A 57,671-nucleotide genomic window follows, 5' to 3' on the forward strand; every position below is an offset into this window, starting at 1 on the left:
TTTGAAGATTTTCTTTAAATCTTCTTTCTGGTAATCGTATAATGTTTTTTTGCTAACTGCTCTTTCTATCTCCAAAGGAAAACGGGATATTAAATGTTCCAAATTATCAAACCTTACAAAATTAGGAGTTTTTTATACGTTCTTTGAGCTTTATTACATCAATTCTTTCAAGATACTATCAACAACTATTTGAACAAGGGTTTTTGGGCCATTTTTTACCCTACTCATAACATTTTGATAACAATAACACTTGCCGTTTGGAAAATAACCTTTTATGATGTATAATGTAAGCTATAATCATTTAGAAACCATTTACACATATGAGGCAGCTTAAAATTATCAAGCAGGTAACCAATAGAGAATCAAAATCCCTAGATAAATACCTTCAAGATATTAGCAAAATAGATTTGATCACTGCCCAAGAAGAAGTAGAATTGGCCCAACGCATAAGGGATGGAGACCAGGTAGCTTTAGAAAAGCTTACCAATGCCAACCTAAGGTTTGTTGTTTCCGTTGCCAAACAGTACCAAAACCAGGGCTTAACACTTCCAGATTTAATCAACGAAGGTAATGTTGGCCTGGTAAAGGCCGCCAAACGTTTTGATGAGACCCGTGGATTCAAGTTCATCTCCTACGCCGTATGGTGGATCAGGCAGTCCATCCTACAAGCATTGGCGGAGCAGTCCAGGGTTGTGCGACTTCCACTTAACAAGATAGGTTCGATCAATAAAATCAAAAAGACATTTTCTTATTTGGAACAGGCCCATGAACGTCCTCCTTCCCCAGAAGAGATTGCCAAAGAATTGGATATGACGGTTTCCGAGGTGAAACAATCGCTAAAGAATACAGGAAGACATGTATCGATGGACGCCCCGCTTAAAGAGGGAGAAACATCCAGTTTATATGACGTAATCAACTCTGGCGAATCGCCCAAACCCGATAAGGAATTGATGCACCAATCCCTAAACACGGAAATTAATCGTGCATTGGAAACCTTGTCGCCCAGAGAAGCTGATGTTGTACGCTTGTATTATGGAATAGGAGATCAGCAGTCCATGACCCTAGAAGAGATTGGAAGTACGTTCGATTTAACCCGCGAGCGTGTAAGACAGATTCGGGAAAAAGCAATTAGAAAGCTAAGACATGCTTCTAAAAGTAAAATACTGAAGTCTTATTTGGGATAAACCCCAGTTTAATTTATCATATAAAAAAAGGGGACATTTAACGTCCCCTTTTTTAGATATACACTTTAAAAAATTTAAGTACGGTTCAATTGGCTTATGTTAAAGTCGGTTAACATGTCATTTAAATCTTTGATGAAATTTAGGTAGGCCGTGTTTTCGTTGTTCTGATTTTTCATGGGATGTATTTTTAGATTTGGGCTATAAATAGTCAAGTTCCACTAATTCGTTAATGCTCAATATTTCGTTAAGTTCTTGAAGAAATGATAAATATTCTTCTCCGTAGGTGTCGTATAACATAATATTTAGGTCGTTTTCTATTTGGGTTATAATTATAACGTAAACCTAAATGAAAGATTATAAGAGTACAATATTTTGTGGTGAAATTCTTTTTTTGAGTTGTGAAATCGAAAAAAAGTTTTAAAAGGAGTAACTATTTATGGGAGAAAAATCAAATGAAAATTAAATTCGAACTTTTGCTAACAGGCTATTTTTCTGAATCAGAAAGTTCCATGTTAAAAATATCCAAGGAGAGTTCAAAATCAATATCTAGATCCATATCGATTTTAGGTGGCTTAATATCAAACTCCTCATACAAAAAGCATAGGCTCATAGGCATGAGTTCATCTTCCAATTCAGTAACTTTAATGTTGGATAACAGTTGTTCTTTAACGTAGAAGGCTTTGTTGCTAATGACAAGTTCAGAACAATTCTCAAGTTCTTCAAGCAAAGGTATTTCTTTCTTGTCCCCTACTTCTAAAATCTGGTCCAAAAGAATAAGTTTAGAATCCATATCCGATGCATACTCTATAAGATGATAAAAGATACTATGGTGATATTCGGGTAAAAAACCATCTTCCATGACAATACTAGTTTAATTTCTACATATTTCGCAATACATCAATTTCAAAATCGACCATTTCTTCAACTTTTGGGTATTCAACCAAAAATTGCTCGTACAAAAAATAAAGATGCTTGGTATCCTTGTCCGTTTTACAAACCGTAACAATTTGGTCGGTTATCTCTAAAAGGCTCACCGTTTTCATCATCCGAAGACAGGGCTGAATTTTTTGGCAAGCATATTTGACTTCTTTAAAATCTTCAGTATCCAAATGAACTTTTAGACTACCTATAAATTCAAAAATATTCTGTTTGTACAACCGTATCAATTCCTCCAGCAGTTCCATTTGTCCCATGCACTCAGTGAGCACAGGTTTTAAATTTACCTTTTGGGCAAAAACAACAGACTGTAAGTCTTTTTCTATTGAAAGTATATTTGAAGGCATATTGGTCTCATTTTTTGAATTGATTTCATGTATTTTATGACCATTTTCCAATTGTAGGCAAACATTTTTGATCATTTGGGCAATTTCTTGCTGACTTTTGGACAGTCCAGTTTTTTGAAGCGTATTTATTAAATCGAGCAGTACATTGATATCACTCAATTCATTTTCTTCTTTCTGAACGCTGAATGGTTCAGAGTTACCCTCAATGCCTACTCGCTGGTAAATTACATCCAGCTGCTCCATTTCGGAAATGCCAAATACTTTGTTCTCAAGACCGGATTTAAAACAATCAAAAGATCTTTTCAATTCACCTGCTTCAACCGTTCCAAGTTCTTCATAGGAAAAGTTGCTCAATCCTATTTCCAATTTTTCCAAATACAGTAATAATTCTCGTGTTCCCAAATTTTCTATATATGTTGCTTACACTATTAAAAATCCTGATTTAAAGAAGGTTTCCCAACTTATTGTTCCAAACCGTGTCCATTTTGTTGTCAAATTGCTTTATTTGTAGGTGTAAACAAACCATTATGAAGTATTTCTATTTACTGTGCAGTGTCTGCCTATTGTTTTCATGTGCCAACAAAAACGAAAAACCGAAAGAAACCTTGGAAGAAATAGCAAAACGAATTCATGAAAAAGTAATCACTATTGATACACATAACGATATCAATGTGAAGAATTTTACAGATAGTATCAACTACACCCAAGATCTGGAAACGCAAATAACGTTACCAAAAATGATAGAAGGTGGTTTGGACGTAACCTGGCTGATAGTCTATACCGGGCAGGGTTCTCTAAATGCCGAAGGCTACACAAAGGCATCAGAAAATGCAATTGCCAAGTTTGAAGCCATACATAGGCTTTGCGAAACGTATGCGCCGGACAAAATAGAACTGGCAATGACATCCAATGATGTTAGGCGAATTAATAGCGCTGGCAAGAAAGTGGCTATGATCGGTGTAGAAAATGCATACCCTATAGGTGAAGACTTATCAAAATTTGAAGAATACCACAAACGAGGAGCACGATACATTTCATTGTCACATAATGGACATAGTCAATTCTGTGATTCCAATACAGGCGAAAAAGATAGTATTTGGTTACATAATGGTTTAAGTGATATTGGTATAGATGCTGTAACAGAGATGAATAGACTTGGAATAATGATAGATGTTTCGCACCCGTCCAAAGAATCCATGAAGCAGATGGTGGCAATTTCCGAAGCTCCTATCATTGCCTCTCATTCATCGGCGAGAGCACTGTGCGACCACAGTAGAAATTTAGACGACGAACAACTTTTATTGCTCAAACAGAATGGCGGGGTAGTTCAAACAGTGGCATTTAGTTCGTATTTAAACACAGAAAAGCATGAGGCAAGAGCAGAATACATGAAAAAAATCCATAAACAGATTGCTGATTCTTTGGGTATTAACTGGTACGAACGCTCCCAATTTTCAACATTGTCAACTACACAACGTGCCAAATTCATGGAGAATTACCCAAAGGTCAAGAAAATGGGGACAGCGTTAGCAAAAAAAGATGAAAATGCTCCCCCAGCGGTAAACGTTTCGGACTTTGTGGACCATATTGATTATATGGTCAAACTTATTGGAATTGACCATGTAGGAATTAGTTCAGATTTTGATGGCGGCGGCGGTATTGAAGGATGGTCAGATGCATCCGAAACTTTCAATGTAACATTAGAACTCGTAAAAAGAGACTACACAGAGGAAGAAATAGACAAACTTTGGGGCGGGAATCTGCTACGTGTCTTGGACGAGGTGCAGGAAATAGCTGCCGGGGTAAACTAAGCGTCTTCCTTTTCGCGCTTTGCAAGCCTGTCTTTTACGTATTCGATTTTCGTTTTTCCGTGCGGTTTTGGATTGCCTTTTTCATCCAGATTCACCATAATGATATTATCAACGGTAACAATACTTTCGTGGGTCATCTTGTTGCGCACCTCACAGTTCAATGAGATGGATGTAGTACCAAATTTTATGACCTCTATGCCAATTTCAACGATGTCGCCCTTTTCTGCGGTACTCATAAAATTGATTTCGGAAATATATTTGGTCACTACTTTTTTACTTTCTAATTGAACAATGCTGTACAATGCGGCCTCTTCATCTATCCAAGCAAGTAACTTACCGCCAAACAAAGTTCCATTGGCATTTAAATCTTCGGGCTTTACCCATTTTCTTGTATGAAATCTCATAAGAATTTTGTTTTTCTACTTGTTGTCAAACAAATTTAGGATAAAAAAATATGGATAGTAATAGGCATTTTTCACTTTGTCCCTAGAATTGCACGCAACGAATTTTTTACGTTAAAAAATCAGAATAAATGAATTTATTACCGTCTTGACCAAGGATATTCCTAATCAAATAAATTCTTCTGAGGCAGGTTTGCTGTCTTGGGAATTGTTAGGTCGCAACCCAGTCTTTGATTCAATTTTTCAATGAAATAAGCCGATAACAAAGGGGATTCCAGTTCCAAGTTTTGATGAACGAAAAAATGAATGTTTTGTAGTCCTTTTGCTTTCCAATCAGCAAGTTTGTTGACCCAGTCATCCAACCTGTTGTAATCTGAGGCATGATTGGCACCCACATACCTGATGAAAGCTTCATTATTGGTCAATCGCATGTGCATAATATCGCGTCGGCCTGCGGTATCTACTAAAACATTGGCAATATTGTTCTCTTCCAATAAGTGATACAGTTCTTGAGCTACTTTTTCATCTGTAAACCAATCTGTGTGCCGAAACTCCATTGCCAAGGGAAACTCTTTTGGCCAATAGTTTACAAACTGCACTACCCTATCCCAATTTTTTGGCCCAAAGTTATTGTGCATCTGTAAAAAAATAGTACCCAGTTTATCCTTTAATTGTGCTGTAACTTCCAAATATCTATCAACAATGTCGTACACCTTGTCGTTCAATCTGCGTAGGTGGCTCACTTCATTGGTCATTTTAGGAAAGAACTTGAAACCTTCTGGGGTTTTATCATACCATTTTTGGTACTGTTCAGCCGGAAAAATTCTGTAGAACGTGGCATTCAATTCGATACAATTAAATTGGGATGAGTAGTACGCCAATTCATCTTTGGTACCCCTTGGATAAAAGTTTTTGAGGTCTTGTCTGTTCCATTTGGCACAGCCCACATAGATATTGGTTTTCTCGATTTTTGGAATATTGGAGAGCAATACTTCCGTATCTGGGTGGTCTTGGGGAATGGTAAAATCGATTAATTCTGGATGTTCTACTTTTCCGAATTTCATGGACGAGGTTTTATTAGCGCAAAATTAAGGATAAATAGACCCTGTTCATAACATCGTTAAAAACTATTGGCACTTCTAAAAATGTACAGTTTGTGATTGTGTAACTTTAGTAAAACTTACGACCATGGATTCAAGATCCAAGAATCTTTTGGACATTCGTCCAGAGATTGCACAAGCCCGGCTACATGATACTATGAGCCGCGATGAGCGTTTTCAAAATAAAACTTTACGTCCAGTCATCAAATTTCAGAATCTCTTGCTCATAGAGGTTTTTAGAAATTATATTGATAAACACAAAGGCGCATTTTACGATCTTTCCTTGGAAAAAAGATTGGAGTTTATTGAAAAATCAATCCAGAAGGATATCAAGTTCCGTAATTCGCTAAAAGGGATAATCATTGGGCAGTTTACTGTTGAAGAGTATCAAAACTACATTCAAAATTCCTCTGCGCTCAACAAGCGTATGATGAATATGGTCATTGAGCGGATAAAAGACCAAGTGCAATTATTGGATAACGCAGTATTAGTCTAAGATGGATTCCCCGTTAAGGTTGGTGGTCAAAATATCGCTCATCAAATCAAAATAGGGTCTAATGGACTTGAACGATTCATCCAAGGTTTCTATGAACGAATCGGATAGCACCTCTTTATCTGAAAAATTTCTAATAAAGATGAATTGCTTTTTCTTAATTAAATCGATGTCCGAGTGCTCTTTGTCAAAACCTTTGGGAGCTGTTTTTACTTCATCCCCTTCTAAATCGCCCCAAACTTTTTTAAACTTTTTTTCATTGATAATTTCCCTAAATTCCGATGCATCCATCTCCAATTCTTTCCGAATACGAAGCAAATCCTCCTTATTTGGATTCCAAAAGCCTGTCGCAATAAATGAACCCCCAGGTTTAATATGAACGTAGTATCCGCCCCTCAAATGGGCACCCAATCTTGAGAATGAACCGGCAAAATGTGTTTTGTAAGGTGTCTTGTCCTTTGAAAAACGAACATCCCGATAAATACGGAACATTTTCATTTTTTCAATGTCATCATGTACATTCAATTTCTCTTGAAGCACAGCATAGAAAGATTTAACCTCGGCTTCGTAATTTTTAAAAGTGACCTTGTTCGCTTCAAACCATTCTTTATTGTTATTCTTTGCTAGCTTTTTTAAAATATCAAAAGCTTCTTTGGTAATTTTAGGATTCTTCACAGTGTGGAAAGGATGTGTTATTTTTAAGCTAAAGTTAACGATTTCCTCCAGTGGGGGATAATGATTTAGCTATTTTTAAACTTTTTGACGTTATCATGAATAAGGAATCTATTATTGCGGCTCTCAACAAGCACAAAAAACTACCCCACTTAGACTATAGACTTAAAGAAGAAACGGAGCAATTTACCAACACGCTTTTTTATACACTTTTTGATGTAAATACGCCTGTTGCCGACAATCTTGATGCACTAGGTGAAAAATTCAGCCTACTTGTGGAACTGGCCTGTTGGGAATCGGACAAGCCATGTACTAAGGTATGGGAACATTATATTCAGTGCTTGCCTGGCATCTTGGAAAAATTAAACTTGGATGCTAAAGCAATTTTGGATTGTGACCCTGCTTCTTTATCCATTCAAGAAGTGTATATGGCCTATCCCGGATTTTATGCGATTACCATTTACAGATTGGCACACGAACTTTACAATCAAGGATTTCCCCTAGTTCCAAGATTAATGACGGAATATGCCCATAGACAAACCGGTGTGGACATCAACCCCGGGGCACAAATTGGGGAATCGTTCTTTATTGATCATGCAACGGGAGTGGTTATAGGGGAAACAGCAGTGATTCATGATAACGTAAAAGTATATCAAGGTGTTACGTTAGGAGCACTTTATGTTGCCAAGCATCTACAAAAAGTCAAAAGACATCCAACCATCATGTCCAATGTTACTATTTACGCCAATGCAACTATTTTAGGAGGGGAAACTGTTATTGGCGAGAATTCAATAATTGGTGGTAACGCGTGGTTGACAGCATCCGTTCCTGCTAATTCTACCGTTTTTCATACGCCAGAAATAAAAATAAAGACCGTTTCCAATGTCCAATAGCATTCTTGATTTAATAGGCAATACGCCTCTGGTCGAATCCAAGGTTTTGAATACCAATCCTAATGTGAAATTATTGTTCAAGCTAGAAGGACACAATCCAGGCGGTAGTGTAAAGGATAGACCAGCTCTGAACATGATACGGGCAGGCATGGAACGGGGCGAGATTACAAAAAATTCAAAACTTATTGAGGCGACCAGTGGAAATACAGGTATCGCCCTAGCTATGATTGCCGGAATCTATGGACTTGACATTGAGCTTGTGATGCCAGAAAACTCTACAAAAGAACGTGTACAGACCATGAGAGCATATGGTGCCAAGGTCACTCTAACCTCTGCTGATGTTGGTATAGAAGGTGCTCGAGATTATACAGAAGCTAAAGTAAAACATGAAGGGTACCAAATGCTCAACCAATTTGGGAATGATGATAATTGGAAGGCGCACTATAAAACCACTGGACCAGAAATCTGGAAAGATACAAATGGACAGGTCACACATTTTGTTTCGAGTATGGGCACAACGGGTACAATCATGGGGACGTCGAGTTTTTTAAAAGAGCAAAATGCCAATATTCAAATAGTAGGTGTACAACCAACGGATAATTCAAAAATCCCTGGAATACGAAAATGGCCCGAAGCTTATTTACCAAAGATCTTTAACCCTGAAAAAGTAGATACCGTAATGGAAGTGAGCCAGGAAGAAGCACACCAAATGGCTAAAAGATTGGCTAAAGAAGAAGGTGTTTTTTCTGGGATGAGCAGTGGCGGTGCAGCTACCATTGCACTTCGCTTGGCAAAATCCCTAGAAAGTGGAACTATTGTTTCCATCGTTTGTGATAGAGGTGATAGGTATTTGTCTTCAGATTTGTTCGAGTAAACTATTCCAGCTCCTCTTTGATTCCTTCTCTAAAAGTTTCAAATTCTATCAAATTATTGTGATTCCCATTTTTAATGGTGTACATTTTTTTATCTTCACTTGATATGGCAATGTATAATTTTTTGCCTGATTCATAAGAAACAACATTGTCAAGTGTTCCATGAAAAATACGAACAGGAGCAGATACGTTTTGAATATACTCAAATGAAGTCATTTTATATTTTAAAACGTGTTTGACGGGTAAAAAGGGGAAACGATTTTGAGCTTCGTCCAACAAACTATAAAAAGGAGTTTCCAAAATCAGTTTTTTTGGCTTGTTATTGGATGCTAAATTGGTTGCAATACCAGACCCTAAGGAACGACCATAGACAACAATACTATCTTCTTCATAGAAGTCCAGTGCATAATCATAGAACAGTTGCGCATCCTCATACAGTGCCGATTCGCTCAGTTTTCCGGTACTTTTTCCATAGGTCCTATAATCCATGACAATGACATCATAGTGCAATTGCACAAATGAAGAAGCAATGTGCCCCCATCTGGATAAATCGCCCGCATTGCCATGAAAATATAGTATCAAGCCTTTTGGATTCTCTTGCTTAAAATGTAGTGCATTTAATTTTGCATTGTCAGTACCTTCTAAAAATAGTTCTTCAAAATTGTGGGTAAATGAATATTCATAATCCATTGGAAGTTCTGAAGGTAGAAAAATGAGTTTTTCTTGAAGAAAATAAAGCATCGCTATAAGTAGTAAAAATAAAGATAAGATGGATAGCCCAAAACGTCTAAGCTTTTGCATTGGCGCGTTTTGAAGAGTGTTTTACATTAATACTGGAACCTTCTAGATCCACTTTCTTGGGTTTTGTCGTAATGATTTCTGTCAGCATGTTATGATACGATTCAAAAGTGTTTAAATTTTTGTGTCCCCCTCCTATTACCGTGTAAAGTTTGGTAAGCTCAGGTTTAATTTTTGAGAGTTTGACACTTGTTTTATAGGGTATTAACTTATCATCCGTGCCATGGATAATATGAATTGGGCAGTTTACATATTTTAACCATTTGTAGGTTGGCATTGGAAATTTTATCAGTAAAGAAAGTGGCATAAACGGAATAAACTTTTTTGCGACCTTGCTCAAACTATAGTACGGGGCATCCAATATCAACATACGGGGGTTGTTCATTGAAGCTAATTTTGCGGCGAAACCGGAACCCATGGAACGACCATAAAGTATAATGTATTTTTCGGTCACTTTATCCTTAAGCTTGTTATAGATGACCTGCATGTCACGTTTGACCGCTTTTTGGGTTCTTCTCCCCGTACTCTTTCCAAAACCACGGTAGTCAACCATAATAACATCATAACCATGACGCGTAAAATCAACGGCAAACTTTCCCCATCCTTTTATACTTTTTGAATTTCCCTTCAGATAAAAAACTATTCCCTTTGGTTTTTCCGACTTAAAATGCAGTCCATTGATAACTGCCCCATCCCTAGTCTCAACATTGTACTCTTCAATTACCTGATTGTCGTAATGAAACTGAAAGTCTTTGGATAGTTTTTCAGGCTTAAAAAGAAAATAATCCTGTAAAAAATAAAGTAAAACACTAATCACCAAATAGCTCGCAAGAACAACCAGTAAAATGTAAAGCCAGTTTGGCATGTAGTTGGTTTTTGTTTCAAAATACAAAAAAACTTTTTAGCCAAGCCTAGTATCCTATTTGTCAATCCATTAAAAATTGAAATAGCCATATTTTTCGTTGCGATATAAAAAGATTCTATTCAAGTACTGTTTTTTAATCATTTTTTGTCAGATGAACCAGCATTTTTAACTACATATCGATTTGTTTCTAGCTTCAGAATTCTAATCGTTTTATTTACACTGCGTTAACTAGCACAAATTTGAGAATGATATGAAATCTGTATCTAAAATTTTGAATTGGAAAAGAACTAATACTCTTATCGCTGTAATTTTAATACTGCTGATTGGATTGAATTTTTATGGACCATATACCAATAAATTCTACTTCTTTAAGCTTGGTAATTATGTTTTGCCATTTCTTAGTATTGTACATTTCTTGTATATGTACGTGATTTGGTTTAAAATGACGGAGGAGGAATTGCCAGACCCAAAAATGAGAAATCTAGAATACGGGTTGTATGCCGTAGTGCTTTTTTATGTTTTCAAGGTTTATGATATGTTCATCATCTTTGACTCGGCGTCCCAATATCAGCAGCATTTAATATCATCAATGTTTGAACCAATGGTTATTATCTCCATAACACTATATGGCTTTATGTTGGCATTGACCTTATTCTCTTTTTGGCAACGCAAGCGTTTTATAGGAGGTTATAATTTTGATAACTATAACGATAACCTTAACATCTGGCAATAATTCTAAAGTCCTCTTATGTAACTTCCATAAAGGTCTTTAAATTGATACCCTTCGGTAAAACGGTTTTTCGTTAGTTTTTTATGTGCGACCAATCCCCAGAGCAATAACTCTTTCATAAAGTAGGAATCTCCTTTTGAAACAGATGGTTGATGTTCAGCAATGAGTTTGTTCAAAGGTTTTACAGCATCCAATTTGTTTTGGTATTCTTCATCTGTATCCTCGTCAAGAAGCTCAAAGCCCTCACCATCAAAAAACCAATGAATCAAATCATCGTATGCGGTTTCGGCATCTTTACGTTCTAATTTTGCTATTTCTGGAAAATAGTTTGGAAATAGGGATTTTATAGCATCTTCAATAAGTATTTCTGCCACAGATCCTGCGCCTTCTTGTTCTCCTTCGTAAACCAGTTCAATTTTTCCGGTGATAGATGGAACCACACCCATAAAGTCGCTCAAGCGTACTGTGGTTTGCTTTTCTCCAGACCTGACTATTCTTCTTTCTGCCGTGCTTAAAAGATTCTCAAACGCTGTGATACTCATTCTAGCGCTAACGCCACTTTTGGCATCTACATATTCACTGTTCCGTGCTTCAAAACTGATTTGTTCCAAAACGTCCATCGCTATTTCGGGCACTTGAACACTATCTTGTTGTCTCCCGTCCAATTGTGCCTCTTGTTTGGTAATTTTCTTGGCAATTTCCAATGAATCGGGATAATGGGTCAATATTTGCGAGCCGATTCTATCTTTTAAAGGTGTAACAATACTGCCTCTATTGGTGTAATCTTCAGGATTAGCGGTAAAAACGAATTGTAGGTCCAAGGAGAGTCGCAACTTAAATCCACGAATCTGTATATCTCCCTCTTGTAGTATGTTAAATAAGGCTACTTGTATTCTTGCTTGAAGGTCTGGCAATTCGTTAATAACGAAAATACAACGATTAGCGCGTGGAATCATACCAAAATGAATGACCCTATCGTCCGCATAGGATAATTTTAGATTTGCTGCTTTTATGGGGTCAATATCGCCTATTAAATCAGCAACAGTTACGTCTGGTGTAGCCAATTTTTCATAGAATCGTTCGTCTCTATGAATCCAATGAATCGGGGTCTCATCACCTTTTTCTTTGATGAGTTCAGTTGCATACCTAGAAATGGGTTGAAATGGGTCATCATGTACTTCAGAGCCTTCTACAACCGGAATCCATTCATCCAACAATTGAACCATTAACCTAGCCAAGCGCGTCTTGGCCTGCCCTCTAAGTCCAAGCAGGTTGATATTGTGTCGTGATAGAATCGCACGTTCCAATTCTGGTATTACCGTGTTTTCATATCCCCAAACGCCATGAAAGGTTTCTTCGCCCTGAGCAATTTTTTCCAATAGATTTTCTCGCAACTCATCTTTTATGCTCTTGGACTGGTAACCTAATTTCTTTAATTCACCTAAGGTTTTTATTTTTTTTGTATCTATTTTCATTCTTTTTCGATCAATTTTTTTATTTCAATAGTTCACCCTTCCACAAGCTCAGGGTGGCATGCTGTTTATGTGTTACTAAAATCCTATTTAATTCTTTTTCTTCTGTTTTGTTCGTAATCCTCAAATATCATTTCACCCAATCCTTTTAAGCCGGTATAAAATGCTTTTCCTTTATTGGCTTGGGTAAACTGCCGTACAAATTGCATAAGGTAAGGGTCTTGGGCAATCATAAACGTAGTTATGGGTATATGGAGTTTTCTGGCTTGTTGCGCCATTGCGTAGCATTTCTCTACGATATGATCATCCAATCCAACGCTGTTTTTATAATAATCCCCATTCGAAAGCCTAAGACATGATGGCTTTCCGTCCGTAATCATAAAAATCTGCTTGTTGGTGTTTCGCTTACGTCTGAGCATATCCATTGCCAATTGTAATCCTGCTACGGTATTGGTGTGATAGGGGCCCACTTTTAAATAGGGTAAATCTTTAATTGGAATAGGCCAAGCGTCGTTTCCAAAGACCAAAATATCAAGGGTATCCTTAGGGTAACGTGTTGTGATTAATTCGGCAAGCGCCATGGCCACTTTCTTGGCAGGAGTTATTCTGTCCTCCCCATATAGAATCATACTGTGGCTAATATCGATCATCAATACGGTGCTCATCTGAGCCTTGTATTGCGTATCCTCTACCACCAAATCGTCTTCACTTAATGAAAAACTATCCAGTCCATGGTTGATTTGTGCGTTTTTAAGACTTTCCGTCATTGAAATATGCTCTAGGCTATCCCCAAAACGATATTCCCTAAACTCTCCAGTATGCTCGTCTCCCCTTCCTGATTTCCCTGTTTTATGGTTACCTGAACCACTTCGCTTAAGCTTACCAAAAATTTGGTCCAAAGCTCGTTGACGAAGCATACGTTCCAACTTTGCCGTTATCGAAAGATTTCCACCACCGTCACCTTCTTCCCCATCACTCTCTCCTTGTTCAGCATCATCATCAAACTCTTCTCGAATGAATCCCTTCGCCTTCAGGTCTTCTACAAAGTCATCAATGGTATAGTCGTCGTCGGTAAGCTCATATTCCTTATCGAGTTCACGAAGCCAATCCAGTGCTTCTTCCACATCGCCAGAAGTATGCGTTACCAATTCTTGAAAAATCTCAAAAAGTTTTTCAAACGGGGTTTGATCAGGAGCTTCGTAGGTAGTAAACCGAAATCCCTTTCTTGTATTCATAGCCATTATATAAAATTAACACATTCTGCTTTATGATTACGGCTTTAATGAAATCTTAACTTTATTCAAACTCAAACTCAAACTCAAGTTTCAAGTTCAAACTCAAGCTTACGCTCTCGTATTTGATTTCAATGATATGATTTTAAAAAAGGGTTTACTTGATTCTATTACATTTGTTGGGATGGATAGAGAACTATGTTTGGGCTTTTACAATACTGCTCCGCTTTGGGTGAATGAACAATTTGGGATTGAACAATTTGAATTTCCTGCGCTTTTACTAGCTGAATTTGAGTCTGAAACTATTAACGAACGCTTACGCCTAGGACATCAAATGGAAATTGTTTTTGAACAATTGGTTTCATTTTCGGAACAGTGGAAAATTCTAGCTAAGAATCTATTGATTGATGAAGGTAAAATACGCTTGGGTGAACTTGATTTTATCTTGAGGAATATAGAAACCGCTCAAGTGTATCATATAGAGCTAGCCTATAAATTTTACATTGTCAATCCAGATATTTCAGAACCTATCCACCGTTTAATGGGACCGAACAAACGCGATATGTTCTTTACCAAACTTGATAAATTGAAGGAAAAACAATTTCCTTTGTTATATGATGCTGCATTACATGGTAAGCTGCAAGAATTAGAGATAAACCCCAATATTGTTATTCAACAGGCATGTTTTAAAACACAACTTTTCGTTCCTTATGGCGATAGTAACATTTCTATCCGTCCATTAAACAATAAATGTATTCAAGGGAGCTGGCTTAGGTTTAACGATTTTAACTCAGAAACGTTTAGGAAGTTTGAGTATTACATTCCTTTTAAAAAAGAATGGGTCATTACCCCTACATCAAATCGAAAATACACATCTCACTATGCAGCACTCCTTGAAGTCAACCTAAGCATGCTAAAAGAAAATGCGCCAATGCTCTGGGTAAAAAAACCAGACGGAACTATTGAAAAACTATTTGTGGTTTGGTGGTGAAGGAAATAACCCAAAAGCTCGTTTTAGAGATTACACAATACCTGATATTTATAAAATAATGTTGTTTCCATGCAACCCTTAAAAATTTAAATTGTCTTTAATAAAAACCAATACCTATGCTTAATACTACTGTCCAATTTATATTACTACTACTATTCTTGCACTTTGGTTTACAACTAAAGGCACAGAAGGATTCCAAGGACTATATTGAATTCAATGATCGCAAGAATGTGGTGCACGGGGTCTATTTAGGAGTAACTGGGCATTACGGAGAGTTAAAAGGGATATCTACCTATGGTGTCGGTATTAAATTCGCTTATGTTGCCAATCGAAAATTTGAGGTTGGTTTAGCGGCAAATGTCCTACAGTCTGATCAAGAGTTCATTACCGTTGTAGATATTGACAACAAACTTATTGGAGCTTATCTGGGCGCACATTTAGAACCTATATTCTTTAGTAAAAAAAGATTGAATTTATCAGTGCCTTTGTTTGTCGGTTTTGGAGGTATAGGATATACTACTGGGAACAGTGACGATTTTAGTGAGGAATTTATAGATAGGGAATTTGAGAATGTGAATAACATTTATGTGATTGAACCAGGAGTAAGTGTACTTTTTAACATCTCTAGATATCTACAATTAGAAGCTGGTGTCAAATACCGTTTTACCAATAAAATAGACCTCGCCACTAGCCCAATTACAAGATTAAATGGTTTTTCTACTGGTATTGGCATCAAAGTAGGAATCTTCAATATGGGGCGAAACCGTTACAAAAAGAACATTTCCGAATAAGAATGGTACTATTTTTATTTATGCCGTTCCTTTAAAACCTTTTCAATGGCACTCAACTTGTATCCTTTGGCCTGTAACAAAATCAAATAATGAAATAGCAAATCGGCACTCTCGTTCAAAAAGAGTTCATCATTATTATCTTTAGCCTCAATTACTGTTTCAACAGCTTCCTCCCCTACTTTTTGAGCTATTTTATTGATGCCTTTTCTAAACAATGAAGCTACATAACTCTTTTCATCATCCTTATTTTCTTTTCGGGAAGTTATAATATCCTCTAGTTCCGTTAGAAACCCATAAGTCTGTAAATTGTCCTCTGCCCAACAAGTACCCGTTCCCTTATGACAAGTGGGTCCTGCCGGATTGACCATTATAAGCAATGTATCATTATCACAGTCATTTGTTATACGCACCAAATTCAAAAAGTTGCCACTTTTCTCACCTTTGGTCCAAAGTCTATTTTTGGATCTGCTAAAAAAAGTTACTTTTTTGGTCTCTATTGTCTTGTCGAATGCTTCTTGGTTCATGTACCCAAGCATCAAGACATTTTTTGTTCTTGAATCTTGAATGATGGCAGGTACCAATCCATCTGGGTTTTTAGTAAAGTCTATTTTCATTTCTAAAGTCTAACGGGAATTCCCTCTTTCTGTAATTGCTGCTTTAAATCCTTTATTTCGATTTCTTTAAAATGAAAAATACTGGCTGCCAATGCAGCATCCGCTTTCCCATCAGTAAAAGTATCAGTAAAATGTGAAATGGCTCCCGCACCGCCTGATGCGATTACCGGTATGTTCACCAAAGTTGATAATTTTGCCAAAGCTTTGTTCGCAAAACCACCTTTTGTCCCATCATGATTCATAGAGGTGAACAATATCTCCCCTGCTCCACGTTCTTCAACTTCTTTTGCCCATTTGAACAAGTCAATATCCGTGGGTACTTTACCACCTACCAGATGTACTTTCCAGTATCCATCTATTAGCTTCGCGTCAATAGCTACCACTATACACTGAGAACCAAATTTAGCTACCAGTTCGTTGATCAATTCAGGTCTTTTAACAGCTGAAGAATTGATAGAAACCTTATCAGCCCCATTTTGAAGTAACATATCAACATCCGCAACAGATGAAATTCCCCCTCCCACAGTAAATGGGATATTGACCTTTTCCGCAACATGATATACTAAATCAGCTAAGGTCTTTCTTTTTTCCTCGGTTGCGGAAATATCAAGAAATACCAATTCATCCGCCCCTTTGTCCGCATATATTTGGGCTAGTTCCACTGGGTCTCCTGCATCCCTAAGGTCAACAAAATTGACACCTTTTACCGTACGTCCATTTTTGATGTCCAGGCATGGGATTATTCGTTTTGTTAGCACACTATTCAAATTTAATTAAACATCATTCTGAATTCATTTCAGAATCGCATTCTCAATGTTCTCACTCCTTTTGTATGACCCTGAAACGAGTTCAGGGTGACGATAATACTTATTTTCCACATTGTACTTCGTACTTTTTAATTCCAACTTCTAATCTCTATTCTTAATATTAAGATCAATCCCATCATAAAAACCCAAATCTTTGTTGTTCAAAATTTTTGTCCACAACGCAATCTGCCCGGTATGATACGACAGGTGTTCCACAACATGGATAATATTGCCAATCCCAGAGAATTCGAATCCCTGTACTAATCTTTTCTTTATTAATTCTTCATTTGTTGCCGACTTGAATACGAACTTGGCTTTTTCAACTGTTGAAACAAGTTTTTGAAATAGTTCATCTTTGTCCAAACCAGATGACACCATAAATTCCTCGTCACGGTTTCTATTATCATCAGTACCTTGAATCGAAGAAATTCCGTATTGTGTGATGTTACCACATAGGTGTAAAATGAGATTCCCAATACTATTTGTACTTTTATTAGGTTTCTGCCAAATTTCGTCTTCCGAGAGCTTACCCAAACAGATTTTAATCATTCGTAAGCTTTCATCCATTCTGTAGTTTGCATTTAGGACTACTTCTGTTTGCCATTGTTTATACATTACCCAAAATATAGTTTTCTAGCTGTTTTAAACTGATTCTATTCTCATAGATGGCTTTTCCAATTATAGTTGCTTCACAACCTATCTCCTTAAGCCTTGGCAGTTCTTCAAAGCTGGAAATACCGCCACTTGCTATCAAATTAACCCCAATAACTTCCTTATCTTCTACACCGCTTCCTGTTATAGAAGTTTCTGTTTTCATAGTCTTGGATAAGATTTTTTCATAAAGTTCAAACGAAGGACCTACTAACATACCGTCTTTACTTATATCGGTACAGATGATATATTTAATTCCGTTTTTTTGATACGATTGAACAAATGGAATCAATTCTTCATCGGATTCTTCCAACCAACCAGCAACTGCTACCTTTTCATTTTTGGCATCGGCACCTAAAATAATTTTTTGTGGGCCATATTTTTTGAGCCAACCTAAGAATGTTTCTTTATCCTTGACCGCAATACTGCCCCCCGTAATTTGATGGGCGCCACTTTCAAAGGCAATGTGTAAATCTTCATCTGTCTTAAGCCCACCACCAAAGTCAATCTTAAGATTGGTTCTTGTGGCTATGCTTTCCAGTACTTTATTATTTACAATGTGCTTCGATTTAGCTCCATCCAAATCTACCAAATGTAGATATTGAATACCATGGAATTCAAACTGTTTTGCAATTTCTAAGGGGTTTTCATTGTAAATCTTTTTGGTATCGTAATCACCTTTGGATAACCGGACACACTTTCCGTCAATAATATCAATTGCTGGTATAATTCTCATAAAAACAGGTGCTAGGAATTAGGTGTTAGGTATACAAGTTTGAATGAATTAGACTCACTATAAGAACTTTAGATTTTTTAATATTAAGCTTCTGACTTCCGCCCTCGTATTTTGTACTTCAATTTTCATCTTAAATCTAAGAAGTTTTGCAAAATGTGTGCTCCAACGGCGCTACTCTTTTCTGGGTGAAACTGTGTCCCATAAAAATTATCTTTTCCAAGGGCAGCACTATAGGGCAATGCATATTCCGATGTTGCTATGGTCTCTTTTCCGATGGGTGCATAAAAACTATGCACCAAATAGATATGTGATGTCTCAGGAATGTTTCTGAATAAATCCGATTTTAAATCGCTTATCTGGTTCCAGCCAATTTGTGGCACTTTTACGGACAAAGGAAATCTCACAACATCCAAATCAAAGATGCCAAGACCTTTGGTATTTCCTTCTTCGGATGAATGACACATCAACTGCATTCCCAAACATATTCCTAAAACGGGCTGTTTCAAATGGGGAATTACTTTGTCCAACCCACTCCCTGTTAGTTTTTTCATTGCTGAACTTGCCTCCCCCACCCCAGGAAAAATAACTTTATCGGCATTTTGGATTTCCTGCACATCATTCGTTAAATGCGCTTTGAAACCCAATCGCTGAATGGCAAATTTGATGCTCTGGATGTTTCCCGCACCGTAGTCTATTATTACGATTTTCATTTTTTTTCAGTTTGAGATATTAGGATTGGGTTTTAGATGTTTTAAGTACTATAAAGAATTACTTATTACTTACTACTCAATCCTCAATACTATCTATCTAAAGCATTCCTTTTGTTGAGGGTAAAACCATTTTTTCCACGTCTCGTTTCACTGCCATTTTAATCGATTTTGCAAAAGCTTTGAATATTGCCTCAATTTTATGATGTTCATTAGTTCCCTCTGCTTTAATATTTAAGTTGGCCTTAGCACCGTCCGTAAAGGATTTAAAAAAATGATGAAACATCTCTGTAGGCATATCACCCACTTTCTCCCTTTTAAAATCTGCATCCCAGACCAACCAGTTACGCCCTCCAAAATCGATGGCTACCTGCGCCAAACAATCATCCATGGGCAAGCAAAAGCCATAGCGTTCTATGCCTAACTTATTTCCCAAGGATTTTGAAAAAACTTCACCCAAGGCAATTCCGGTATCTTCAATAGTATGATGTTCGTCCACTTCCAAATCACCATCTACTTTGATGTCCAAATCCATTTGGCCATGTCTGGCAAGTTGGTCTAGCATGTGGTCAAAAAAAGCTAACCCAGTTTTGATAGTACCCTTTCCCGTGCCATCAAGATTTAATTTAATCTGGATATCCGTTTCATTCGTTTTTCTCGCTAGCTGCGCAATCCGATTTTCCAATTTCAAGAACTCATATATTTTCTCCCAATCGTTGCTTTCCAAAGCTATATGATCGTTTAAGTCTTCTTGCTCAGTGGTAATCTCATCCCTCCCCAAATTTGTATTGTCATTGATAAAAATCCCTTTTGCTCCTAAATTTTTAGCTAGCTCCATATCTGTTAATCGATCTCCCAATACGTAGGAGTTTTCCAAATCATACGCTTCTGAAAAATAATCGGTCAATAAGCCTGTGCCAGGTTTTCGTGTGTTGGCATTATCCGCGGGAAATGTTCGGTCGATAAGCACCTTATCAAAGACAACACCTTCATTTTCAAAGGATTTTAAAATAAAGTTATGTACGGGCCAAAATGTTTCTTCAGGAAAAATAGCAGTACCAAGACCGTCTTGATTTGTTATCATGACCAATTCATAATCCAGCTCTTTGGCAATTTTTCCAAGGAAGGTAAATGCTTTCGGATAAAAAATCATTTTTTCGAAAGCATCTATTTGTTCGTCAGCAGTTTCTTTGATAATCGTCCCGTCCCTATCAATAAATAGTACTTTTTTGCCCATTACTCAATTTCTTTTAAAATTGCTATCAATTTTCTATTCTCGTTCGGAGTTCCAACGGTAAATCTGAGCGTGTTTTCACATAAAGGTTGGGTACTTCTGTTCCTGACCACAACTTTAGATTCCAATAGTTCTTGATACCTCTTATCCGCATCATCGACCTTAACCAGAACAAAATTGGCATCTGAATCATAAATATGTTCCACAAAGCTTAGCTGCTTCAGTGCTTTAATCAAGATATCGCGTTCAATAAGGATTTTCTTTACTTCCTCTTGCACCAATGTTTCGTCCAAAATCCGTTTTAATGACTGGTATTGTGTGAGTTGATTTACGTTGTATGGTGGTTTGATCTTGTTCAAAATCTCAATGATTCCTTCGGACGCATAACAAATCCCCAGCCGAATTCCTGCCATTCCATAGGCTTTGGACATAGTTTGCGTAACAATAAGGTTAGGATATTTGTTTAAAGATTTGACCCAGCTTTCTCCTGATGAAAAATCCACATAGGCTTCATCTATTACCAGTATGCCATGAAAACTGTTCAACAATTGTTCAATTTTATCTTTTGAAAATGCATTGCCCGTTGGATTATTGGGGGAACAAATGAAGATAATCTTGGACTTTTTAGTTATAGTCTTTAAAATTTGATTTACATCCGGCTCAAAATCAGTTGTTAGCAACACTTCCTTATTTTCAATGGCATTAATTCCGCATAACACCTTATACATACCATAAGTAGGTGGTAATGTGATAATGTTATCCTGATTTGGTTCGCAGAATGCCCTGAAAATCAAATCCAATACTTCATCACTTCCATTGCCTAACAAGATGTTCTTCTCTGTAACCTGTTTTTCTTCGGATAAGAGTGTTTTTAAGCTTCGTTGTTGCGGGTCGGGATATCGGTTTAAACCATTTTCAAAAGGGTTTTCATTGGCGTCCAAAAAAATCATTTCAGAACCATCCGAAACATATTCGTCCCTAGCTGAAGAATAGGGTTTTAAATCCTTTACGGTTTTCCTAACCAAATCTTGTATGTTTAACATGTTCTTCATTGTATAAAAGCCGCAACTTTAATTTATTTAGAGCGCAGTCCAAAAGGTTGGCTCCAATACTAATTCTTTAAACTATTTAATCTAAGGGTCACGGCATTTTTGTGTGCCTGCAATCCTTCTGCTTCTGCCATTAATTCTACAGCTTTGCCAATACCTAAAATACCTTCTTTTGATATTTTTTGAAAAGTCATACTCTTCATAAAACTATCCAAGTTGACTCCACTATACTGTTTCGCATATCCATTTGTGGGCAAGGTATGGTTGGTTCCAGAAGCATAATCGCCCGCACTTTCTGGAGTATAGTTTCCTATAAATACCGAACCTGCGTTTATCGTATTCTGAACATAGAAATCTTCATCGGCAACACAGACAATATAATGTTCTGGCCCATATTCATTAATAATATCGACCGCTACTTGATTGTTTTCAACTAAAATAAACCTGCTATTTTTAATAGCTTTTTTTGCAATCTCCTTGCGGGGCAGTTCTTCTAGCTGTAGGCCAATCTCTTTGGTAACTGCCTCCAGTAGCCGTTCTGATGTAGAAACCAGAACAACCTGACTATCCATTCCATGCTCTGCTTGACTCAATAAATCGGAAGCTACGAAAGCTGCGTTGGCAGTATCATCTGCGGCAACCAATAGTTCGCTTGGCCCGGCTGGCATATCTATCGCTACTCCATATTTGGTTGCAAGCTGTTTTGCTACGGTAACATATTGGTTACCGGGGCCAAATATTTTATAAACCTTTGGAATGGATTCTGTACCAAATGTCATTCCGGCAATGGCCTGTATCCCCCCTACCTTTAAGATTTGGGTCACCCCACATAATTGAGCTGTATATAAAATAGCGGGATGTATTTCTCCTTCGCCATTTGGCGGAGTACATAACACTATTTCTTCACAACCTGCAATTTTTGCAGGAACAGCAAGCATTAAAATCGTAGAAAACAACGGAGCTGTTCCACCAGGGATATACAAACCTACTTTCTGAATAGGTCTTTTTTCCTGCCAGCAAGAAACGCCGGGCATAGTTTCCAGTTCAATTATTGCAGTTTTTTGAGCCGAATGAAACTTTTCAACATTGCTCTTTGCCATAGAAATAGCCTGCTTTAAATCTTCCGAAACCAAATCAATAGCTTCAAATATCTCTTGCTCTGAAACTTTAAAATTCAAAATATCAACTCCGTCGAATTTTTGGGTGTATGTTCTTAATGTTTTATCACCTTCATCTTGAACCTTTTCAAAAATCTCGGCCACAACGGGCTCAACTACTTCAAATGTTTGTGTGGGCCTCAACAGGAGTTTGGGCCATTCCGATTTATCTGGATTTTTATACGTTTTCATATTCCTGAATTTCTTTTAAAGAAGAAAACCTAATTACTTCATTTCGTACTTTGTACTTGCAACTTCGTACCTCTAACCTCGTATTTTACTACACTACCATTTTTTCGATGGGGCATACCAAAATGCCTTCTGCACCAGCTGCTTTCAACTCATCTATAACTTCCCAAAAAGTGTCTTTATTAAGTACTGTATGTACCGAACTCCATCCCTCTTCTGCTAAGGGGAGTACCGTAGGGCTTCGCATTCCTGGCAATATGGATATTATTTCATCCAATTTATCGTTTGGTGCATTGAGCAATACATACTTATTCTTTCTTGCTTGTAGCACGGATTTTATCCGAAACTGTAATTTTTCAAGAATCGTAGTGCGTTCCTTAGAGATCTTTGGGGAAACTGCCAATACAGCTTCACTCTTTAGAATGATTTCCACTTCTTCCAAGTTGTTCTTGAACAACGTACTCCCACTGGAAACAATGTCACAAATACCATCGGCAAGACCAATATTTGGAGCAATTTCTACAGAACCATTGATAATGTGTAAATCAGAATTGACCCCTTTGGATTTTAAATAATCTTGTACTGTATTTGGGTATGAAGTTGCTATTCGTTTCCCTTCAAAATCTTTTACAGAACTATACTTTACAGCCTTTGGAACCGCCAAAGAGACCCTACATTTTGAAAAACCCAACTTTTCAGCAATTGAAATATCCTTACCCTTCTCAATTAATACATTCTCACCAAGAATCGCGATATCTACAACACCGTCTCTAAGGTATTGGGGAATATCACCATTTCGTAGGTAAAGCACTTCCATCGGAAAATTACGGGCCGTAGCCTTAAGTTGGTCCTTTCCATTATCAATGGAAATTCCACAGTCCTTTAAAATTTTTAGGGAGTCTTGGTTTAAACGTCCACTCTTTTGAACAGCAATTCTAATTTTAGTCATTCTACTAATTTTTCATTTCCATGAAGATGGAAATCCTGTATGTTTCATCTTTAGGTTCCCGTCTTCACGGGAATGAGTTTTACTTTAAAAGAAAAACCCGTTTGATTTCTCAAACGGGTTTAGAACATATTTTAAAAACAACAATACATTTCTATCTCGCCTGAGTGCAAGTATAAAAATGATGGTGTGTGTTCTTGTTTTTCATTTCGATATCAAAAGTAAAATTTATTTTTATATCAAAAAAGGTTTATTTAGTTATTTCCCAAAATCAAGGGTAGACCAGAGTCACCGCTTCCAACGATTACAACTTTTGAATTTGGGGATTTTGAAAGTTCCAAGGTAGCATCTATTCCCTTGTCCTGAAGTATTTTATCTGTTAATGAAGCACTTAAAATACGGTTGGCATCTGCCTTACCCTGGGCTTCTATACGAACTTTTTCCGCTTCTTTCTGTGCCGTAACCAATCTGAATTCATATTCCAGTGATTCTTGTTCTTGCTTTAGTTTGCGTTCAATTGCCTCTTTGATCGTTGGGGGAAGCGTAACATCCCTAACCAGTACTTCGTTTAGTTGAATGTACTGTCCATCAACAATTTTTTTGGTCTCTTCGAATATTTCAGCTTGAATCGCATCCCGTTTGCTGGAATATAACTGTTCCGGAGTATAACGCCCAACAACGCTCCTCGCTGCCGAACGGATTGTTGGCAACAAAACTCTATCTACATAAGCTTCGCCTTTTTCTTGGTGCAATTTTCCCAAATCGGAATATTTAGGTTGAAACCATGCAGAGGCATCCAGTTTTATTTCCAATCCGTTGGAAGAAAGTACTTGCATCTTTTCGAAAACTTCCTGTTGTCTGACCTCATAAACATAGACCTTGTTCCAAGGAGCAACTAAATGAAATCCTTCCCCAAGTGCAGGCTTATCCGTTACTACACCGCCCCCAAAAGTCTTGTACAACACTCCAGCTTCACCAGAGCCAATCGTTACGGCCGATTTGGAAATCAAAATAATTAAAACAATAATGACCGCTATTACAGGTAAAGCAATCTTAGGCAATCTATCCATGTGTTAAATTTTATGTTAGTCCGTTATATTTTCTGATAAACCACTCCAATGAAAGTGTTGCTATTATAAAGCCCAAAAGAAATCGAAAATCGATTAAAGATACGACATTTTGCTTGCTTTTTTGGACGGGAACGTACTTACTAGAGGTCGATAAATCGTTAATTAATGAATCTATAGTGTTTGGCGAATAAACCGTTCCATTGGTTTTTTCGGCAAGCCTTTTAAGCTTATCATAATTGGAGGTAATCAATAGTTTTTCTGGATTAAAGTCCAAAATTTTAAAAGCGCCCGAACGTTTTAGATTTTCGTTTTCAACGTTAACCGTAAATTGATAATCGCCAGCTTGCAAATCGCTTAGGTCAGCTTCGAAAAACGTACTCTTTAAAAGCATGGGATATTCTCTAAGACTGTTATTACTTTTCGCTCTTACTTCAATTTTAATGTTCGCATTAGAATTGAAACTATAGCTCTTATCAAAATAGGAAGCCCGTATTTTAGCAAAACTAGAATCATCAAAAACAAATTCATAACCAAGTTCCAACCTACTTTTGCTACCGCTACTGGATAAATAGAGCATGAGTTTTCCAATAAAATCATCAAAGCTTTTAAAATCTTGACGCAAGCGATAGGTCTGTGCGCGCCACTTCCAAATATTTTCTCCAAACAAAACGGCTTCTTTTTGTTTATCCCCGTTAAGAATCGCAAAAAGTGGTTTATCTAATTGAACTCCTCGAATTTGTTGATACAACAAAGTTTCTCCTTCTTTTTTTAATTCAATATCCCCCAGATTACCTTCTAAAGGAGGAAAATCAGTGGCATTAAAATCACCGAGACCAAAAACACTAAAAGTATTGTTTAGTACTGGCAAGATTTCTTCACTTTGGTTAAAGTTTTCTTTTGAAAAGTTTTGTTGGGCTTGGTTTAAAAAGTTCCAATCTGTTTTTGTTCCAGCTATAGTAAAAACACTTGCTCCAACTTTTTCGATATGCCTGTATATATTCCTGAATCTACTATTAGGCTGATAAAGAACAAATACATCAATATCAGAAAGCTTTTCTATTTGGACAGATGGCTTTAAAATTGAAACAGAACGTTGTTCATTTGCTTCAATCGATTTCTTTAAAGTACCAATATCTGGGTGTAGGATACCGGAAATTACAGCAATATTGGTTTTTTCATCAATAACCTCAATAGCCGTTACTTTACTATTATTGCTCTTATTTTTTTCATTTGCCAAGCTTTCAACAACCAACTCAATTGATTTCACTCCTACACTCGTTGCTTCCAGCTCTGCATTTATTGTCGCACTGCTCTTATCCTCATTAAAATTGATAGTTTCTCCGTACACCCGCTTACCATCAAGTAAAATACTCACTGTCTTTGACACATTCTTCCTCCCCTTGTACAATACTGTGGCCTCAACAGGAAATTTATTTTTTAAAAATGCATAGGTGTTGGTATTGATGAGTCCAATGGCAATGTCTTCATATTGTGTGGTGTCACCTACAACTATAGGATTAACAGCTATATTTTCATCTAAATTGATGTAATCATAGTCTCTGCCCAAGGTTTGGTTCCCATCGGTAAAAATTACGATTGCAGTATTATTCTTAGAGAAAATTTCTGAGGTCTTGTTGAGTGCGTTGGAAATGTCTGTATTTCTTTCGGTGAACTTAAAGGAATCAATCTGTTTGATTTTGCTTCCGAAGCCATACTGTTGTATTGAAAACCGTTTATTTAACTCCGGATTTTCAATAATCGAGCTTACTTTATCCCTTATCTCTATCTCCTCAGCTGAGCCTTGCATGGAAGAAGAATCATCTACCAATACAATAAGATTGGTTTTCTCCAGCGAATACTCGTTCTTTTTAAATTTTGGATTGATAAGTAACAACAAGCCACTGAACAGCGTACAAAAGCGGAGGCTTGCAAGAATAATCGATAATTTCCCCCTCTTACGGGTTTTGTAAAAATACTGGTAAAATACGATGGTCAGTGCAGCAATTGCTGCCAAAACTATAAGTAGTACCGTTCGTATTTCCATTCAATCTTAGGTTAACATACCCCCGTCCACATTAAGGACTTGGCCCGTAACATAGGCAGATAGGTCCGAAGCTAAAAACACACAAGCATTAGCAACATCCTCAGGGCTTCCACCTCTTTTCAATGGAATCGCATCTCTCCACCCTTGTACAGTTTTTTCGTCAAGCTTATCGGTCATTTCAGTTTCAATAAACCCAGGGGCTATAGCGTTGGAACGAATGTTTCTAGAACCCAGTTCCAATGCCACTGATTTGGTAAATCCTATCATTCCTGCTTTGGAGGCTGCATAATTTGTCTGTCCTGCATTACCTTTTACACCTACCACACTACTCATATTTATGATAGAACCCTTGCGTTGTTTCAACATGGTACGCTGAACGGCTTTGGTCATGTTAAAAACAGATTTAAGGTTGATTTCTATAACTTTATCAAAATCCTCCTCGCCCATGCGCATTAAAAGATTGTCTTTTGTGATTCCGGCATTATTGATCAACACATCAATGCTTTCAAAATCTTCCAAAACCTTTTTAACCAATTCTTCCGATTCTGTAAAACTTGCCGCGTTACTTTTGTAGGCTTTGGCATGAACTCCCATTGCTGTTAGCTCACTTTCAAGTTCTAAAGCAGGTGCTTCACTGGAACTGTACGTAAAAGCAACATTTGCACCATGCTTTCCAAATATTTGGGCAATTCCTTTGCCTATTCCTCTACTTGCTCCTGTGATGATTACGTTTTTGCCTTCTAAAAGTTTCATGCTAATCTTAGTTTATTCAAGTTGGTCATTGACCAAATATAGTTTTTGTTTTACGTATTGAAGAAAAAAAATCCCGTATTAAACGGGATTTACAATAGTTTTAACTGTTGGTCACCCAACAACTTCTTTAACTTTAATGCCTATCGCAGCTGGCGAATCCACTACATGTATACCACATTCGCTCATGATTCGCTTTTTAGCTTGCGCCGTATCATCGCTTCCACCTACTATGGCCCCTGCGTGCCCCATAGTTCTTCCAGCAGGTGCAGTTTCACCTGCAATAAAACCAACTATTGGTTTTTTACTGCCACTCTCTTTATACCATTTGGCAGCATCAGCTTCTAATTGACCACCTATTTCACCGATCATCACAACACACTCAGTCTCAGAATCGTTTATTAAAAGTTCTACAGCTTCTTTCGTTGTTGTTCCTATAATAGGGTCACCGCCAATTCCAATAGCTGTAGTTATTCCAAGTCCTTGTCTTACTACTTGATCGGCTGCTTCATAGGTTAGTGTACCAGATTTTGAAACAATACCTACATTACCTTTTTTAAATACAAAACCGGGCATGATCCCTACTTTTGCTTCTTCTGGAGTAATAACACCTGGACAATTTGGGCCAACAAGTGTACAATCCATATCCTTTATATAATCATTGGCTTTTACCATATCGGCAACGGGAATCCCTTCTGTAATGGTAATGATAACTTTAATTCCCGCACTGGCAGCTTCCATAATGGCATCTGCAGCAAAAGCAGGTGGCACAAAAATTATTGTGGTATCAGCACCAACTTCCTTAACTGCGTCTTCAACCGTATTAAAAACAGGCTTCCCCAAATGTTCTTGACCTCCTTTTCCTGGGGTTACACCCCCAACTACATTGGTTCCATACTCAATCATCTGAGTTGCGTGGAACGTACCTTCACTACCTGTAAAACCTTGTACAATTATTTTAGAATCTTTGTTGACTAGAACACTCATATTATCTGTTTATTATAGAGCACAAAAATAGGGTATTGCCCCTAAAATTTAAAGCAATTTTTGTGCTATTTATGCTTTGCTTTTTTAAGCAACGATGGAATATTTTTTATGATTGCCAACTCTTTCATTTTTGCTCTCGCTTCAACTGCTGGACTACCAAAATAAGTTTTCCCTCCTTCCAGACTATTTGCAATTCCTGATTGTGCGTAAACGACTGCTCCCTTACCAATGGTTATACCACTAATGACGCCTACTTGTCCCCAAAGTGTAACTTCATCTTCAATGACAACACAGCCCGCAATACCTGTATGCGAAGCAATCAAGCATTTTTTTCCGATTATGGTATCATGTCCAACTTGTATCTGATTATCCAGTTTACTGCCCTCTTTAATAGTGGTATCAGCAGTTACACCTCTATCGATACTGCAAGTTGCACCAATATCCACATTATCTTCTATGACCACTCTTCCACCAGAAAGTAACTTGTCAAAACCTTCTGGTCTATTTTTGAAGTAGAATGCATCAGCTCCTAAAACTGTTCCGCTATGGATAGTTACATTATTACCGATAATACAATTGTCATAAATGGAAACATTGGCATGGATAACACAGTTCTTTCCAATTTTCACATTGTTTCCGATAAAGGTATTGGGTTGAATTATGGTTCCTTCTCCTATCTCGGCAGTTTCAGCAATGGATGTATTGGAATGTCTAAAAGGTTGAAAAAAATGAGTTAACTTATTGAAATCTCTAAAAGGGTCATCAGAGATTAATAGCGCTTTCCCTTCTGGACATTCTACGTCTTTATTGATAAGAATCGTAGTAGCCTTTGATTGTAGTGCTTTATCATAATATTTTGGATGGTCAACAAAAACAACATCGCCTTTTTCAACTACATGAATTTCGTTCATACCCAAAACGGGAAAATCAGCATACCCAACATATTCAGAATCAATGATTTCCGAAATCTCTTTAAGCGTATAGGGTTTTGGGAATTTCATTAAGGATTATTCTTTTACCCTTTCCATGTAAGCACCTTTTTCGGTATCTACCTTAATTTTGTCACCTTCATTTATGAATAAGGGAACATTGACCCGGGCACCGGTTTCAACGGTTGCAGGTTTGGTAGCATTGGTAGCTGTATTCCCTTTTACTCCAGGTTCTGTATGTGTTACTTCCAAAATAACACTGGCAGGCATATCAACTGAAAGTGGCATACTGTCTTCCGTATTGAACAGAATGGTTACTACTTGACCTTCCTTTAATAAATCTGGGGCATCCAAAGAATTTTTTTCCAAGGAGATTTGGTTGTAATCGTCCGTATTCATAAAGTGAAACGTTTCCCCTTCAGCATACAAATATTGATATGACCTCGTTTCTACACGTACATCTTCTATTTTATGCCCAGCGGAAAACGTGTTATCTATCACTTTTCCTGTAGTAACGCTTTTAAGTTTAGTTCTAACAAAAGCAGGACCTTTTCCCGGTTTTACATGAAGAAACTCAACTATTTTAAAAATATCGTGGTTGTATTTTATACACAACCCTTTTCTTATATCTGAAGTACTTGCCATAATCTTAATTTGAGCTAAAATATCCTTTCATTATTCCACGTTGCGAATCCCTTATAAATTGAAGTATTTCATCACGTTCTGGAGTCGCTTCCATTTCTGCTTCTATGATAGATGCAGCCTGCGAATTATTATAATTTTTTTGATAAAGTATGCGGTAAATGTTTTGGACTTCTCTTATTTTATCGGCCGTAATTCCTCTCCTCCGTAATCCCACAGAATTAATTCCTACGTACGAAAGTGGTTCCCTTGCAGCTTTCACAAATGGTGGGACATCTTTCCGCACCAACGAACCTCCGGTAACAAAAGCATGGTTACCAATAGACACAAATTGGTGCACCGCTACCATTCCTGCCAGCACTACATTCTTTCCAATGGTGACATGACCGGCCAAGGTAGAATTATTACTGAAAATACAGCCATCTCCAATAAAACAGTCATGGGCAACATGACAATAGGCCATTATTAGGCAGTTATTGCCTATAATGGTTTTCATACGGTCTGCTGTACCCTTATTAATGGTTGCGCACTCACGTATAGTTGTATTGTCTCCTATATGTACAGTTGTTTCTTCTCCCTTATATTTTAAATCTTGTGGAGTTGCTGAAATCACGGCACCTGGAAAAATATTACAGTTTTTGCCTATACGGGCACCTTCCATAATTGTTACATTGGATCCAATCCATGTGCCTTCTCCAATGGTAACATTATTATGAATTGTCGTGAAGGGTTCAATTACCACATTCTTGGCAATTTTTGCTCCTGGATGAACATAAGCAAGAGGTTGGTTCATAGTATTATCTTTTTACTTTAACAATTTGAGCCATAATCTCGGCCTCTGATACTAATCTGCCATTTGCATATGCTCGTGCTTGCATTTGACAAATACCTCTGCGTATGGGTGTCATTAAATCTAGTTTGAAAATAAGTGTGTCTCCAGGAACTACTTGCTGTTTGTAGCGGACGTTATCAATTTTAAGTAGATATGTTAGGTAATTTTCGGGATCTGGCACGGTACTTAAAACCAGGATACCGCCTGTTTGTGCCATAGCTTCTAACTGAAGTACTCCTGGCATTACTGGAGCTCCTGGAAAGTGACCAACGAAAAAATGTTCGTTCATGGTCACATTTTTTATTCCTATTACATGTTCATCCGACAGCTCCATAATTTTGTCCACTAATAAGAATGGAGGTCTATGTGGCAGCATTTGCATAATCTGGTTAATGTCCTTAACCGGAGGTCCATGCAAATCGACAACGGGAACATAATTGCGTCGTTCCTGTTTTATTATTTTGTGTAATTTCTTGGCAAATTGTGTGTTGACAAAATGTCCAGGTTTATTGGCAATAACTTTTCCACGGATTCTTGTACCTGCCAGCGCTAGATCTCCCACTACGTCCAGCAGTTTGTGACGAGCTGCTTCATTTGGATAATGCAACGTAAGATTGTCCAAAATACCGTTCGGCTTTACAGAAAGCTTCTTCTTATCAAAAGCTTTTTCCAATTTCTTCATTGTAGATTCGGATATCTCCTTATCTACATATACAATAGCATTATTAAGGTCTCCTCCTTTGATAAGACCGTGTTCCAGAAGCATTTCCAGTTCATGTAAAAAGCTGAATGTACGGGCATCGGCTATTTCAGTTTTAAAATCTGAGATATGCTCTAAGGTAGCATTTTGGGTCCCCAAGATTTTTGTTCCAAAATCGACCATGGTGGTGATTTGGTATTCATTTGATGGGATAACTGTTATCTCGCTGCCAGTGGCTTCGTCTTTATAGGAAATAACATCTTTTACGATATATTCTTCGCGGTCTTGTTCCTGTTCTATAATCTCCGCTTCTTCCAGTGCCTTTACAAAGTACTTGGAAGACCCGTCCATAATGGGCGGTTCCGAAGAATCCAGTTCGATCATCACATTATCAATGTCCAAACCTACCAAAGCGGCCAAAACATGTTCTGATGTTTGTATCTTTACCCCATTTTTTTCAAGGTTGGTACCGCGTTGGGTATTTACCACATAATTGGCATCTGCTTCGATTATGGGTTCCCCTTCTAGGTCCACACGTTTAAACGCAAAACCATGGTTCTCTTTGGCCGGAACAAAAGTCATTGTGACATTCTCGCCTGTATGCAACCCTACTCCCTGTAGCGTTACCCTGTTTTTTATTGTTCGCTGCTTAGTAGTCGTTTTACTCACCTTCAACTTTTTTTTCTATGTTGGAGATTTGATTTACCAGTTTTGGTAAATTTTTAAAATGTACGTAAGATTTATTATAATCACCATAATTTAACGCAGGTGATCCTTGTAGCACTTCATCATCTTTTACATTCCTTCCTATACCGGACTGCGCTTGTATTCTAACTCTATCACCAATGGTGATATGGCCTACAATACCTACCTGACCACCAATAAGGCAGTACTTTCCTATTTTGGTAGAACCTGCTATACCGGTCTGAGCGGCTATTGCGGTATGTTCCCCTATCTCTACATTATGCGCAATTTGAATTTGATTATCCAATTTTACACCTTTTCTTAGAATGGTTGAGCCTAATGTTGCCCTGTCAATCGTAGTTCCTGCTCCAACATCAACCATTTCTTCCAAGATTACATTGCCAGTTTGCGGCACCTTGCTATATTCTCCTTTGTCATTAGGTGTGAATCCAAAACCATCTGCACCAATGATAGCCCCACTATGAATGACGCAATTGTCACCAATAATAGATTCTGAATAAATCTTGGCACCAGCAAAGACAACCACATTCTCACCAATTGTTACATTGTCACCGATGTATACATTGGGATACACCTTAACATTGCTGCCGATCTTTACATTATCGCCTAGGTATGAAAAAGCACCAAGGTAAAAACCTTCTCCATATGCTGCACTTTCCGAAACAAATGAGGGGCTTTCTATACCCACTTTGTTGTTTTTAACCTGATTGTAATACTCTAAAAGTTTAGAGAATGATTTATAGGCATCATCTACCTTGATCAGTGTTGTGGATATGGTCTGTTCTGGAACAAACTCTTTGTTTACTATTGTTATGGATGCTTTAGTGGAATAAATGTATGAGGTATACTTTGGATTAGCCAAAAAAGTGAGGGAGCCTTTTTCTCCCTCTTCAATTTTAGATAATTTATGTACAGCTATTTGAGGGTTTCCCTCAATTTCTCCCTCTAAGATTCCTGCAATTTGGGTGGCTGTAAATTTCATTTCTGCAAAAGTAACAAAATTTGTTAAACGGCTTCTTTTGGGTAACAACTGTAGTATTTTGTTACCGTTTTTGATAATGCCTTAAGGCTCAACTGATCAGACTCCTTAAGGACGTCAGTAACTTTACCGTTCTTCTTTAAAATATTTATGGTTTGTTGCTTTTCGTTGTATGCTTTGTTCATGATTTGTCCGTGAAACACAAAATACGAAGCTTCAGACTCGGAAATATTGTAATGATTCTCGACGTCCTTGAGTTTTTCGGCCATTTTTAGTTTATCAATGGGTTTGTTCTTGATTTTCACATTCAGTAACGTTCTGTTCAATAGCATCTGGCACATTTTAGAAAGGACAAAATCATCATGAAGCTGCCAAGTTTTGATAGCACCCAAAATATCCACATCATCCAATTGGGCAAAGTTATTTAAAACCTCCTTGTTAAAAGTCGAGTCAAAATCTTGCTTCAGAAAAAACAAGACCGGAAAACTAGCTGTTATTTCATATCCTTGGGATAATAGTTCTTTACCACGTCTCATAATCCGTATCAATAATTGCTCTGCTACAAGACTTGTTTTATGCAGATAAACTTGCCAATACATAAATCTTCTTGCCATTAAAAATTTCTCAATAGCATAGATACCCTTTTCTTCAACTACTAAATTCCCGTCAATAACGTTCAACATGGAAATAAGCCGTTCCGAATTAATATTGCCCTCCGTAACACCCGAATAAAAACTATCTCGTTTTAAGTAATCCAATCTGTCCATATCCAATTGGCTGGCCACTAATTGATTCATAAAGGGTTTGTGATATTCCCCTTTAAAAATTGAAATAGCAGCTTCTAAACATCCATCAAATTCATTGTTCAATTTCATCATAAACTCCAATGAAAGTTGTTCATGGCTTAGATTCTCTATGATGAAACCTTCAAGTGCATGGGAAAAAGGTCCATGGCCAATATCATGTAGCAAAATTGCACAAAGCAACCCTGTTTCTTCTTCAGCTGTAATAGAAATGTTTTTCCATTTTAGGACTTGAATTGCCTTGGTCATTAAATGCATACTCCCCAATGCATGGTGAAATCTGGTATGGTGCGCACCCGGATATACGAGATAGGACATTCCCATTTGAGAAATCCTTCGCAACCTTTGAAAATAGGGATGGGCGATCAGATTAAAAATAAGTTCATTTGGAGTTCCAATAAAACCGTAAATTGGATCGTTGAAGACTTTAAGCTTATTGGTTTGCGCCAAGGAAGTTTGTTTTAACTCCACAAAGATAAACACTATATGAACAAGATCACTATTCTTTGGGTCGATGACGAGATCGATCTACTAAAACCCCATATTCTTTTTCTTGAAAATAAAGACTATAAGGTAGTTACAAGCCAAAGCGGACAAGATGCACTGGAGGAACTAAAAAATACATTTTTCGATATCGTTTTTTTGGATGAAAACATGCCCGGTATTTCTGGGCTGGAAACCCTAACGGAAATAAAAAAATTCGATGCCTCCATTCCAGTTGTGATGATTACCAAGAGTGAAGAGGAGTTTATTATGGACGAGGCCATTGGTTCCAAAATTGCCGATTACCTAATTAAGCCGGTAAACCCAAATCAAATCTTATTATCCTTAAAAAAGAGCTTGGACCACTCTAGATTGATTTCTGAAAAGACCACCTCCAATTACCAACAAGAGTTTAGAAAGATTGCGATGGACCTTTCTATGGTAAACAGTCATGAGGAATGGGCAGAGCTTTATAAAAAACTCATTTATTGGGAGCTACAATTGGAAGAAATAGAGGATTCAGGGATGTTTGAGATTCTAGAGTCCCAAAAAGTTGAAGCGAATTCCCAATTCAGCAAATTTGTGGATAAGAATTATAGTGAATGGTTTAATGGTGAGGAAGGTCCCATTATGTCCCACACTCTTTTTAGAAATAAAATTAAACCGGAAATTGAAGGAAATAAAACCTTGTTGATCGTTATAGATAATTTAAGATATGACCAATGGCTAGCCTTTGAGGAGACCTTGGCCGTTCACTATAAGAAAAAACACGAAGCATCATATTATAGTATTTTGCCTACGGCAACACAGTATGCCAGAAATGCTATTTTTTCTGGCCTTATGCCCTTGGATATGGAGAAACAGCATCCAGATTGGTGGAAAAATGATACGGATGAGGGTGGGAAAAACTTATTTGAAGCAGAATTTCTTGGGGCCCAGTTAAAACGACTTGGACTTGACTTAAAATGGGAGTACCATAAAATAAGTAGTCTACGGCAAGGAAAACAATTGGCACAAAACTTTAAGTCACAAAAAGATAACGATCTAACCGTTTTGGTCTACAACTTTGTCGATATGCTGTCCCATTCCAAAACCGAAATGGAAGTCATCAAGGAATTGGCGGCCAACGATAAAGCGTATCGCTCATTGACGCTAAGCTGGTTTAAAAACTCACCTTTATTAGAGATTATACAGCAAGCCCAAGCTATGGGAATGAAGTTGATCCTTACAACAGACCACGGCACCATAAATGTAAAGCAACCTTCTAAGGTTATTGGGGATAGGGAGACCAGTCTCAATCTAAGGTACAAGACAGGAAGAAGCCTGACCTATGAGAACAAAGATGTTTTAGAGAGCAAAAATCCGCAAAGCATACATCTGCCTAATATTAATTTAAGTAGCTGCTATATTTTTGCTAAAAACGATCTGTTCTTTGCCTACCCTAATAATTATAATCATTATGTTGGGTATTACCGTAACACATATCAACATGGTGGGGTTTCGCTGGAAGAGATGATTGTTCCTTTTGTAGTTTTAGACGCCAAGTAGTATATGAAACCCTTAACCTTTACACTAAATCAACTCCAAGCAATTTCGAAGAAAATTATCCACGGATCAAAAAGTAAAATACTGTGTTTTTATGGTGATATGGGCGTTGGAAAAACTACTTTAATAAAATCGATAGTTGCGGCATTGGGAGGAGATGGAAATACCCATAGTCCCACTTTTGGCTTAGTAAACGAATACTACAACAAGAAAAATGAACAAATTGCCTTTCATTTTGACTTTTATAGAATTGAAGACGAGGCCGAAGCCCTTGATATGGGACTGGAGGATTATTTTAGTACCGATATTTGGATATTTATAGAATGGGCAGAAAAAATAGGATCTCTATTACCTGAAGAAGCCGTAACCATCCACTTACAGTTTATCGATGAAAACACCCGCTCAATCGAGTTTAACATGGATACAAAATGAATTGGTCATATCTTCAACAACAGTTTTGATGAACAACATCTTTACCGATGAAAAGCATTTTTTTAAGATGAAATGCATTTTTTATCGGTAAAGTGCGTAGGAAGTTAAGATATTTTCTTACATTTGTTCTTGAAATGAATTCATTTATTAACCTAAAAACTCTTTTACGATGAACACTAAAAAAGTTTTTTTTGGATTAATGGCTATTGCTTTTTTTGCTATGACTGCGGTATCAACCAACGTTATTGAAGTAGATGAAGACCAAACCGTTAGTATCAGAAGAGATCAACTTAAGAAGTTATAATCTTTTCTATCCAAACATTATTTGAATAATCCCTTTTTTAAAAGGGATTATTTTTTTACAATAATATCAAGTTTTTTTAGTTAAAGGATTAATGAAAGATAAAACTCGAGTTAGGAAAAAACTTCTTATTGAAGGGTTTATATCGCTCTTAATAGCGATTACCCCTTTGCTATTTTATTTTTACAAATACCTTCCAATTGATAGTAAATCTTGGTCATTTATAGGAATTAACTTTTCGTCCAATGGTTTTGAAGATGTGAGTCTTGCTTTTTATTACTATTTCAATAAATTAGTCCCTTTGCTATTATTAATTATATGGTTTATCTCCTGTAAAAATTGGTGGTACCATGCCATCCTCATTCCTATCTCTATGTATAGTTTTCAGCTATACAGCGTACTGACTTACGACTCTGGCAATCTTGATGAAAATGAAATCATGTATGTTATTGCTGTTAGTATGGTCGTAATCCCTGTAGTTTATTTCATTAGGGTAAAGTTAGTTGACAAACATGTACATGGTATCGATTTAAAAGCCATGGATACCGAGCTTCAAATCCTTAAGGAAAAAGAAGAGCTACGGAAGGAACGTGAGAAGCTTGAAAAAAGCCAAAAGACCCTTTCAAAAAATATGTAAATTTGTTTACTTACGTTTTAGCGTAACATCCAGATTTACATACTATGAATCAACCATCCTCTCCATTTAGCAAGCAACAGTTACTGCCCCAAGAGGAAACTTTAGAACTGCTTAAGCAAAAGGGAGAACTTTTTATAGGTATTCCCAAGGAAAACCAGTATCAAGAAAAGCGTATTTGCCTTACGCCAGATGCTGTTAATGCCATTACCGCACATGGGCATCGGGTACTTATAGAATCTGGTGCTGGGGATGGTGCCAATTTCTCGGATACGGACTATACCAATGCAGGAGCAGAAATTAGTAGGGACACCAAAAAGGTTTTTTCATGCCCCTTAGTATTAAAAGTAGAGCCTCCTACCCTTTCGGAGATTGATATTATCAACCCGCAGACCATCATCATTTCTGCCTTACAAATCAAGACACAAACTAAAAAGTACTTTGAGGCAATGGCCAAAAAGCGGCTTACCGCCATAGCTTTTGAGTATATTCGAGATGAAGACGGGAAGTATCCTGCGGTGCGTTCCCTTAGCGAAATTGCGGGAATCTCATCCATATTGATTGCATCGGAACTTATGGCCACTACCAATAAAGGAAATGGGTTAATGTTTGGAAATATAAGCGGTGTACCGCCCGTGGAAGTTGTTATCATCGGTGCAGGAACTGTGGGCGAATTTGCGGCGCGTTCCGCTTTGGGACTCGGGGCCAATATCAAAATATTCGATAACTCCATTACCAAGCTTCGTACTATTCAGACCAACCTTAACCAAACGGTTTATACATCTACTATTCAACCAAAAAATTTATTAAAATCCTTAAAGCGATGCGATGTTGCCATTGGTGCTACCAGAGGCCAGGACCGCTCCCCTATTGTAGTCTCCAGCACTATGGTGGAACATATGAAAAAAGGTGCTGTAATTATAGATGTGAGCATTGATATGGGCGGGTGCTTTGAAACCTCGGAAGTGACCAGCCACGATAAGCCGACTATAGAAAAGTTTGATGTCATCCACTATGGCGTTCCCAATATTCCATCTCGATATCCGAGGACGTCTTCCATTTCCATAAGCAATATTTTTACGCCTTATCTATTGAAAATTGGTGAGGATGGAGGTCTGGAGCATTCACTACGTTTTGACAAAGGACTCCGTAACGGACTTTACATGTACCACGGTATTTTGACCAATAAGTCGGTCGGGGATTGGTTTGGATTGACTTATAATGATATTAACTTTCTTATTTTCTAAAACCTTATGGCATTCTTAAGACGCTTGGGATGGTACCTTGTAGGACTATCCATTGGTATTGTATTTTTAGTATTTTTCTTTAAGAAAAAATCTGGGGAAAGTGGCATTGATTTTTGTTATTTTCCTAACTGTAGGGTTTTAAAAGATATGCGTTCCAAACCTTTGGTGTTTTCGGAGGCCATTGGAAAAACAGCGAAAGATTCCCTTTTGATAAAATCATTTTTAACAGACGGGAATATTGATTTTGGAAAAAGCGATACCAAGAACAAGCTTTGTAAGACTTATTTTATTGAAAGTGAAATTGACGGTAGGGATTGGGTTTTAGTAGCTAGAAACTGTAAACAAGAAGTAAAAATTGAAACTGTTGAGAAAGGAAAATAAAACTTTTAGTCTGAATTTATTACAACATCTACTTAATAAAACTCAAATGTCTAATTTTCTTCTTTTCTTTTCTTTTTGTAACAGCGCAAGCTCTCTTGTAGTCTGTCCGGCTACAGAAGTATTTTCCTCCGCCCTTCGTATTAAATAGGGCATTACGTCTTTTACAGGGCCATACGGCACATATTTAGCAGCGTTATATCCAGCAGCAGTGAGGTTAAAAGTAATATGATCGCTCATGCCGTAAAGCTGACCGAACCAGATATTGGAATCTGCATTATCCAGATCTCGTTTCTTCATCAAGTCTACCAATTTCAAACTGCTTTTCTCATTATGGGTACCTGCGAATATGGAAATCCGTTCTAGGTTTTCCATTATAAAGGCCACACCATTGTCAAAATTATCGTCCGTTGCTTGCTTGGACTCACAAATAGGACTTTTATAGCCATACTCCTTGGCTCGTTCGTTTTCTTTTTCCATATAAGCACCGCGAACCACTTTTAATCCTATCTTAAAATGTTCTGATGTAGCGGTTTCGTTCAATTTCCTCAAATACTGCATGCGATCCCAGCGGTACATTTGCACGGTATTAAAAACTACTGCTTTTTCCTTATTGTATTTCCGCATCATTTCCAGAACAATGGCATCGGCTGCATCTTGCATCCAACTTTCTTCGGCATCTATCAGTAGTGCCACGTTTAGGTCATGTGCTTTTTTACATACTTTGTCGTACCTGCCAATAATCCGTTGCCATTCAGCAGTTTCATCTTGGGTCAACTCTTTTTTGGCACTTACTTTGGCATACAATTCAAAACGGCCAAAGCCCGTTGGCTTGAAGACTGCAAAAGGGATAGCTGACTTCTTCTTAACAAAATCCAGTACCTCCAGCACTTTGTGCAAGGTAAAGTCCAATTGATTTTCAATTTCCTTTCCTTCTACCGAATAATCCAAAATAGAATAAACTCCCTTTTCATGCATTTTATCTATGATGGGCATACAGTCATCTTCATTGACACCACCACAAAAATGGTCAAAAACAGTAGCTCGTATCAAACCTTCAACTGGTAAATGGGCCTTGATAGCAAAATTGGTCACCGCAGTTCCAATCCTTACGAGGGGTTCATTGCCAATGAGCTTGAATAAAAAATAAGCACGCTCCAATTGGGAGTCTGTTTTTAATTGAAACGCTATTGCGGTATTCTCAAAATCTGGATGCATTTTTATCAAAATATTAAAGATTCAAATATAAGTAGTCATCCTAGAACACTATCAATAAAATAGTCATTATTTTGCACTACAAAGCGCACTATGGAGTCCATCAAATCACATTCTTACGAGGTACATCTAAATGAGCTTGCAGAAGCTGCTCTAAGACAACATATTGCAAAAAACAACTATTCCAAAGTGTTTGTTTTGGTGGATGAAAATACCAAAGAACACTGTTTATCCTTTTTTGAAACGATACTGGCACACCCCATAGATGCTATTCTTGAAATCCAATCCGGAGAGATCAATAAAACCATAGCTACCTGTTTAAAGCTTTGGAATGCTTTATCTGATGAAGATGGTGATAGAAAAAGCCTGCTGATCAACCTTGGTGGCGGTGTGCTTACCGATTTGGGCGGTTTTGTGGCCTCAACATTTAAAAGAGGGATCGAATTCATTAATATCCCCACTACCCTATTATCTATGGTAGATGCTTCCGTTGGTGGAAAAACTGGAGTAGACCTTGGCCCGTTGAAAAATCAAATCGGTGTTATCAATCAACCCCAAATGGTATTGGTATTCCCAAAATTCCTGAATACACTTGAAAACAGACAGCTAAAAAGTGGATATGCCGAAATGTTGAAGCATGGCCTTATAAAAGATGCCGAGTACTGGAAAAACTTAGTACAAGATGGTAATTTCACTGATGCTAACTGTATCATGAAATCCATTGCCCTTAAAAATGAAGTAGTATTAAAAGATCCGACCGAGCAGGGTATTCGTAAAATTCTAAATTTCGGACATACTTTGGGACATGCCATTGAATCTTATTTCTTGGAACATCCAGATAAAGAAACACTGCTACACGGCGAAGCCATTGCCATAGGGATGATCTTAGAAGGTTATCTTTCCCATGAGCTCAAGGGACTGTCAAAACTATCGTTACAAGAGATCAAGGAAGTTTTTCTGCGGTATTTTGATAAAGTAGATTTTAATCAAGAGGATATGAAAGCCATTCTTAAACTTTTGAAGTACGATAAGAAAAATTCACATGGTGAGGTCAACTTTGTATTGCTCCAAACTATAGGAACAGCCATTACGGATGTTAAGGTGCCAGAGGATATCTTTCAAAAAGCTTTCGCTTACTACAAAGAACAATAGCTACATATACTATTATTTATCTTTTACAACTCTTTGCAAAAGCGGCTTCTAAAAATTCATAGTTTAGGACAGTAAACTAAAAACACCCATACTATGAAACGAATCCTAATCGATTACAAAAAGTTAAACCATGAAACAGCTGCAGCTTTAATAGACGCTTATCCATATGGTTATGGGGACGATGATATTATCACCCTTAAGAAACCAAAAGGTGAAATTATTGAAGCTGTTGAAGTACGTACCGAAGACACGGTTTATTTGGTAAAAATCAGTAAAAGCCTTTCTAGCTTCATTGCCAATTTTGAAGAAAACATGGAAAAGGAATTGGAAAAGGATACAAAAACCGAAGCTGTGCTTGATTCCGAAAAAGAGCAATTTGAAAACCCCGAACTTGAACTGGATACTGATTTAGATACTGAAGGCCTATACTAGAACATTACTTTTATAAATAGCGTTCACTAATTACTTTTAGATGATGTGCTTGATGGCCGCATATGACGAAACCCATCGCACGTGCACTCATCTGTGACCCGCTTGCACTCCCCAATCGTTTGAGCAAAGTTTCATCAAAAGATTTGAACAGGGTTGTCGTAGCAGCCCTTACAGTATCGTATTCATCCAATATTTCTTCTTTTGATTTGGCCATTGCATTGGATTCCGGTACAAAAACATCCTGGTCAAAACCAGCTAAAGGAGTAGTATCATTTCTTGCAAATCGTAAAGCTCTATATTGAAATATACGCTCTGCATCTATGACATGCATTAAAACCTCTGAGATTTTCCATTTCCCATCGGCATAGGCATAGTGAAGTTTATCAGCGGGAATATCTTTTACGAAGGATAAAAATTTAGAATGTCCATCCTCAATTTCATCCATTAACGAAACGTTTCCCAAAGCTTGAATATAACTATGGTAATATGGATCATATTCAGAAACAGGCAAATCTGAACTTAACATACCAAGAACAAACTGTTATAGTTCATTAAAAATAGTATGCATCAAACGTTTTTTATCGTTAATGCTCTCTTCCAAGGAAATCATAGTTTCTGTTCTACTAATGCCGTCAATATCATCGATTTTAAAAATAATATTTTTTGCATGCGTAGTATCCTTTGCCCTTATTTTACAGAAGATGTTGAATTTACCTGTGGTAATGTGCGCAACGGTAACGTATGGAATTTGATTAAGACGTTCCAGTACAAATTTTGTTTGATGGGTTTTCTCTAGAAAAATACCAACATAGGCTATAAATGAGTATCCCAACTTCACATAATCCAAGGTGAGCGAAGAACCCTTTATAATTCCAGATTCTTCCATCTTTTTTACCCTAACATGTACTGTACCTGCAGAAATCAAAAGTTTTTTGGCAATATCCGTGAACGGTGTTCTGGTATTGTCAATCAACATATCCAATATCTGGTGATCTATTTCGTCTAATTTTACTTTACTCATTCTATCAAAATTTTCAACAAAATTAGTTAATTAAGAAATTATATGTAAAGAAAATGTACTTTTTTTAAACAAAACGTAAGAAACCATGCGATTATAGTTCTTATTTTTTTGCTGAAAGAATCAAATCCAAAACTTCTTGTTGGGAAGATATCCTTTGAAAATCATCGTGTTTGCTACAGTCAAGGCTTTCATGACCAAAAAATCCTTCCTGCAATCCCACAAAAACTATTTCTGGTTGAAATAAAATGCTGTTTTCATCCAAAACCTCTTTATACCGAATTCCAAGAATGTCACTTTCATCAAGATTTGGATTAAGTGTATGTGCATTTTTTACTATAATATCATAAAAAAGCTTTTCGTTCTCAGGAATTTCAAAATAATCCGATGTTTTAAAATCATCTATTTCATTTTGGGCAATTACTTCCAATCCCCTTAGAAGTGATTGAAAAATAAATGCTCTGGTTTCCTCCCTTTCATAGTCCTGCGGGTAATGCCCTGCTTCAAATAAAATAGTAGGTACTTGTTGCATTTGAAACGTATCCCCAACGCAATTCTCGTTAAATCCATCATCATACCTTCCTATCTGGTTTGGAATATATTGATGTAAATGCTTTGCCATTGCAGCAATAATTTTCATGGAGATTGCTCTGGCAGGCGTAACATCCCGTTCTTGATTACTGGCAGGGGATAAAAAAGATACAGTAGCCGGATGCTTGGACTTACCGGCACTAAAAAGAGTTCGCTGATCATGTAAATTAAAGCAATATGCAGGTTCAAATTCATCAAACACTTTTCTCAAAACTTGGCTCTCGGATTGCGATTGCTGTTTGGCATCACGGTTCAAATCTATTCCATTTGCATTTGTCCGTGTATAAAGTTTTGCTCCATCTGGATTAAGAATTGGGATTATCCTTAAGGTACAGTTGGTCAAAATTGATTTTGCAAGAACTTCATCGATCTGCAGAAAATTGACCATATCCAATGCAGCCTTAGTTGTTGTAGATTCGTTTCCATGCATTTGAGACCACAGTAAAACTTTTCGTTTACCAGTACCAAGAGTAATCGAATAAATAGTGCTGCCCATTTGGGAAAGCCCTTCTTCTTTAATTAAGGAAGCGTTTAATTTAGGTAGCCATGTTTCCAAGAGCATTTCTTGAGTAACATATCGGCCATTGATGGATTTTTCTTTATAGGCAAGATGGTTCACCATGAAGTTATACATAGAGTTTGATTTACAAAAGTAAACCAACTATAAATTACATTTGTAAACATTTTTTAAATCCATAAATTCACAGATTACAATTATATCAAATTAATTTTCACAAATGTAAATTGGTTTTTAGATTGAAAACATAATTAATTATAAGTAGATTAAAATCAATTATTTAAACAATATTATACGATGTATTAATTCAATAATATATGAATATTTAAGTTAAAATTTTTCATTAAGGATTCAATTATCAATACCTTCACTATCTAAATCGTTTACAATTGTGAGCAAAGAGATTACGGAACGTATTAAAACAATAATCGACCATTACGAACTGGCGGTTTCCACGTTTGCTGACAGTATTGGTGTACAACGTTCCAGTATTTCCCATTTGCTTAGCGGAAGAAATAAACCAAGTTTGGACTTCATCTTAAAGGTCATTAAAACCTATCCCGAAGTAAACCTGTATTGGCTATTGAATGGCAAAGGAACTTTTCCATCAGTTCAAAAAGACAAAAACACTTCCCCTACCCAAAAGGAGGTCGTACAAGAAAATAAAAAACTTCCAAAAGAAGTTTTTCCTATACCGATGAATAAAACTAAAGACGCCACACCTTCAAGAATTGTAATATTCTATACGGATGGCACTTTTGAATCATTTGAGGTAAAAAATGATTAGCGCCAGCTGTCAATTTTCAGTTCTTTGCACTTTCTTTGCATACATGATAAAAAAGGTATTTTGTTTTTTGGGCCTTATTGTGTTTTTTTCATGTAGTGCTCCTCCAAAAAGAAATTGTAGCGATTTCAAAACAGGAAAGTTTTCTTTTAAAAGCAGTATCGATGGAGAGGAAAAGGAAACTACTTTTTTTAGAACCGAAGATACCGAAGTTGATTATTTTGAAGGGAAACAGGACACTTCCTCTGTAAGATGGATAAATGAGTGCGAGTACATCCTTAAAAATAAAAATCCAAAAAGCAAGGCTGAAGAAAAATCGATTCACATAAAAATATTGACTACTTCAGATTCTTCTTATACATTTGAATATAATGCCGTTAACGATAAACGCAAGTTTAAGGGAACAGCATTTAAAATTAACTGACCATGTTTGAAATTTTCGCTAGTCCCGATGCCTGGATGGCATTGCTGACATTGACCTTTTTAGAAATCATTCTAGGAATAGATAATATTATATTTATTTCCATTGCTGCTGGCAAGCTCGAAAAAAAGGACAGAAAAAAAGCTACCAATATCGGGTTGTTTTTAGCAATGGGCATGCGGATAGTGCTTTTGTTCGGAATAACATGGCTGACCAAAATGAAAAAACCTTTCCTTATTCTTGATGAATCATGGATAACTGGTGGTTTGAGCTGGCAAGCAGTTATTCTATTTGCCGGTGGACTCTTTCTCCTTTATAAAAGCACCAAGGAGATTCGAGAAAAAATTGAAGATAAAGGGCACGATGAGCGAGAGGTGACCAAATCGCGCTCAAATTCGTTGACCAACGCAATCGTTCAGATTACTGTAATCAATATTGTTTTTTCGTTTGATTCTATATTAACTGCTATTGGTATGACCAATGGTATTTCTCCAAACCCAACAGACGCCTTGATATTAATGATTACCGCAGTGGTCATCTCTGTTGTTATTATGATGCTGTTCGCCAACCCTGTTGGGGAGTTTGTGAATAGACATCCTTCCGTGCAGGTTCTAGGTCTATCTTTTCTTATTTTAATCGGCTTCATGCTCATTACAGAAGCTGCACACCTATCTCATCTTGTGGTGTTCGATAACGAAATAGGAGCCATTCCAAAAGGATACCTCTATTTCACCATAGCATTTTCAATAATGGTGGAGTTCTTTGACTTAAGAATGAGAAAGAATAAGGTAAAAACAAAAGAAGCTACAGTAAAGGAATAAGAATTCTTAGAGATAGTGACTAGATAGAAAATCAGAATAACGTTGTTTACTGATAGCTGCTAGTTGAGAAATTTGAGATTTAATCTTAATTAGGGCGGTTAAAAGATAGTTTAGGGTTTAGTTTCTTATGTTCGAAGTGCAATTTTTGCTGTTGTTTCACAGTAAGTGTGCTACCATCATGACTCCATCCTGGAGGTCCAAAGATATACATGAGTTTATGGGATAGCTTTTTGGATTTTTTCATGTCGTTCCAAATATCTTTAAACTCGTGTGTAAGTATAACAACAGGATTGTAGGATTCGGGTGAATGGATTACCCCATATTTTACATCTACATCATCATCCAACTCTTTCCAAGTTCCAAATACTTTATCAAAAATATTCAAAAATCCACCGTGGTTTTTATCCAAATACTCTACATTTTGTGCATGGTGGACCTGATGCATAGTATGGGTATTAAAAATCTTTTCTAAAAAGCCGAGTTTAGGAACGTATACGGAATGTAATTGAAATTGCCACAAAGCTTCGATACCAAGACAGACCACTACCATTTCTGGTGGAAACCCAATTGCCGTCATCCACATGTAAAACAATGGTTTGTACAGAATAGTGAACCAACCGTTTCGAACCGCAGTACCTAAATTAAAATTATCTGAAGAGTGATGAACAATGTGCGCTGCCCAAAGAACCCGTATTTCGTGATTGGCCCTATGGAACCAATAATACGTAAAATCATCTGCTAATTGGCATAAAATCCATACATACCAAGCATAACCAAAAGATTCGTAACCTAAAAAGTTACGTCGTACCCCATCTACCATGGGATTACAAAGCTCATAAACTCCTTCAAAAAGGACGATAGCGAATATAACCTTAAACAAAGGACCAAGAAGTGCAGAGCCAATTCCCATAAAACCACTTGCAGCTAAATCTTTCCAATTGTACAAATGGTCATCACCATGTGTTTTGCTATAGGTAAGTTCAAACAAAATAAAAGCAATAAAAACGGGCACTCCGTAAACTAACGGGTTGGTGAAATCCATAAAGAAATATTAAGTAATTGGGTTAGCGTGCATAATACTTGAACGGAAAAATAGGCAGAAAAATGCTTTAAAACAAAGTTGTTTGATCAGAACCTTCATCTTTTGATTCTATACTGTCATCGGGATAACTTATAGATTCTTCATCAATCACCTCTATCTCTTTAGTTGGCTGCTCTTCTGGCTCTTCAAACGGCAAAGATTCTAAAACGTTAATATTTTTGACTTTCTCACTTGTCAATTGATTTCCTATAGCCCTTATTCCCTTAACGCTGATAAAATTCTCCACATCGACCTCTTGATTGGGTTTGGCTTCTTTCCCTCTTGGTTTTGGAAATTCAATTTCGATCACTGGCCGCCAATCCGTAGATACCAACTCTAAAAAGGATTTAGGATGTTCTGAAATTACCTGTTCCTCCTTATTCGCATTCTCGATTAAAAAACGCTTAATGTAATAGCGTTCTTTTTCACCTTCATAATGAACTATGGAAATTGGTTTTTTTGGATTCCATTTTTCCAGTACTATCATATCTTCATTAAATCGGGTCAACAATTCGGGCGGTATTGTCTTTACTTTTCCTTTTTGGTCGATTATCAATAGTAAATCGTCTCCCTTAAAATCACCTAAAAGCTCTCCTCTCCCATCTACATTTAAACGTCCTACAATATCATCGAACCAAATCTTTCTTGGTTTTAGCGTTGACACTCCCTTCTCTTTCAGTTCAATTCGCTTAACAGGGTATTTGGTAACTAGATTTCCTTTGGATGCCCTCCCTTTTATCAATAAATCCGCAAAGTCCAAATCCCATTTTAGCTTCTTAATACTACCAGACTGCCTTAGCATTACGGTAATAACTTCAGCTTCGCCATTAGGGTTTGCAGAGAAATACAATACCTCGGCCGTTGCTTTTCCTGCGGCCAAGTGGTATATCTTATCCCTGGTTATACTCGTGACATTAAATCTTTTAATATAGCTGGGGCCTCCCCTGCCATCTTTATAGACCATATTGTAAATGGTCCGCTTATCCTTTTTCTTAAAGACCGCTACATGGATGATATTCTTCCCAATAAACGTCTTCGAGTCCACCTTCGTAACCATCATCTCGCCATTCTTGGTAAAAACAATGATGTCGTCAATGTCACTACAATCGGTCACATATTCGTCCCTTCTAAGTGAAGTGCCAATAAAACCTTCTTCCCGGTTTACGTATAATTTGGTATTTCTGATAACGACCTTTGTTGCTTCAATATCATCAAATACCTTTATTTCCGATTTGCGCTCCCGCCCTTTTCCGTATTTCTTCTTAAGTTCTTTAAAGTAGTCTATCGCATACTCCACCAAATGCGCTAAATGATGTTTGGTCTGGGCAATTCGTTCATCCAAACTATCAAGAAGCTGTTGCGCTTTTTCTAAATCAAACTTAGAGATACGCTTAATTCGGATTTCGGTCAAGCGAACAATATCATCTTCCGTTACCGCTCTTTTCAGATTTTTTGTAAAGGGTTTTAAGCCTTTATCAATAGCTGCAATTACTCCTTCCCATGTTTCCTCTTCTTCAATATCCCGATAAATTCTGTTTTCGATAAAAATACGCTCCAACGACGCAAAATGCCACTGCTCTTCCAGCTCCCTAAGCTGTATCTCAAGCTCAGCCTTCAATAATTCCACCGTATAATCCGTTGAACGGACCAACATTTCCCTAACCCCTATAAACAAAGGTTTATTATCTTCAATAATACAGCCCAAAGGTGAAATAGAAGATTCACAAGCTGTAAATGCGTACAGTGCGTCTATCGTCTTATCTGGAGAAATCCCACTGGGCAGATGTACTAAGATTTCAACCTCCGCTGCAGTATTGTCTTCAATCTTCTTTATTTTGATTTTCCCCTTGTCATTGGCTTTGAGGATGGAATCAATCAAGGAAGATGTGTTGGTTCCATAAGGTATCTCATTGATGACCAAGGTATTTTTATCAAACGTAGAAATTTTGGCGCGAACACGAATCTTCCCACCGCGCATACCCTCATTATAATTGGTAACATCAATGATCCCAGCGGTTGGAAAATCTGGAAATAATTGAAAGCGCTGCCCTTTGAGATGTTTTATGGAAGCATCGATAAGTTCGTTAAAATTATGGGACAGCACCTTGGTAGACAAACCTACAGCAATACCTTCCGCACCTTGTGCCAATAAAAGCGGGAATTTAACCGGAAGATTTATAGGTTCCTTTTTTCTACCATCATAAGACAATTGCCAATCCGTAATCTTGGGACTGTACACGACGTCCAGCGCAAATTTTGAGAGCCGAGCTTCAATGTATCGTGATGCTGCCGCACTGTCGCCAGTAAGGATATTGCCCCAGTTCCCTTGCGTATCGATAAGAAGGTCCTTCTGCCCTATTTGGACCATGGCATCGGCAATACTCGCATCACCATGGGGATGATATTGCATGGTATGCCCAACTACATTGGCAACTTTATTGTAACGACCGTCGTCCAGTTCTTTTAAGGAGTGCATTATCCGGCGCTGAACTGGTTTAAAACCATCTTCTATAGCTGGAACAGCCCGTTCCAAAATAACGTAGGATGCGTAGTCCAAAAACCAGTCCTTGTACATTCCCGTTACTTTGGTCAATGTATCTTGGGAACCCTGTTGGTTTTCTAACCCTTCATCGTTCAGTTCTTCATTTTCGCTCATTTAGAAAACGTGCATTTATTTGGTTTACAATTAATTTTCCTCAACTAAATCAAGTTCTACTTTAAGGTTTTTTATTATAAACTCTTGTCTGTCTGGTGTATTTTTTCCCATGTAGAATTTCAATAGATTATCAATACTCATGGCCTTATCTAACATTACAGGCTCTAAACGAATATCGTCTCCGATAAAATGTTTGAACTCATCCGGAGAAATTTCACCCAGCCCTTTAAATCGTGTTATTTCAGGTTTGCCCGTGAGCTTCTGTATGGCATCTCGCCTTTCATCTTCGCTATAGCAATAAATGGTCTCTTTTTTATTGCGCACCCTAAAAAGCGGAGTCTGTAAGATATAGAGATGGTTTTCTTTTATCAACTCAGGAAAAAACTGTAGAAAGAAAGTAATCAGCAATAATCGTATATGCATTCCATCCACATCGGCATCCGTAGCAATTACGATGTTATTATAGCGCAAATCTTCCATGGAATCCTCGATGTTGAGTGCAGCCTGAAGCAGATTAAACTCTTCATTCTCATAAACAATCTTTTTGGACATTCCATAGGAATTCAATGGTTTTCCTCGAAGACTAAAAACAGCTTGGGTATTAACGTCACGTGATTTGGTTATGGAACCGGATGCGGAATCACCCTCAGTAATAAAAAGTGTGGACTCCAACCGCCTATCCTTCTTCATATCTTGAAGGTGAACCCTACAATCCCGAAGTTTTTTGTTATGTAGACTAGCTTTTTTGGCGCGATCTCTTGCAAGTTTTCGAATTCCAGAAAGCTCCTTGCGTTCTTTTTCTGCTTGCACAATCTTTTTCTGGATTGCGTCTTTGGTATCTGGATTTTTATGTAAAAAATTATCTAGATACTTGCCAATAAAGTCATTGATGTAAGTCCGAACGGTAGGCAAATCACCGCCCATATCCGTTGAGCCCAATTTTGTCTTTGTCTGACTTTCGAAAACCGGCTCCATGACCTTTATGGCTATGGCAGAAATAATTGATTTCCGAATATCAGAAGCATCATAGTTTTTCCCGTAGTGTTCACGAATGGTTCTTACCAAAGCTTCCCGAAATGCTGCTTGATGGGTTCCTCCTTGCGTCGTATGCTGTCCGTTTACAAAGGAATGATATTCTTCACTGTACTGTGTTCTGCTATGGGTAAGGGCAACTTCAATATCATTACCCTTTAAATGGATTATGGGATACAAAAAATCTTCCTGGTTGTTATTTTCCTCTAGCAGGTCTTTTAATCCGTTTTCCGAATGAAATTTTTCACCATTGAAAATAATGGTCAGGCCTGGATTGAGATATACGTAATTTTTGAGCATGCGCTCCACATACTCATTTCGGTATTTGTATTTTTTGAAGATGGACTCATCAGGAACAAAACTGACTTTGGTACCGCGGCGTTTTGAAGAATCCATCAATTCTTCATGCATTAGGTTACCTTCGTTAAATTCAGCGGTCTTTAATTGTCCGTCCCTTACGGATTCCACTTTAAAAAAGTTGGAAAGCGCATTTACCGCTTTTGTACCCACACCATTGAGTCCAACAGATTTTTTAAATGCCCGCGTATCGTACTTCCCCCCAGTGTTCATCTTGGAAACTACATCCACTACTTTTCCCAAAGGAATGCCCCTGCCATAATCACGAACATGAACTGTATTTTCTTTAATAGCAATCTCAATGGTCTTACCCGCACCCATAACAAACTCATCGATGCAGTTGTCGATTACTTCTTTCAAAAGGATATAAATACCATCATCTGCAGAGGAACCGTCTCCCAATTTACCAATATACATTCCTGGACGCATGCGAATATGCTCCTTCCAGTCCAGGGAACGAATATTATCCTCAGTATACTTGGTATCTGCCATTAATTAAGGGTTAATCCTCGCTAATATAAAATTTAGCAACAAAACTAGAAGTGTGCGGCGCAGAAAGTAATCAACAAAAGCTGTTGATAGAATACGGTATTGCCATTAAAAATTATACATTGAACCTAAAATGCATAACATCGCCGTCCTTGACCACATATTCCTTGCCTTCCACCCGCATTTTCCCTGCCTCTTTTACTTTGGATTCACTTCCGTAATTAATGTAATCATCATAACTGATTACCTCTGCACGGATAAATCCTTTCTCAAAATCAGTATGGATAACACCCGCGGCTTGGGGCGCCGTAGCGCCTACAGGAATGGTCCAAGCCCTAACTTCTTTGACTCCTGCCGTAAAGTAGGTTTCCAAATCCAATAACTTGTATGCTCCCCGAATCAATTTGGCTGAACCTGGCTCGGATAGCCCTAAATCTTCCAAAAACATTTGGCGTTCTTCATAGGTTTCCAATTCGGTAATATCAGCTTCTGTGCCAACAGCCAGATAAATAACTTTGGCATTTTCTTTGGCCACGGCTTGTTTTACTTTTTCTACATACGTGTTACCATCAACAGCCGCCTCTTCATCCACATTGCAAACATACATTACGGGTTTGTCCGTAATCAACTGCAACGGTTTTACATATTCGATTCGGTCGTCATCGCTCACTGAAATTGCACGCACAGAGGTACCCGCCTCCAGTCCATCCTTTAATATGGAAAGAACGGCTTCTTCCTTCTGGGCCTCTTTGTTTCCTGTCCTTGCTGCTCGTTTTACTTTGTCCAATTTCTTTTCTACGCTCTCTAAATCTTTCAACTGCAACTCCATATCGATGGTCTCTTTGTCCCGTATTGGGTCTATGGAGCCATCGACATGAACAACATTGTCATTATCAAAACAACGAAGCACATGAAGAATGGCATCGGTTTCTCGAATATTTCCCAGAAATTGATTTCCTAATCCTTCTCCTTTACTGGCACCCTTTACCAAGCCGGCAATATCTACAATTTCAACTGTTGCTGGAATAACGCGTTCTGGATTGACCAGCTCTTCCAACTTTTCTATGCGGGTATCGGGAACATTGACCACTCCAATATTGGGTTCAATGGTACAGAACGGGAAGTTGGCACTTTGTGCTTTCGCATTGGACAAACAATTGAACAAGGTCGACTTTCCTACATTGGGCAATCCTACAATACCGGCTTTCATGATGAGATGTTAGATTTAAGAATTCAGATTTCCGACTACCGAAATCCGTTTACCAATTTCAGCGTGCAAATATAAGTTGAAGTTTTTGATGTTGAAGTGATTCTATCAATACAATATTTGACGAATGAAAAACACGTAAAGTGCATATCCGATACTTACTATTATAGTAAAAATGGCAATTAGCGAAAGAAAGCACCCCGCTTTCTTCCAAAATCCATTATATGCTCCTTCTTTCTTTTGCATAAAAAACCCGAATCTTTTTGATTCGGGCTAAATTAAGGGTTTTTTATTGCTATCCATCTGGATGCATGAACTTCTGTTTTCCAAGCAGTTCTTCCTCTGTTTCTACAATATCCTCATCTGGGACACAACAATCTACCGGACATACTGCTGCACATTGGGGTTCTTCATGGAAGCCCATACACTCTGTACACTTATCTGGAGATATGTAATAAATCTCATCACTAATGGGAACTTGTACTTCATCGGCATTGACAGCCTTGCCATCTGGCAGGACCACATCACCGGAAAGCGAAGTGCCGTCACTGTAACGCCACTCATCCGCTCCCTCATAAATTGCGGTATTGGGGCACTCAGGCTCACAGGCACCACAATTGATACATTCGTCTGTTATAATGATTGCCATAATTTTCTTTTTCTCAGTATGCCGTAATCATTTTGGCATGCTTATTTTTACACAAAAATAAACCCTAGTAGTTTAGTGTACAAATATAATGATGGCACACGAATCAATATTGGAAGCTTTTGTTAATCTTGGAATATACCTTAAGGATTTCTGTGAAAACCATAAAACCGATGAAAGTGGAACATATGCGGATATAGAGCATATAATTCTTAAGGCAGGACAGCAAAACGGTTGGTTCACAAGAGAAAATGTGCTGTTTTCCCTTGAGCAATGGTCGAGGGAATTGACCCATCAAAACCTAACTGAATGGCTTTCGCGTTATAATCTTGAGGAAGAACAAGAACCAAAAACCATTGGTATCGTTATGGCGGGAAACATTCCCCTAGTGGGCTTCCATGATTTTCTGTGTGTACTTTTAAGCGGTAACAATGTCTTGGCAAAATTATCCTCTAATGATACTGTGCTTCTACCTTTTTTTGCTGAATATCTGATCAAACAAGAACCTGGTTTAAACCATTGTATGAAGTTTACCGAAGGAACATTTGAAACATATGATGCTGTAATTGCCACTGGCAGCAACAATACCAGTCGCTATTTTGAGTATTATTTTGGTAAAAAACCAAACATCATCCGCAAAAACAGAAATGCAGTCGCTGTATTGACAGGAAAAGAAACTAAAGAACAGCTTCAGCGCTTAGGAGAAGATGTTTTTAAGTATTACGGCCTCGGATGTAGGAATGTTTCCAAATTATATGTTCCAGAAGGATATGATTTTGATGAATTCTTTAAAGTTATTTTCAATTTTCAGGAAATAATCCATCAGCATAAATACGCCAATAATTACGATTACAACAAGGCAGTTTATCTTATGAGCGAATTTAAGATTTTGGATAACGGATTCTTAGTACTAAAAGAAGATAAGAGCCTCTCCTCCCCCATAGCTTCCTTATTTTATGAATATTATGATTCAATTCCCAAGCTAAAGGAACAGTTAGAACTACAAAAAGACGATATTCAATGTGTAGTTTCCAAAGGATTGCTTTCAAATGAAGTTGATTTTGGTGAAACTCAAAAACCAAAGTTAAATGACTACGCTGATGGAGTAGACACCTTAGAGTTTCTATTACAACTTTAAAAGACTCGAAGAGCTTAAAGTAGTTTCCATATCCAAGAATTTTTAAGACCTTTATCGCTTGATTCAACAATAAAAACCAACTCAACTTTTTAGTGGGTTACTAGATGATTAAGATATGAAAAAGCACAATTTTAGCGCAGGACCTTGCATTTTACCACAAGAAGTAATGCTCAAAGCTTCTGAAGCCGTTATGGAACTGGATGGAATGGGTCTTTCCCTGATAGAAATATCCCATAGAAGCAAAGAGTTTGTCGCCATCATGGAAAACGCACGTTCTTTGGCGTTAGAGCTTCTGGACTTGGAAGGAAAAGGGTATCAAGCATTATTCCTTCAAGGCGGGGCAAGTATGCAGTTTTTAATGGCTGCATTTAATCTGCTCGACAAAAAAGCAGGATATGTAAATACAGGTACCTGGAGTTTAAAAGCCATAAAGGAAGCTAAATTGTTTGGTGAAGTAGTCGAAGTGGCCTCGTCACAAGATCAAAACTTCAATTATATACCGAAAGGGTATTCCATTCCCTCAGATTTGGATTATCTACACTTAACATCCAACAACACCATTTTTGGAACGCAGATAAAGGAATTCCCCAAGACCAATGTTCCACTCGTTTGCGACATGAGTTCCGATATTTTCTCACGCCAGATGGATTTTTCGAAATTTGATTTAATTTATGCAGGTGCTCAAAAAAATATGGGTCCGGCCGGAACTACGCTGATCGTGGTAAAAGAGGATATTCTGGGTAAGGTATCTCGAAATATCCCTTCAATGATGGATTATGCCGTTCATATTGGAAAAGACAGTATGTTCAATACACCGCCCGTTTTCCCCGTTTACGTTTCTATGTTGACCATGCAGTGGTTAAAAGACCTTGGCGGTATCGCTGCAATTGAAGAAATTAACGAAAGAAAAGCCAATCTTATCTATTCTGAAATAGAACTGAATCCTGTTTTCTCAGGCTTTGCCGCCAAGGAAGACCGCTCTACTATGAATGCAACTTTTAATATTACCGATGACTCTCTAAGGGAAATCTTTGATGAAAAATGCAAGGAAGCCGGAATCAATGGAATAAACGGCCATAGGTCTGTTGGTGGTTACCGTGCATCCATGTACAATGCGCTACCCCTTGAAAGCGTAGGGGTTTTGGTGGATATTATGAGTGAACTTGAAAAGAAAGGCTAGTCCATGCGTTAGGCGTTAGGCGTTAGGCGTTAGGCGTTAGGCGTTAGGCGTTAGGCGTTAGGCCAAAATAAAATCTTAAAAATAAGTCAGGAAAAATTTAACCCTTACAACCAACAATTCAACATTTATGAAAATATTGGCCAATGATGGCATTGCTCAATCAGGAAACGACTTACTTCAAAAAGAAGGTTTTGAAGTCATTACAACCAAGGTAGCAAAAGAACAACTTTCCAACTTTATCAATGAACATAAAATTACTGGGCTATTGGTACGAAGTGCCACCGAAGCCAGAAAATCCTTGATCGATGATTGCCCTAGCTTAAAATTGATAGGTCGTGGTGGTGTTGGGATGGATAATATTGACGTAGCTCATGCAAAATCAAAAGGTATACATGTGATCAATACCCCTGCCGCTTCTTCAGAATCTGTTGCTGAACTGGTATTTGCCCATTTATTGAGCGGGGCGCGATTTTTATATGACTCCAACCGAAATATGCCATTGGATGGTGATAGCAAGTTCAAGCAATTAAAGAAAAGCTATGCCGGTGGCACAGAACTCAGAGGTAAAACTTTGGGGGTTATCGGTTTTGGCAGAATCGGACAAGCTACCGCTAAAGTGGCACTAAGTTTGGGAATGAAAGTCCTTTTTAACGACCATCATACCACAGAGGCTTCCTTGGAAATTTCTTTCTATGATGGACAAACTGTAAATTTCAGTTTAAAAAACAATGAGTTTGATACGTTGCTCAAAGATTCAGATTTCATTACAATTCATGTCCCAGCACAGAAAAATTACGTACTTGGTAAAGCTGAGTTTGAGAAAATGAAGACTGGAGCAGCAGTTGTAAATGCTTCACGTGGTGGGGTTTTAGATGAAGTCGCTTTAATAGATGCTTTAGAGAACGGAAAGATAGCATTTGCAGGATTGGATGTATTTGAATCCGAACCCAATCCAGAAATCAGAATATTGATGCATCCAAAAATATCTTTGACTCCTCATACCGGAGCATCTACCGTAGAAGCTCAGGAACGTATCAGTTTAGAACTTGCACATCAAATAATAGACTTGTTAAACTAATCCGTTTTTTCAAGTACCAAAGATGTTCAATACATTCTTTTTTGTATTTTGTACCATAAACTAAACACTATAAAATGTCAGGATTATTAGACTTATTGACCAGCCCAATGGGCAAACAATTAATTAGCGGTGTTTCCGGCCAAACCGGTCAACCCGAAAACAAAACTGCAGAGGTATTGAGTATGGCCATGCCACTTTTAATGGGGGCCATGAAAAAAAATACTTCAACACCTGGAGGTGCGCAAGGTTTAATGAGTGCGCTTTCATCAAAACATGATGGTGGTATTTTAGATGATCTTGGCGGACTTTTCGGTGGTGGTGTAGACCAAGGTGTAATGGATGATGGTGCTGGTATTTTAGGTCATGTATTTGGAGCCAAACAACCACAGGTTGAAAATGCGTTGAGCAGTAAATCAGGAATAGATGCAGGCTCAATTTCACAAATACTGAAAATTGCCGCTCCAATTTTATTGGGTTATTTGGGTAAACAGACCAAACAACAAAATGTAAACAGTCCTGATGGGCTAAACGGATTATTAGGTGGACTCATGGGAGGCAACACTGCTGCTGATAAACAGCAGTCCCTTATCGAAAGCTTTTTGGATTCTGATGGAGATGGAAGTATCATGGACGATTTGGCTGGAATGGTCTTAGGTGGTGGAAATCAAAAAAGCAGTGGTCTTGGAGGAGTATTGGGAGGCCTATTTGGTAAGTAAGT

At 37.6% G+C, this 57,671-nt stretch carries 61 protein-coding genes (1 of these 61 only partly in view); 23 read left to right on the forward strand and 38 right to left on the reverse strand.

The features are described from left to right. Positions 1-102 carry the 5' portion of a DEAD/DEAH box helicase gene (locus tag KIM67_RS14215; protein WP_371815763.1) on the reverse strand. It extends 1,437 nt beyond the left edge of the window, so the window shows 102 of its 1,539 coding nt (coding positions 1-102); it begins with the start codon at positions 100-102; its stop codon lies beyond the left edge, outside the window. Positions 103-320: 218 nt separating this feature from the next. On the opposite strand from KIM67_RS14215, the gene KIM67_RS14220 reads away from it, so the two are divergent. Next, positions 321-1,184: an RNA polymerase sigma factor RpoD/SigA gene (locus KIM67_RS14220; protein WP_163418922.1), complete on the forward strand. Its 864-nt coding sequence runs from the start codon at positions 321-323 to the stop codon at positions 1,182-1,184. Positions 1,185-1,668: 484 nt separating this feature from the next. On the opposite strand, the gene KIM67_RS14225 is transcribed toward KIM67_RS14220, so the two are convergent. Together KIM67_RS14225 and KIM67_RS14230 are read right to left on the reverse strand one after the other, a co-directional pair. Continuing rightward, positions 1,669-2,043 (reverse strand): hypothetical protein, encoded by a 375-nt coding sequence (locus tag KIM67_RS14225; protein WP_213832223.1) that lies wholly within the window; start codon positions 2,041-2,043, stop codon positions 1,669-1,671. Positions 2,044-2,062: 19 nt separating this feature from the next. Next, positions 2,063-2,869, reverse strand: a complete 807-nt coding sequence (locus tag KIM67_RS14230; RefSeq protein WP_213832224.1) for a hypothetical protein — start codon at positions 2,867-2,869, stop codon at positions 2,063-2,065. Between the two features lie 125 nt (positions 2,870-2,994). Between KIM67_RS14230 and KIM67_RS14235 the strand changes: the two genes are divergently transcribed. Continuing rightward, complete coding sequence (locus KIM67_RS14235) at positions 2,995-4,278, forward strand: dipeptidase (protein ID WP_213832225.1); 1,284 nt, start codon at positions 2,995-2,997, stop codon at positions 4,276-4,278. Here the strand turns inward: KIM67_RS14235 and KIM67_RS14240 are convergent. Then, entirely contained in the window at positions 4,275-4,682 is a 408-nt protein-coding gene (locus tag KIM67_RS14240; RefSeq protein ID WP_213832226.1) for an acyl-CoA thioesterase, read from the reverse strand. The two genes, KIM67_RS14235 and KIM67_RS14240, sit on opposite strands and share 4 nt — an antisense overlap. A gap of 161 nt (positions 4,683-4,843) precedes the next feature. Then, positions 4,844-5,743 carry a DUF72 domain-containing protein gene (locus KIM67_RS14245; RefSeq protein WP_213832227.1) on the reverse strand — a complete coding sequence of 300 codons (900 nt, stop codon included), beginning with the start codon at positions 5,741-5,743 and terminating at the stop codon, positions 4,844-4,846. A gap of 124 nt (positions 5,744-5,867) precedes the next feature. Between KIM67_RS14245 and KIM67_RS14250 the strand changes: the two genes are divergently transcribed. After that, positions 5,868-6,275 (forward strand): glyoxalase, encoded by a 408-nt coding sequence (locus KIM67_RS14250; protein ID WP_213832228.1) that lies wholly within the window; start codon positions 5,868-5,870, stop codon positions 6,273-6,275. Here KIM67_RS14250 and KIM67_RS14255 read toward each other — a convergent pair. After that, positions 6,267-6,947: a DUF2461 domain-containing protein gene (locus KIM67_RS14255; protein ID WP_213832229.1), complete on the reverse strand. Its 681-nt coding sequence runs from the start codon at positions 6,945-6,947 to the stop codon at positions 6,267-6,269. The two genes, KIM67_RS14250 and KIM67_RS14255, sit on opposite strands and share 9 nt — an antisense overlap. Positions 6,948-7,042: 95 nt before the next feature. On the opposite strand from KIM67_RS14255, the gene KIM67_RS14260 reads away from it, so the two are divergent. Continuing rightward, complete coding sequence (locus tag KIM67_RS14260) at positions 7,043-7,837, forward strand: serine O-acetyltransferase (RefSeq protein ID WP_213832230.1); 795 nt, start codon at positions 7,043-7,045, stop codon at positions 7,835-7,837. After that, positions 7,827-8,711: a cysteine synthase CysM gene (gene cysM / locus KIM67_RS14265; RefSeq protein ID WP_213832231.1), complete on the forward strand. Its 885-nt coding sequence runs from the start codon at positions 7,827-7,829 to the stop codon at positions 8,709-8,711. The genes KIM67_RS14260 and cysM overlap by 11 nt, the downstream gene beginning before the upstream one ends. A gap of 1 nt (position 8,712) precedes the next feature. On the opposite strand, the gene KIM67_RS14270 is transcribed toward cysM, so the two are convergent. Next, a complete protein-coding gene (locus tag KIM67_RS14270) occupies positions 8,713-9,510 on the reverse strand; it encodes an alpha/beta hydrolase (protein ID WP_213832232.1) in 798 nt (265 codons plus the stop codon). Further along, positions 9,497-10,372: an alpha/beta hydrolase gene (locus KIM67_RS14275; protein ID WP_213832233.1), complete on the reverse strand. Its 876-nt coding sequence runs from the start codon at positions 10,370-10,372 to the stop codon at positions 9,497-9,499. Before KIM67_RS14275 ends, KIM67_RS14270 begins: the two co-directional genes overlap by 14 nt. Positions 10,373-10,622: 250 nt before the next feature. Here KIM67_RS14275 and KIM67_RS14280 point away from each other — a divergent pair, with 250 nt between their 5' ends. Then, complete coding sequence (locus tag KIM67_RS14280; protein ID WP_213832234.1) at positions 10,623-11,105, forward strand: hypothetical protein; 483 nt, start codon at positions 10,623-10,625, stop codon at positions 11,103-11,105. Between the two features lie 2 nt (positions 11,106-11,107). On the opposite strand, the gene KIM67_RS14285 is transcribed toward KIM67_RS14280, so the two are convergent. Both KIM67_RS14285 and KIM67_RS14290 read right to left on the reverse strand, forming a co-directional pair. Then, positions 11,108-12,577, reverse strand: a complete 1,470-nt coding sequence (locus KIM67_RS14285; protein WP_213832235.1) for a magnesium chelatase — start codon at positions 12,575-12,577, stop codon at positions 11,108-11,110. 83 nt (positions 12,578-12,660) lie between these two features. After that, positions 12,661-13,815: a VWA domain-containing protein gene (locus KIM67_RS14290; protein WP_213832236.1), complete on the reverse strand. Its 1,155-nt coding sequence runs from the start codon at positions 13,813-13,815 to the stop codon at positions 12,661-12,663. 175 nt (positions 13,816-13,990) lie between these two features. On the opposite strand from KIM67_RS14290, the gene KIM67_RS14295 reads away from it, so the two are divergent. Beyond that, complete coding sequence (locus KIM67_RS14295) at positions 13,991-14,797, forward strand: DUF1853 family protein (protein WP_213832237.1); 807 nt, start codon at positions 13,991-13,993, stop codon at positions 14,795-14,797. Between the two features lie 116 nt (positions 14,798-14,913). Beyond that, a complete protein-coding gene (locus KIM67_RS14300; RefSeq protein ID WP_213832238.1) occupies positions 14,914-15,588 on the forward strand; it encodes a hypothetical protein in 675 nt (224 codons plus the stop codon). 14 nt (positions 15,589-15,602) lie between these two features. On the opposite strand, the gene hisIE is transcribed toward KIM67_RS14300, so the two are convergent. The 19 genes from hisIE to KIM67_RS14395 form a co-directional block, all read right to left on the reverse strand. After that, positions 15,603-16,202: a bifunctional phosphoribosyl-AMP cyclohydrolase/phosphoribosyl-ATP diphosphatase HisIE gene (gene hisIE, locus KIM67_RS14305; protein ID WP_213832239.1), complete on the reverse strand. Its 600-nt coding sequence runs from the start codon at positions 16,200-16,202 to the stop codon at positions 15,603-15,605. 2 nt (positions 16,203-16,204) lie between these two features. Continuing rightward, positions 16,205-16,960, reverse strand: a complete 756-nt coding sequence (gene hisF, locus KIM67_RS14310) for an imidazole glycerol phosphate synthase subunit HisF (protein WP_213832240.1) — start codon at positions 16,958-16,960, stop codon at positions 16,205-16,207. A gap of 150 nt (positions 16,961-17,110) precedes the next feature. Further along, positions 17,111-17,623, reverse strand: a complete 513-nt coding sequence (locus KIM67_RS14315) for a DinB family protein (RefSeq protein WP_213832241.1) — start codon at positions 17,621-17,623, stop codon at positions 17,111-17,113. Then, positions 17,616-18,395 carry a HisA/HisF-related TIM barrel protein gene (locus KIM67_RS14320; protein WP_213832242.1) on the reverse strand — a complete coding sequence of 260 codons (780 nt, stop codon included), beginning with the start codon at positions 18,393-18,395 and terminating at the stop codon, positions 17,616-17,618. Before KIM67_RS14320 ends, KIM67_RS14315 begins: the two co-directional genes overlap by 8 nt. Positions 18,396-18,520: 125 nt before the next feature. Continuing rightward, a complete protein-coding gene (hisH, locus tag KIM67_RS14325) occupies positions 18,521-19,105 on the reverse strand; it encodes an imidazole glycerol phosphate synthase subunit HisH (RefSeq protein WP_213832243.1) in 585 nt (194 codons plus the stop codon). 97 nt (positions 19,106-19,202) lie between these two features. After that, the gene (hisB, locus tag KIM67_RS14330; protein ID WP_213832244.1) at positions 19,203-20,339 is read right to left on the reverse strand and encodes a bifunctional histidinol-phosphatase/imidazoleglycerol-phosphate dehydratase HisB; all 1,137 of its coding nucleotides are present in this window, start codon (positions 20,337-20,339) and stop codon (positions 19,203-19,205) included. Next, positions 20,339-21,388 carry a histidinol-phosphate transaminase gene (gene hisC / locus KIM67_RS14335; protein ID WP_213832245.1) on the reverse strand — a complete coding sequence of 350 codons (1,050 nt, stop codon included), beginning with the start codon at positions 21,386-21,388 and terminating at the stop codon, positions 20,339-20,341. Before hisC ends, hisB begins: the two co-directional genes overlap by 1 nt. A gap of 59 nt (positions 21,389-21,447) precedes the next feature. After that, complete coding sequence (hisD, locus tag KIM67_RS14340) at positions 21,448-22,734, reverse strand: histidinol dehydrogenase (protein WP_213832246.1); 1,287 nt, start codon at positions 22,732-22,734, stop codon at positions 21,448-21,450. An 88-nt stretch (positions 22,735-22,822) separates the two neighbouring features. After that, positions 22,823-23,680: an ATP phosphoribosyltransferase gene (gene hisG / locus KIM67_RS14345; RefSeq protein WP_213832247.1), complete on the reverse strand. Its 858-nt coding sequence runs from the start codon at positions 23,678-23,680 to the stop codon at positions 22,823-22,825. A gap of 251 nt (positions 23,681-23,931) precedes the next feature. After that, positions 23,932-24,747, reverse strand: coding sequence for a prohibitin family protein (locus KIM67_RS14350; protein ID WP_213832248.1), 816 nt, complete (start codon positions 24,745-24,747; stop codon positions 23,932-23,934). A 10-nt stretch (positions 24,748-24,757) separates the two neighbouring features. Further along, a complete protein-coding gene (locus KIM67_RS14355; RefSeq protein WP_213832249.1) occupies positions 24,758-26,791 on the reverse strand; it encodes a vWA domain-containing protein in 2,034 nt (677 codons plus the stop codon). Between the two features lie 6 nt (positions 26,792-26,797). Further along, the gene (fabG, locus tag KIM67_RS14360) at positions 26,798-27,544 is read right to left on the reverse strand and encodes a 3-oxoacyl-[acyl-carrier-protein] reductase (RefSeq protein WP_213832250.1); all 747 of its coding nucleotides are present in this window, start codon (positions 27,542-27,544) and stop codon (positions 26,798-26,800) included. Between the two features lie 111 nt (positions 27,545-27,655). Beyond that, positions 27,656-28,528 (reverse strand): succinate--CoA ligase subunit alpha, encoded by an 873-nt coding sequence (gene sucD, locus KIM67_RS14365; RefSeq protein ID WP_213832251.1) that lies wholly within the window; start codon positions 28,526-28,528, stop codon positions 27,656-27,658. A gap of 65 nt (positions 28,529-28,593) precedes the next feature. Further along, the gene (locus KIM67_RS14370; RefSeq protein WP_213832252.1) at positions 28,594-29,529 is read right to left on the reverse strand and encodes a UDP-3-O-(3-hydroxymyristoyl)glucosamine N-acyltransferase; all 936 of its coding nucleotides are present in this window, start codon (positions 29,527-29,529) and stop codon (positions 28,594-28,596) included. 6 nt (positions 29,530-29,535) lie between these two features. After that, the gene (gene efp, locus KIM67_RS14375) at positions 29,536-30,102 is read right to left on the reverse strand and encodes an elongation factor P (RefSeq protein ID WP_213832253.1); all 567 of its coding nucleotides are present in this window, start codon (positions 30,100-30,102) and stop codon (positions 29,536-29,538) included. Between the two features lie 4 nt (positions 30,103-30,106). Next, positions 30,107-30,892, reverse strand: coding sequence for an acyl-ACP--UDP-N-acetylglucosamine O-acyltransferase (gene lpxA / locus KIM67_RS14380; protein ID WP_213832254.1), 786 nt, complete (start codon positions 30,890-30,892; stop codon positions 30,107-30,109). A gap of 4 nt (positions 30,893-30,896) precedes the next feature. Beyond that, a complete protein-coding gene (locus tag KIM67_RS14385; RefSeq protein ID WP_298869436.1) occupies positions 30,897-32,300 on the reverse strand; it encodes a bifunctional UDP-3-O-[3-hydroxymyristoyl] N-acetylglucosamine deacetylase/3-hydroxyacyl-ACP dehydratase in 1,404 nt (467 codons plus the stop codon). Further along, positions 32,293-33,318 carry a UDP-3-O-(3-hydroxymyristoyl)glucosamine N-acyltransferase gene (gene lpxD / locus KIM67_RS14390; protein WP_213832256.1) on the reverse strand — a complete coding sequence of 342 codons (1,026 nt, stop codon included), beginning with the start codon at positions 33,316-33,318 and terminating at the stop codon, positions 32,293-32,295. Before lpxD ends, KIM67_RS14385 begins: the two co-directional genes overlap by 8 nt. Before the next feature lie 23 nt (positions 33,319-33,341). After that, positions 33,342-34,568, reverse strand: coding sequence for an HD domain-containing protein (locus KIM67_RS14395; RefSeq protein WP_213832257.1), 1,227 nt, complete (start codon positions 34,566-34,568; stop codon positions 33,342-33,344). Between the two features lie 36 nt (positions 34,569-34,604). Here KIM67_RS14395 and KIM67_RS14400 point away from each other — a divergent pair, with 36 nt between their 5' ends. From KIM67_RS14400 to KIM67_RS14420, 6 genes are all read left to right on the forward strand, one after another. After that, positions 34,605-36,149, forward strand: a complete 1,545-nt coding sequence (locus KIM67_RS14400; protein WP_213832258.1) for a PglZ domain-containing protein — start codon at positions 34,605-34,607, stop codon at positions 36,147-36,149. Positions 36,150-36,152: 3 nt separating this feature from the next. Continuing rightward, a complete protein-coding gene (tsaE, locus tag KIM67_RS14405) occupies positions 36,153-36,578 on the forward strand; it encodes a tRNA (adenosine(37)-N6)-threonylcarbamoyltransferase complex ATPase subunit type 1 TsaE (protein ID WP_213832259.1) in 426 nt (141 codons plus the stop codon). Positions 36,579-36,747: 169 nt separating this feature from the next. Further along, positions 36,748-36,882 (forward strand): hypothetical protein, encoded by a 135-nt coding sequence (locus KIM67_RS18710; protein WP_256442807.1) that lies wholly within the window; start codon positions 36,748-36,750, stop codon positions 36,880-36,882. Between the two features lie 91 nt (positions 36,883-36,973). Continuing rightward, positions 36,974-37,516, forward strand: coding sequence for a hypothetical protein (locus KIM67_RS14410; protein WP_213832260.1), 543 nt, complete (start codon positions 36,974-36,976; stop codon positions 37,514-37,516). Positions 37,517-37,560: 44 nt separating this feature from the next. Further along, a complete protein-coding gene (locus KIM67_RS14415) occupies positions 37,561-38,760 on the forward strand; it encodes an alanine dehydrogenase (RefSeq protein ID WP_213832261.1) in 1,200 nt (399 codons plus the stop codon). Positions 38,761-38,766: 6 nt separating this feature from the next. Then, a complete protein-coding gene (locus KIM67_RS14420) occupies positions 38,767-39,141 on the forward strand; it encodes a DUF4258 domain-containing protein (RefSeq protein WP_213832262.1) in 375 nt (124 codons plus the stop codon). Between the two features lie 42 nt (positions 39,142-39,183). On the opposite strand, the gene KIM67_RS14425 is transcribed toward KIM67_RS14420, so the two are convergent. Next, entirely contained in the window at positions 39,184-40,356 is a 1,173-nt protein-coding gene (locus tag KIM67_RS14425) for a proline dehydrogenase family protein (protein ID WP_213832263.1), read from the reverse strand. Between the two features lie 90 nt (positions 40,357-40,446). Here KIM67_RS14425 and aroB point away from each other — a divergent pair, with 90 nt between their 5' ends. Together aroB and KIM67_RS14435 are read left to right on the forward strand one after the other, a co-directional pair. Beyond that, positions 40,447-41,505: a 3-dehydroquinate synthase gene (gene aroB / locus KIM67_RS14430; protein ID WP_213832264.1), complete on the forward strand. Its 1,059-nt coding sequence runs from the start codon at positions 40,447-40,449 to the stop codon at positions 41,503-41,505. Positions 41,506-41,598: 93 nt separating this feature from the next. Next, positions 41,599-41,937: a hypothetical protein gene (locus tag KIM67_RS14435; RefSeq protein WP_213832265.1), complete on the forward strand. Its 339-nt coding sequence runs from the start codon at positions 41,599-41,601 to the stop codon at positions 41,935-41,937. Between the two features lie 10 nt (positions 41,938-41,947). Here the strand turns inward: KIM67_RS14435 and KIM67_RS14440 are convergent, their stop codons facing one another. The 3 genes from KIM67_RS14440 to KIM67_RS14450 all read right to left on the reverse strand — a co-directional run bounded on the left by KIM67_RS14440 (position 41,948) and on the right by KIM67_RS14450 (position 44,180). Next, the gene (locus KIM67_RS14440; RefSeq protein ID WP_213832266.1) at positions 41,948-42,463 is read right to left on the reverse strand and encodes a DinB family protein; all 516 of its coding nucleotides are present in this window, start codon (positions 42,461-42,463) and stop codon (positions 41,948-41,950) included. Positions 42,464-42,478: 15 nt separating this feature from the next. Further along, positions 42,479-42,958: an Lrp/AsnC family transcriptional regulator gene (locus tag KIM67_RS14445; protein WP_055392737.1), complete on the reverse strand. Its 480-nt coding sequence runs from the start codon at positions 42,956-42,958 to the stop codon at positions 42,479-42,481. A gap of 100 nt (positions 42,959-43,058) precedes the next feature. Next, positions 43,059-44,180, reverse strand: a complete 1,122-nt coding sequence (locus KIM67_RS14450; protein WP_250149271.1) for a M14 metallopeptidase family protein — start codon at positions 44,178-44,180, stop codon at positions 43,059-43,061. A gap of 274 nt (positions 44,181-44,454) precedes the next feature. On the opposite strand from KIM67_RS14450, the gene KIM67_RS14455 reads away from it, so the two are divergent. From KIM67_RS14455 to KIM67_RS14465, 3 genes are read left to right on the forward strand one after another with little or no spacing between them, the layout of a single operon-like run. Next, positions 44,455-44,850, forward strand: a complete 396-nt coding sequence (locus KIM67_RS14455; RefSeq protein ID WP_213832267.1) for a helix-turn-helix transcriptional regulator — start codon at positions 44,455-44,457, stop codon at positions 44,848-44,850. A 43-nt stretch (positions 44,851-44,893) separates the two neighbouring features. Beyond that, complete coding sequence (locus tag KIM67_RS14460; RefSeq protein ID WP_213832268.1) at positions 44,894-45,271, forward strand: DNA topoisomerase IV; 378 nt, start codon at positions 44,894-44,896, stop codon at positions 45,269-45,271. 2 nt (positions 45,272-45,273) lie between these two features. Further along, complete coding sequence (locus KIM67_RS14465) at positions 45,274-46,089, forward strand: TerC family protein (protein ID WP_213832269.1); 816 nt, start codon at positions 45,274-45,276, stop codon at positions 46,087-46,089. Between the two features lie 85 nt (positions 46,090-46,174). Here the strand turns inward: KIM67_RS14465 and KIM67_RS14470 are convergent, their stop codons facing one another. From KIM67_RS14470 to KIM67_RS14490, 5 genes are all read right to left on the reverse strand, one after another. Further along, the gene (locus KIM67_RS14470) at positions 46,175-47,131 is read right to left on the reverse strand and encodes a sterol desaturase family protein (protein ID WP_213832270.1); all 957 of its coding nucleotides are present in this window, start codon (positions 47,129-47,131) and stop codon (positions 46,175-46,177) included. Positions 47,132-47,198: 67 nt separating this feature from the next. Continuing rightward, complete coding sequence (locus KIM67_RS14475) at positions 47,199-49,826, reverse strand: DNA gyrase/topoisomerase IV subunit A (RefSeq protein WP_213832271.1); 2,628 nt, start codon at positions 49,824-49,826, stop codon at positions 47,199-47,201. 30 nt (positions 49,827-49,856) lie between these two features. Beyond that, the gene (locus tag KIM67_RS14480) at positions 49,857-51,707 is read right to left on the reverse strand and encodes a DNA topoisomerase IV subunit B (RefSeq protein WP_213832272.1); all 1,851 of its coding nucleotides are present in this window, start codon (positions 51,705-51,707) and stop codon (positions 49,857-49,859) included. A gap of 112 nt (positions 51,708-51,819) precedes the next feature. Continuing rightward, positions 51,820-52,914: a redox-regulated ATPase YchF gene (gene ychF / locus KIM67_RS14485; RefSeq protein ID WP_213832273.1), complete on the reverse strand. Its 1,095-nt coding sequence runs from the start codon at positions 52,912-52,914 to the stop codon at positions 51,820-51,822. A 292-nt stretch (positions 52,915-53,206) separates the two neighbouring features. Continuing rightward, positions 53,207-53,560 (reverse strand): 4Fe-4S dicluster domain-containing protein, encoded by a 354-nt coding sequence (locus tag KIM67_RS14490; protein ID WP_163418976.1) that lies wholly within the window; start codon positions 53,558-53,560, stop codon positions 53,207-53,209. An 88-nt stretch (positions 53,561-53,648) separates the two neighbouring features. Between KIM67_RS14490 and KIM67_RS14495 the strand changes: the two genes are divergently transcribed. From KIM67_RS14495 to KIM67_RS14510, 4 genes are all read left to right on the forward strand, one after another. After that, positions 53,649-54,695 (forward strand): acyl-CoA reductase, encoded by a 1,047-nt coding sequence (locus KIM67_RS14495; protein WP_313788445.1) that lies wholly within the window; start codon positions 53,649-53,651, stop codon positions 54,693-54,695. Positions 54,696-54,810: 115 nt separating this feature from the next. Continuing rightward, entirely contained in the window at positions 54,811-55,875 is a 1,065-nt protein-coding gene (gene serC / locus KIM67_RS14500; protein WP_213832274.1) for a 3-phosphoserine/phosphohydroxythreonine transaminase, read from the forward strand. Positions 55,876-56,002: 127 nt separating this feature from the next. Beyond that, positions 56,003-56,953 carry a D-2-hydroxyacid dehydrogenase gene (locus KIM67_RS14505; protein WP_213832275.1) on the forward strand — a complete coding sequence of 317 codons (951 nt, stop codon included), beginning with the start codon at positions 56,003-56,005 and terminating at the stop codon, positions 56,951-56,953. Positions 56,954-57,027: 74 nt separating this feature from the next. Beyond that, positions 57,028-57,669: a DUF937 domain-containing protein gene (locus KIM67_RS14510; protein ID WP_213832276.1), complete on the forward strand. Its 642-nt coding sequence runs from the start codon at positions 57,028-57,030 to the stop codon at positions 57,667-57,669. The last annotated feature ends 2 nt before the right edge of the window (positions 57,670-57,671 follow it).

It is taken from the genome of Flagellimonas sp. 389, from assembly GCF_018449435.1.
In the GTDB taxonomy this organism is placed as follows: domain Bacteria; phylum Bacteroidota; class Bacteroidia; order Flavobacteriales; family Flavobacteriaceae; genus Flagellimonas.

Coding starts and splice junctions, on each gene's coding strand:
- KIM67_RS14350 (WP_213832248.1), bottom strand. CDS start 24,747: ATGGATAGATTGCCTAAGATTGCTTTACCTGTAATAGCGGTCATTATT.
- KIM67_RS14355 (WP_213832249.1), bottom strand. CDS start 26,791: ATGGAAATACGAACGGTACTACTTATAGTTTTGGCAGCAATTGCTGCA.
- KIM67_RS14225 (WP_213832223.1), bottom strand. CDS start 2,043: ATGGAAGATGGTTTTTTACCCGAATATCACCATAGTATCTTTTATCAT.
- KIM67_RS14420 (WP_213832262.1), top strand. CDS start 38,767: ATGGCATTCTTAAGACGCTTGGGATGGTACCTTGTAGGACTATCCATT.
- lpxA (WP_213832254.1), bottom strand. CDS start 30,892: ATGAACCAACCTCTTGCTTATGTTCATCCAGGAGCAAAAATTGCCAAG.
- KIM67_RS14245 (WP_213832227.1), bottom strand. CDS start 5,743: ATGAAATTCGGAAAAGTAGAACATCCAGAATTAATCGATTTTACCATT.
- KIM67_RS14370 (WP_213832252.1), bottom strand. CDS start 29,529: ATGAAATTCCCAAAACCCTATACGCTTAAAGAGATTTCGGAAATCATT.
- KIM67_RS14450 (WP_250149271.1), bottom strand. CDS start 44,180: ATGTATAACTTCATGGTGAACCATCTTGCCTATAAAGAAAAATCCATC.
- KIM67_RS14240 (WP_213832226.1), bottom strand. CDS start 4,682: ATGAGATTTCATACAAGAAAATGGGTAAAGCCCGAAGATTTAAATGCC.
- KIM67_RS14285 (WP_213832235.1), bottom strand. CDS start 12,577: ATGAAAATAGATACAAAAAAAATAAAAACCTTAGGTGAATTAAAGAAA.
- KIM67_RS14510 (WP_213832276.1), top strand. CDS start 57,028: ATGTCAGGATTATTAGACTTATTGACCAGCCCAATGGGCAAACAATTA.
- KIM67_RS14440 (WP_213832266.1), bottom strand. CDS start 42,463: ATGTTAAGTTCAGATTTGCCTGTTTCTGAATATGATCCATATTACCAT.
- KIM67_RS14235 (WP_213832225.1), top strand. CDS start 2,995: ATGAAGTATTTCTATTTACTGTGCAGTGTCTGCCTATTGTTTTCATGT.
- KIM67_RS14220 (WP_163418922.1), top strand. CDS start 321: ATGAGGCAGCTTAAAATTATCAAGCAGGTAACCAATAGAGAATCAAAA.
- KIM67_RS14280 (WP_213832234.1), top strand. CDS start 10,623: ATGAAATCTGTATCTAAAATTTTGAATTGGAAAAGAACTAATACTCTT.
- hisIE (WP_213832239.1), bottom strand. CDS start 16,202: ATGAAAATAGACTTTACTAAAAACCCAGATGGATTGGTACCTGCCATC.
- KIM67_RS14435 (WP_213832265.1), top strand. CDS start 41,599: ATGAAACGAATCCTAATCGATTACAAAAAGTTAAACCATGAAACAGCT.
- aroB (WP_213832264.1), top strand. CDS start 40,447: ATGGAGTCCATCAAATCACATTCTTACGAGGTACATCTAAATGAGCTT.
- KIM67_RS14410 (WP_213832260.1), top strand. CDS start 36,974: ATGAAAGATAAAACTCGAGTTAGGAAAAAACTTCTTATTGAAGGGTTT.
- hisD (WP_213832246.1), bottom strand. CDS start 22,734: ATGAAAACGTATAAAAATCCAGATAAATCGGAATGGCCCAAACTCCTG.
- KIM67_RS14445 (WP_055392737.1), bottom strand. CDS start 42,958: ATGAGTAAAGTAAAATTAGACGAAATAGATCACCAGATATTGGATATG.
- KIM67_RS14275 (WP_213832233.1), bottom strand. CDS start 10,372: ATGCCAAACTGGCTTTACATTTTACTGGTTGTTCTTGCGAGCTATTTG.
- fabG (WP_213832250.1), bottom strand. CDS start 27,544: ATGAAACTTTTAGAAGGCAAAAACGTAATCATCACAGGAGCAAGTAGA.
- KIM67_RS14300 (WP_213832238.1), top strand. CDS start 14,914: ATGCTTAATACTACTGTCCAATTTATATTACTACTACTATTCTTGCAC.
- KIM67_RS14315 (WP_213832241.1), bottom strand. CDS start 17,623: ATGTATAAACAATGGCAAACAGAAGTAGTCCTAAATGCAAACTACAGA.
- KIM67_RS14295 (WP_213832237.1), top strand. CDS start 13,991: ATGGATAGAGAACTATGTTTGGGCTTTTACAATACTGCTCCGCTTTGG.
- efp (WP_213832253.1), bottom strand. CDS start 30,102: ATGGCAAGTACTTCAGATATAAGAAAAGGGTTGTGTATAAAATACAAC.
- hisC (WP_213832245.1), bottom strand. CDS start 21,388: ATGAAGAACATGTTAAACATACAAGATTTGGTTAGGAAAACCGTAAAG.
- KIM67_RS18710 (WP_256442807.1), top strand. CDS start 36,748: ATGAACACTAAAAAAGTTTTTTTTGGATTAATGGCTATTGCTTTTTTT.
- hisG (WP_213832247.1), bottom strand. CDS start 23,680: ATGACTAAAATTAGAATTGCTGTTCAAAAGAGTGGACGTTTAAACCAA.
- KIM67_RS14495 (WP_313788445.1), top strand. CDS start 53,649: ATGATGGCACACGAATCAATATTGGAAGCTTTTGTTAATCTTGGAATA.
- hisB (WP_213832244.1), bottom strand. CDS start 20,339: ATGGGCAAAAAAGTACTATTTATTGATAGGGACGGGACGATTATCAAA.
- KIM67_RS14320 (WP_213832242.1), bottom strand. CDS start 18,395: ATGAGAATTATACCAGCAATTGATATTATTGACGGAAAGTGTGTCCGG.
- KIM67_RS14505 (WP_213832275.1), top strand. CDS start 56,003: ATGAAAATATTGGCCAATGATGGCATTGCTCAATCAGGAAACGACTTA.
- KIM67_RS14415 (WP_213832261.1), top strand. CDS start 37,561: ATGAATCAACCATCCTCTCCATTTAGCAAGCAACAGTTACTGCCCCAA.
- KIM67_RS14480 (WP_213832272.1), bottom strand. CDS start 51,707: ATGGCAGATACCAAGTATACTGAGGATAATATTCGTTCCCTGGACTGG.
- KIM67_RS14250 (WP_213832228.1), top strand. CDS start 5,868: ATGGATTCAAGATCCAAGAATCTTTTGGACATTCGTCCAGAGATTGCA.
- KIM67_RS14475 (WP_213832271.1), bottom strand. CDS start 49,826: ATGAGCGAAAATGAAGAACTGAACGATGAAGGGTTAGAAAACCAACAG.
- KIM67_RS14270 (WP_213832232.1), bottom strand. CDS start 9,510: ATGCAAAAGCTTAGACGTTTTGGGCTATCCATCTTATCTTTATTTTTA.
- ychF (WP_213832273.1), bottom strand. CDS start 52,914: ATGAAAGCCGGTATTGTAGGATTGCCCAATGTAGGAAAGTCGACCTTG.
- tsaE (WP_213832259.1), top strand. CDS start 36,153: ATGAAACCCTTAACCTTTACACTAAATCAACTCCAAGCAATTTCGAAG.
- serC (WP_213832274.1), top strand. CDS start 54,811: ATGAAAAAGCACAATTTTAGCGCAGGACCTTGCATTTTACCACAAGAA.
- KIM67_RS14465 (WP_213832269.1), top strand. CDS start 45,274: ATGTTTGAAATTTTCGCTAGTCCCGATGCCTGGATGGCATTGCTGACA.
- KIM67_RS14460 (WP_213832268.1), top strand. CDS start 44,894: ATGATAAAAAAGGTATTTTGTTTTTTGGGCCTTATTGTGTTTTTTTCA.
- KIM67_RS14400 (WP_213832258.1), top strand. CDS start 34,605: ATGAACAAGATCACTATTCTTTGGGTCGATGACGAGATCGATCTACTA.
- KIM67_RS14290 (WP_213832236.1), bottom strand. CDS start 13,815: ATGGCTATGAATACAAGAAAGGGATTTCGGTTTACTACCTACGAAGCT.
- cysM (WP_213832231.1), top strand. CDS start 7,827: ATGTCCAATAGCATTCTTGATTTAATAGGCAATACGCCTCTGGTCGAA.
- KIM67_RS14490 (WP_163418976.1), bottom strand. CDS start 53,560: ATGGCAATCATTATAACAGACGAATGTATCAATTGTGGTGCCTGTGAG.
- KIM67_RS14470 (WP_213832270.1), bottom strand. CDS start 47,131: ATGGATTTCACCAACCCGTTAGTTTACGGAGTGCCCGTTTTTATTGCT.
- lpxD (WP_213832256.1), bottom strand. CDS start 33,318: ATGAAATTTACAGCCACCCAAATTGCAGGAATCTTAGAGGGAGAAATT.
- KIM67_RS14425 (WP_213832263.1), bottom strand. CDS start 40,356: ATGCATCCAGATTTTGAGAATACCGCAATAGCGTTTCAATTAAAAACA.
- hisH (WP_213832243.1), bottom strand. CDS start 19,105: ATGAAAATCGTAATAATAGACTACGGTGCGGGAAACATCCAGAGCATC.
- sucD (WP_213832251.1), bottom strand. CDS start 28,528: ATGAGTGTTCTAGTCAACAAAGATTCTAAAATAATTGTACAAGGTTTT.
- KIM67_RS14260 (WP_213832230.1), top strand. CDS start 7,043: ATGAATAAGGAATCTATTATTGCGGCTCTCAACAAGCACAAAAAACTA.